Origin of the sequence: Flavobacterium araucananum, assembly GCF_002222055.1 — a bacterium.
GTDB lineage: Bacteria > Bacteroidota > Bacteroidia > Flavobacteriales > Flavobacteriaceae > Flavobacterium > Flavobacterium araucananum.
This window is the reverse complement of sequence record NZ_MUGS01000035.1, coordinates 1-57,671: the sequence shown is the minus strand read 5'-3', so window position 1 is coordinate 57,671 and position 57,671 is coordinate 1. Positions and strand designations below refer to the sequence as shown.

The window sequence follows — 57,671 nt, the reverse complement described above, 5'->3', positions numbered from 1 at the left end:
TTTTTTGTCCTGATTCCTTCCTGAGTCGGAATCATTTGTTTGATAGTTCCGTCCTGATTAAATTCGAGTTTATCAATACAAACTTCGCGATGAAAACCTGCTGCATCGCCCATTTTTATTCCTGTAGGATAGGAGAATCTGTGATATACAATATACAATTCGTCTTTATTTGGAATCTGTAATATCGAGTTATGTCCCGTTGCATAAATTCCCTGATCCGGATTTCCTTGTATTACAATATTATTTTCTAAAATTTCAATTGGACCTAATGGCGATTTGGATGTTCCATATCTTACTTTATAATTAGGGCTTCTGGTATCATCTTCGCTCCACATAAAATAGTAAGTCCCTTTACGATAGCATACATAAGTCCCTTCGCGAAATGTATTATCGACTTTAATTATTTTAGTACTTTCCGGTTTTATCGAAACCATATCTGCATTCAACTCGGCTACAGCCAAATATCCATTTCCCCAATACAAATAACTTTTTCCTGTCTTGGGATCGGTAAAAACATCCGGATCAATTTCCTGACCTTCCTTTATGCCTGCTGGTTTTGTACGTATCAAAGCTTTACCGCTATCCTTAAAAGGTCCGTTTGGATTGTCAGAAGAGGCAACACCAATTTTTTGAGCCGCTGTAAAATAGTAAAAATACTTGTACTTTCCTTTTACCTTTTTCTCTGTAATACAAGGTGCCCAAGCGTTTCTGTTTGCCCAACTTACATCTTTTCTAAGATCTAAAATAATTCCTTCGTCTTTCCAATCCGTTAAATTATCAGATGAAAAAGTTTTAAAATAATTTCCTGACCAACCATCAAAACCATCGCTTGTTGGATAGATATAATATTTTCTGGTTTTATTTGAATATAAAATTTCAGGATCAGCATAATAGCCTTCCAGAACCGGATTGTTATTTATTTCTGGCAATTTCTCAGGCATTCCCCACTTCCCAATAAGTCTTCTTAATTCAGAGCGTGTTATGGGCAAAATAGTTCCGTGACGCGGATTAAAATCCATTGAAATATCAGTATCGATAATTGTAAAATTCTCCAGATCTTTTGTTTTTGTAAACTGATATTTTCCTTTTGTATAAACATCGTACATCAGGATATATTCATCCGAATTGTTGAGTTTAAAAACACTTGATCCTTCAACACCATCTTTTGTTTGTTGCAGATAATTATCGTTTTCAACCCATTTTCGGGAAGTCAGATCAGTTGTGGTGGCTACTTTTATTCCGGCATTTTCAGTTTCGGTTTTATAAAAAAGATGATAAACACCGTCTTTCTCAATAATATCACCGTCAATACAAGCTCTTTGAGATTTTGGTACAAATAACAATTTTGGAGCACTTTCTAAACCTGTAAAATCTTTATTGGCATAGGCATAATAGATCTTATCAGGACCTCCTGCATGTTGCATACTAAAATAGATCAGATATTTTCCTGCTTTGGCATCATAAATAGTTTGTGGCGCCCAAACACGTTTCAGGTTTTCATTTCCCGGAAAAGTGGTCTGAATGTTCACCATACTATTCTCCCATTTTATAAGATCTGTACTTTTAAGTAAAATCATCGCACGATTACTGTCCCACCCTTTTGAGGAAGTCATATCTGTCAAAACCATATAAAAGGTCTTACCATCGTCGCCGCGCAAAATATGTGGATCACGAACGCCGCCCGTAGCACTAATATCTTTACTATCTAGTACAGGATTATTATTGTTGAGATGATAATAATGATAACCATCTGTACTTACAGCATATCTCAAGGCTTCTTCTTCGACCTTATTTCCTGTAAAATAAACGAACAAATATGCTGTCAGATCTTTATCTGCAAGTACTGGCGGAGTTCCTTTGGGGCTATTCTGAGCTTCTGAAAAATTAAAAAATGCCAAGAATAATACCACTCTAAAATATGTCTTTTTCATTGTTTTTTGCCATTCCCGATAACTATCGGGATAAAAGATTATTGTGATTTCTTATTTTACATTAATCGTTACTTCTACAGGTTTTAGCCATTGGCTTGTAAACGTCACTTTTATGGGCTGTGCTTCACCAGTTGCCTGAATGTATGCTGCAATATGACCGTGATAAACTCTTTGAACATTATCTGTATAATCTGTCATGTCGCTGTTGTTTCCTGCTTCAAGACCTAATAAAACTCCGGGGCCGCTTATTGTACAAGTAACTTCATTGTCTGAAAGCATTACTGGTATACCATTTTGATCCTTAATCTGAACCATTATTTTGGCAACACCTTTGTCTTTATTGATTGTGATATTTGCATCTGCAATTGTTAATTCTACAGGTTGTTGTGTCGTCGTTATGGCATATCTGCTCACTTCTTTGTCGTCTTTGCTTAAACCAATTGCTTCCAGTTTTCCTGAAGCAAACGGAATATCCCAATAGATAATTCCGGTTTTTTCGTCGTATTGTTTTATTTCTCCAACTACTTTTCCGTTTAATTCTAAGCGTGCTTTTGCAGCATTGGTGTAACAAACCACACGAATTTTTTGGCCTTGAGCATAATTCCAGATTGCCCAGGCATCTTTAGAAACATCTTTATCGTTTTGCAAAGGATAAGTCCCTACATAAGCCATTGGTTTATCTGACCATAATGATTGACGAAAATATCCTCTTGGTTTGATAACTCCTGCAAAATCAACCAATCCGGAGTAAAATCCTCTTGAAGGCCATCGTCCTGATTCTCCCAAATAATCGATCCCTGTCCATAAAAATTGTCCAAAAATATGTTTGTTATTTTTTACTGCGAGCCAAGGTTCCATATCGTGAACATTTTCGCTGCCAAAAATCACTCTGTTTGGATATTTTTGATGGTCAGATTGGTATTTACTTTCTGTATAATTATATCCTGTAATATCTAATGCTCCCGGATATTCTGTTTCATTAGACATTGCAACACCTGCCAGTCCCGCAGTGGTAGGACGAGATTTATCGTATTTTTTTACTGCTGCAACCAAACGTTTTGCAAGTACTCCAAGACGCATTGCATCCGGTGCTTCTTTTTTATAACCTCCATAAGCTGCTTGTCCAAAACCGTCTTTTCCTTTATCAAGAACGGGATGCGAATAAGGATCGTTTGGATAATCTACTTCATTACCAATACTCCATGCAAAAACCGAAAGATGGTTTCTGTCACGACGTACAAAATCTTCAAGATCTTTTTCTCCATAATCGGCAAAAATATCAAATGTACCTTCAAATCCCGGAGTACCATAATTCCAGCCTTCTAACCACTTGCGTTTTGGAAATTCCCATTCGTCATAAGCTTCGTTTAAAACCAGTAATCCTAACTCGTCGCAAAGCTCATAAAAAACCGGTGCTTGCGGATTATGACTGGTACGTATTGCATTTACACCAATTTCTTTAAGTGTTTTAAGTCTGGTTTCCCAAACTTCTCTGGGAACTGCAGAACCTAACACTCCTGCATCATGATGCAAACAAACGCCTTTCATTTTCATCCATTGTCCGTTTAATGCAAAACCATTGTTGGGATCGAATGTAAAATTTCTGAAACCTGTTTTTGTAATGGTTTCATCTATTTGTTTTCCGTCTTTAAAAACGGTTGTTTTTAACTGATATAAATTTGGATGCTCTAAATCCCATAGTTCAGGATTTTTTACATTTATTTTAGTTGAAATTTTTCCGTTTTTATTGGCAGCAACTTCCACTTTTGTCGCTGATTTTCCAACAGATTTTCCGTCTTTTGAGATCAGTTCATTGACCACGGTAAGGTTTGATTTTGTTGCAGCACCATTTTCTACCTCAACCTCAACATTCAATGTTCCGGTTGCTTTGCTCACTTCCGGATAGACATAAACGCCCCATTGTGCGATATGAACCGGATTGGCATATACCAACCAAACATCTCTGTAAATGCCTGATCCGGTATACCATCTGGAATCAGCACTTTGACTGTGGTCTACACGAACTGAAATCGTATTTTCTGCTCCATATTTTACAAAGGGAGTTGCATCATAAGCAAATGAAATATAGCCATTTGGTCGCTTCCCTAAAGAATGTCCGTTGATAAAAACTTCGCTTCTGTTGTAAACGCCTTCAAAATACAAATAGACTTTCTCGCCTGTTTTACTTTGCGGAATTGTAATCGATTTGCGGTACCATCCAATTCCGCCCGGCAGGAAACCGGTACAACTTGCCAATGTTGGGCTTAGTTGTCCTTTTACGCTCCAGTCATGTGGTACATTTACCAATTGCCATTTGCTATCGTCGTACGTTGCTTTTTGAGCCTCCGGAGTATCCTTAAGATTGAATTTCCAGTTGTCATTGATTTTTTTTGAATCTCCAAATGATATCTGACTAAATGCAGATAAACAGGAGAAGAGCAATACGGGTAGTAGGATCTTTTTTGTAAACATTTTTTTTAAAGGTTCTAAGTTGCTAAGATTATAAGGTTCTAAGCTTTATGTTATTCTTAATTTGTTTTTTTTCAGGTTTCAGGATTCTGACTGCGACTTAAACCTTTTATTTGTAACTCCCTACATAGGTAACAATTGACCTTGCCGGAATTTCAAAATTAGTGGCGTCGACTGTTGCCCCTTTTTTCAAACTCAATGTTTCAGAAGTTGTATAAGGCGTAAATTTATTATCTGTCAGTGTGCCTCCTGAAAGATTTAATTTATAGCTTTTTGCTGATTTACTCACGTTGACCGCTACTACTACTAATTTTTTTGTGGCTGCATCTTTGTAGGCCGTTACCATTACACCATTTACAGAAGTGGCATTATCAATACCCGGGGTTTGAACTCTAACCATTCCCGGTTTTACAAAAAACGAGAAGTTGCCCAGCGCCCAAAGTGTTTTGGAATCTCTTATATAACCATCGTTTTTGCAATAATCTGCATTTCCTGCTCCGTTGCCGGAACCATCATCAACATGAACTAATCCGTCTTTATAATCGCCACGACTAATTGCGGTCCACCATTGCCAGGACGAAACACCTCCAACGGCAATATCAGTACTTATAATACGAGCGGTCCATAGTGCGGTCTGAATTCCTAAATCTCTTCCCGGACCTGCTCCACCAGGTAACTCAGCTGTTCCCGGACTTTCTAAAATACTATATTCTGATGACCAAAGACTTAATCCCGCAACAGATTGTGTTCTTACAGCAGCAGATTGTCTGGAATTAACCAACTCTGTCAAAGGCCATACCTGCCAATAACTGTGTGCCGAAATGGTCTTTTTTACGTTGCTTAATCCTGCAATATTTTTAGCCGAATTTACTCCAAAGAAATAATCTATTTGGTTCGACCTGCTTTCTTTTCCTGAAATCGTTTTATACAATGATTCGTATGAACCGCCTTCTCCTACTACAATTTTAGCTTCTAGTCCTTTTGATTGTAATTTTGGAGACAGGATATTTACAAAACTGTAGATATTGGCATTTGTCGCCGGAGAACCTTCCTGCCCTGAACCATCCCACTCGTATTGTGGCTCATTAAACGGAGATACATAGTCGATTGTTATACCGTGTTCTGTTTTTAGTTTCTCTAAAGATGTCGCCCAAAAATCTGCCAATTCCGGCATTTTACCCTCCTTAAGATTATAAAATTCTTTGATGCTTGCATGAGCTTTTCCGTTTTGTGTTAAATAAACCGGAGCACTGTTTGTAAACGCCAGTAATTTTTCTAAACCACGTTCTTTCGCCGCTTTCATGAACCAAACCTGACCGGCTTGTTTGTTCATATTATACGTAACACCATCTGTAGTAAAACATTCTGTACGTCTCCACTCATCGGTAATATCGCTTGCATCTCCTTGTTCTGTACTTCCTGCACCAAGGTTAAAACGCCATAAAGACAATCCAATTCCTTTAGGATTTCCGTCTGCATCTACTTCTTTGCTAAATAGTAAATCGGCAATTTTATTTTTTTTATCCAAAGGCCAATTTTTTCCTATAAAATTAGATTGCCAGGCATCCGAGGCACCAAAGTTTTCCATCGTCTGAAGGTTTGTATCCAGACTAATACTCAATTCGGCAATACTATTTTCAGCGCCTGAATTTGCATTATTTTCAGAGTCGCAACTCACCATAAAAGAGTTTGCGAAAAGCAAGCCTGCACACAGCAGACTTACTTTGTTGTTTATGATAATTTTCATTTTAGTAATTCGGATTTTGAGTAATTAATCCCCCACTTAAATCAATTTCCAACTGTGGTATTGGCCACAATAAGTGTTTTGCAGGATTAAAATTGATTCCTTTATCCTGAGGTTCTCTCAGGTTGGTTGTTTCGTATGGATCTGTCGAATTTAGATTGTATTGAACAAATGTTCCGTTTGGTCCCATTAGCGATTCGATAACCGGTCTTCCTGTATTTGGGTCTTTTTCGCGACGAATATCAAACAAACGTAATCCTTCGAAAGCTAACTCTAAACGACGCTCTTTGTAAATTTGTTTTAAAAGTGTTGGTCCTGATAAACCTGTTTTAGGATCTAATTTTACCCGTGCTCTAATGATATTGATATCTCCTAAAGCATCTCCGCCGGTATGATAATTTGCTTCTGCTCTTGTCAGGTACATCTCTGCTAAACGAATCAACGGAATATTTAAGGGTAAGTGTCCGTCTTTTTTATCTAGTGCACGACGCGTGGCAACCGGAATATAATATTTACGGCAAATGCGTCCTGATTTATTGTCGTTTAAACTAAATTTATGGGTTGGGTTCAAAACCTCATCTCCGTAGGCCGCTTCTCCCCATTTGGTAATGGTGCTTCTGCGGCGAATTACATCATTTTCAGAAAGATAGGCGTTTTCAAGATCGCTGGTTGGCATACACCATCCCCATCCGTCTAAAACATCCTGAGCATTATTACTTGGAAAATTTTTCTTGTCTTCGCCTCTGGCGCCCGATAAAGTTGGTAAAGCAGCCCCTAACTCTTTGTCTTGTACAGACGAAGTTTGCGCTTCTAGAATCGATTCTATACCGTTATGGTTATTTACATTCCAGATGTTCAGGAAATCTGTTTCTAAGGCAAATGGTCCCTCTGTAATAACTTTGTTGGAATATAGTTTTGCTTCTGCCCATTTTTCCTGAAATAATGATACACGTGCCAATAAAGCATAAGCAGCCCATTTATTGATTCTGCCGTTTCTCGCTACGGGAGTATTATCCAATTTTGCAGCAGATTCTTTTAGATCTGCTTCGATTTGAGCATAAACCTCGGTAGCAGGACTGCGTTTTAATTTTAGATCTGCCGTTCCAAGTGATTTTGTGTACAACGGAATTGCTCCAAAAAGATTTACCAACTCATAATAACAGTAGGCACGCACAAATAGTGATTCTCCCATGTATTGATTTTTTTGAGCCTCTGAAATTGGTGAAATTGCCATTTTCTCCAAACCTATATTTGCAGATTGAATGGTATAATAATGCGCAGTATAAATACTGTTCATATCGCCCATATTATCCGGTGTAATCAAGTATTGCGAACTTGGTCTGTGTGCACTGTTATCCTGCCCTGTGTTCCCCATCCAGGCATCATCTGTCGACATTTCGTTGGTAACTCGTGGTGCAACCAAAGCATACCAATCCTTTGCCAGTAATAATCTTTGCGTTAATTCATTGGCATAATTCTCGCATTCTTGTGCAGTTTGAAAGTAGTTTTCTAAAGTTTGAGTTCCCCTTTGGTCTTTTTCAATAAAATCACTGCATGAAACTGCAATTAGAGAAAAAGCTAGTATTGATAATATCGTTTTTTTCATGTCTTTTTTTATTAAAATGCTACATTAAGTCCCATCAAAATGGTTGGCTGAACCGGATAATTCCATCCTCCAAAACCGGAACCTTTGACTCCATCGTCTTGTTTAGGATCACCACCTGCAACTTCCGGATCGACTCCGGTGTACTTTGTCCAGGTCCATAAGTTCTGACCTGATAATGAAATTCTCAGTTTATCTAAACCAAATTTATTATAGAATGAAAATCCTACCTGAAGGTTTTTCATGCGTACAAAAGATCCATCCTGAACATAAAAAGAAGAGAATTTTGTAAAGTTTTCGTTGTTATCATCTTTAGATAAACGAGGGACATAGTTTGACGTTCCTTCGCCATGCCACGCCATTTGATCTAATCCGTTTACTTTATTCGTTAAACTGGCCCCGTTGTATAGGTCTGAAATGTTTTGGTTTACGATATCATTTCCTATACTGGAGTAAAAATTTGCTACCAGATCAAACTGTTTGTATGCCAATGTCAAATTCAATCCCACATTATAATCCGCCCAGGGTGATCCTATCTTTGTTCGGTCTTTATCGTCCAGTTTTCCGTCACCATTTACATCCTTAAAACGAATATCGCCAACCTGAGCATACGGTTGCAATTTGGTCCCGTGCTCGTCTGTATGTGCATTAAGTTGTGTTTGATTTTGAAATAAACCATCTGCAACATATCCGTAAAAATATCCCGGTTCTTCGCCTTTTACCGTTAGCGTTCTGTTTCCGGCTCCGTAAAGCCTTTCTCCTTCAGATGATAAAGACAACATTTCTACATTTACAGTAGTAAAAGTAACGTCGACTCCATAAGTAAAATTTCCTTTTTTATCTTTGTAAGAAACCAATAAATCGATACCGCTGGATTGCATAGAACCTACGTTTGTCCAGATGGTCGAATAGCCAGGAAAGCCACTGTATGTTGGAAATTGTTTTTTGAACAACATATCATTCGTTTTCTTTTGGTAATATTCTAAAGATCCTGAAAGTTTATTTTTCCATAATCCAAAATCAAGTCCAAAACTGATATCTTCGACCGTTTCCCATTTAATATCTTTATTTGCCATTGATGACGGGAATGAGGTATCTACAATATTACCTGCTATAGGATAAAAACCCTGCCCAATATTTGATTGGTAAACTGCGGCTGGTAAATTTTGATTCCCTACTTTTCCCCAACCTGCCCTAAATCTCAAATCGCTTAAAACATCTTTTGCAGACTCCATAAACCTTTCGTTCAAAACTCTCCAGGAAACAGAAGCCGAAGGGAAATTTGCCCATTTATTATTGGTCATAAATTTTGAAGAACCATCACGTCTAAAAGTTCCTGTAAAATAATATTTATTGTCATAGTTATACGAGAAACGCGAAATGTATGACATCAAAGAGCTGGACCAGCTGTTGCCCTTACTATTGCGGTTTTTGGTAGCGGCATTTACTTCTCTCATAGCATCTGTATTGTTAGGCACACCTTCGCCATACCCCCAAACATCGTTGCCATTGTACTCTTCCATAGTATTACCAATCATTAACGAAGCATTGTGCTTTCCTGCAAATGTTCTGGTATAAGTCGCTGTATTTTGCCAGGTCCAATCGACATTTGTAGTATTTGTTCTTTCTACACTATTAATCTCTGCTTTTTCGTGTGCTGCATCAATTATAAAATCAGGTCTAAAAATACTTTGTGTTTTATCTCCCACTTCGATAGAGGCCTGTGTACGAAACACTAATCCTTTTATAGGCTGATATTGCAAATATCCATTGGTATTTAAGTTGTACTGATCTGTAAAATCATCATAACGTTTTACAGCTGCAACCGGATTCCAGACATACGATGGAGAACGTGCATAAATACTATATTCATTTTCTAGTCCTGTCAATTGATCTGCCGGTTTGTAAATTGGCGTGATAGGATCAATTCTATCAAAATCAGCCCAGTTATTAGGAGAACCATACGTTTCGTAACGAGGGTTTAAAGTAACTCCGGCAGAGAATTTATCAGAGAATTTGAAGTCGTTATTGATACGCATTGTAATTCTTTTCCATCCGCCCACTTCATAAATCGATTCTGAGTTATAGTAATTTAAACTAATCGAATAGGTATGTTTATCTGAACCACCGCTAACGCCCAGCGAAGCATTGGTTACAGGAGCACCGGATTTGATTCCGGCTTTCCACCAGTCTGTCGTTTTACCATTGTATTGTGATGGGTTTGGCAAATAATCTGCATAACCAGAATTGTTATACGCTTTGTTCATAATTGTAGCGTAGTTCTCGGCATTTGCCATATTATAAGGGTTATTCATCATCTGAATCCCTGAACTCATATCAAAATTGAACCTCGTTTTACCTGCTTTTCCTTTTTTGGTTGTAATCAGGATAACACCATTCGAAGCACGGGAGCCATAGATTGCACTGGCAGAAGCATCTTTTAAAACTTCCATAGATTCAATCTCATTATTGCTCAAAAAGTTAATGCTTGTACCCATCGGGATTCCGTCAATAACATAAAGCGGGTCTGTACTTAAATTTATTGTCGATATACCACGAATTAAAACTCTTGGCTGTGCACCGGGACCACCCTGACCTGTAACCTGAACACCGGCAACTTTACCCTGCAAAGATTCTGCAACGTTACCAACGGTCATGGTTTGAAGTTCTTTTCCTTTTATTGAAGAAATCGAACTGGTTACATCACTTTTTTTAACAGCAGCATAACCTACTACCACAATTTCATCCAGTGCCTGACTGGATTCTTCCATCGTAACATCAAAAACTGTTTTATCGCCTACGGGAACTGTTTTGTTGGCAAAGCCAATGAAAGAAAACTCAATCTGAGCATTTTTATTTGGAACAGAAATCGTAAAATTTCCATCAAAATCTGTAGCTCCGTTTGTTGTAGTTCCTTTTACCATCAAGTTTACTCCCGGAATTGGCACATTGCCTTTGTCCTTAACGGTTCCTTTTACTGTTATCTGTCCAAATGTTGCAACACTGCACAACAGGACCATACATAACCCTATAAATCTATGTTTCATAGTAAGATATTTTTTTATTAAATGTTACAAGCAACGGCTCTAACAACTATTTTTTTGTGATAAAGACTCTTTCCAACTCTGTATCAAGAACTACTTTGTATACTCCCGGAGTTGCCGGATATTTGGCATTTCCGTTTTCTCCCGGTGACATTGTAGCGATTCCGTTTTTGATTAATCTCCATGACGGACTCCACCATTGACCTGTAAAAGTAGCCTCTACCTGTCCTGTCAAAGTATATTCGCCTATCAATTGATAAGGGTTATTGGGGTTATTTGCCAGATGTAATCCTGTCTGAACCCAAGCGGTCCAGGTATCCCAGTCTGCACCCTGAATTCCGGCTCCGCAAACACTTACAAAAGGTTTTCGTTTTGCCTCTTCGTCATGCCATAAGCCGTTGGCAACATCAGCCCAGACTTTGCTTGAAGGTGTATATTTTGTAACGGTATAAACCAATGTACTAGGATTTACTTTTATGTTGTAATATCCTTTTGTTGGCAAAATAATTGGAGTTGACACAACATCATCAACTAAGGTTCCTGCTTCGTTCAAACCAAAACAGTGTGGAGCAAAATCTGATTCCTGACCTAAGAAATAAACTTCTTTATTGTCTTTATCAGCATAATATTTAAATTCGAAATCTTGTCCGTTTTTTTCATGAAAGTACATTGGCACTCCCACTGCATCAGTTGTAAGATTGGTACCTTTGGGCTGATCGCATAAATAAATCGCAGGGTATTCGTTTGTAGCAACAATATTTACATTTAAAGTTCCTGTGTTTGGTATCGCAAATTTATCTCTAGCCGTAATGCTCAATACATAATTTGCTGCGGTTACTGGCAATGTGTACGTTTTATTGAAAGTATATGATTGTGGTGCTCCTGACAATTGAACTTTTTCATCGATCCCCAATTCGGCACATTTAACCTCAATGTAATCGATACCAGAATCGTCGTTTACAACAAAATTCACGGGCATTTGATTGCTGGTTGATAACAATATAACTGCTCCGTCTTTTGGAGTAATCATTGAGATCGATGGTGCAGCAAATTCTCCGTCAAGGCGCAAATTGATATCCTGATCTATCGAATTGCCGGAAACATCGGTAATGGTTAGTTTTATCTTGAAGGCTTCAGAAGTTCCTCTAGTGGCTGGAACTTCAAAAAAATAGCTCAAATCATACGTTTTAAGCAAAGGGTCTGTTGCAAAAGCAATGACTTTATCCAGTGACAATTCAGGAATTTGAATTCTCACACTCTGTAAGCCTAAATCATCTGCCACTGCGGCTTTGATTTCAAATTTCCGGCTTGGTGCTCCATAAATCTCTTTTGTCGAGACAACAACAGTAGGATTATCAGAACTTGGAAAACCGGATTCGTTATTTTGACATCCTGAAAAAAGGGCGGCAAAAAGAGTAAGAAAAAATAAAAATAGATTTTTTTTCATTTCTTTAATTTTAAGGTTAGGTTAGTTAGTTTATTTAATTTGATAATTAGAAGATGAGAGCATTAGATAATTGGTCAGGTTTAATAATTTTCTCATGTACTATTTTTTATAATTCGATAACGAGATATTGAGCAACGGCGATAATGATCTAATGGACCAATTATCTCCTTTTCTAATGACTCTTCTCATGAAAACATTCTTTTGGGATTTATTTTAACCCGCAGATTTTTTTTCTGCGGGTTTGATAAGTAAAGTGTAAAACCAACTCTTACAATCTTGTTTTAAAGAAGGCTCAATTCTTTAAATTCAGATAAAAACTTATCCTAAAACAAACACTTAAATTATACACAATAATGCTACTAACACATTACTATTACTGCAAAGAAATGTTTAATTAAAACTTTTAAGGAGGGGTAAAATGGAAAAAAAAGGAGGTCAAAATCGCAATTAACTATTATTTTGGATTAAAAATTAATGAGTATTAAAAAATAACAGTATTTTTTTACATTATCTATAATTATCAAATAAATTGTTATTTCTGTAACTAAAACGTTTGCGATTCTTTCTACAATAAAAAACAGCATACCAATTATCATTTAGACCCGGGAGACTTATTTGATAATATTCAAATCAGAGTTAAAAGAACTCTTATATTTTTTGATATATTCTGAAGGCGTCATTCCAAAAAGTTTTACAAATTGCTGTCTAAAATACTTAGGATCTTCAAAACCAACCTCAGCACTTGCCTGGGTAATATTGATATCTTCCGTGAGCATTAGCATGGCAGCTCTTCTAATTCTAACCGAACGTATAAAGGCATTTAGGGTTTGACCTGAGATAATTTTAATTTTAGTATATAACGTTCTGTGGCTCATGCCCATCTCGAGGGCAAAGTTTTTGATTGTAAAATCTCTTTTATGGATATTAGATTCTACGATATCAATACACTTTTTTAAGATTTCCTGATATTCAACCGGAACTTTCTGGTTATTTTCTTTAAGTGTAATACTGTCTAGAAAGTATTTACGTAAATTACTTCTGTTCTTTAATAACGACTCTACGCGAGCCACGAGTATATCATCGTCAAATGGTTTTGTGATATAATCATCGGCGCCATCACTTATTCCCTGAAGATGGGTTTCGGGATTTTTGGATGCCGTTAATAATATTACCGGAATATGAGACAATGCACTATTTTCTTTGATTTTTCGGCACAATTCAAGACCATCCATTTCATCCATCGTAATATCGCTTATTACTAAATCCGGCAGGTATTTTTTGGTCAATTTTAACCCTTCTTCACCATTTTTTGCACTATAAACGATATAGGTTTCAGAAAATAATTTGATCAGATACCCTCTTATTTCTGCATTATCATCAATAATCAAAACAGTACGTTTGTCTGTAAGCATTATTTTCTGAAAATCATTTTCTGAAACAGTATTAGAAAACGAATTGTTTTCGTCTATTTCATCTACAATAAGTTCGTTAAACAACTGGCTTCTTTGTGGTACAATATTCGTAATTTCAATATTGGCAAAATGGCGGTTTCCTTTTAAAAACGTTAATTTAAACACGCTGCCTTTCCCAATTTCACTAATACAACTTACGGTTCCTTTGTGTTTATCTACAAAATATTTTACAATATAAAGTCCAATTCCAAAACCGGTTCCAACAGATACTTTTGAATTTATTTGTTTAAATTTTTCAAAAATAACATCAATATCTTTTTTTGCTATTCCGTCACCGTTATCAGAGATTTCGAGCTCAACCTCTTGTTCATTTTCTGCAAGCCTAAGATTAATTTCTCCTCCTGTTTGCGTATACTTAAAAGCATTAGACATTAGATTGAATAACGAAATTTCAATTTTTTCGTAATCTCCTATAATTTCAATACCATAATCCGGAATATTAAAATTATAATTAATGTTTTTCTCTTTTGCCTGATTTACAAAACACTGATACACTTCGTTGCAAAGGCTATTAACATTGATAGTCGACAATCTAAGTGAATCGGCATCATTTTCGGCCTTACGAAAAAGCAACAACTGATCGACCAGACTTAATAGTCGTCTGGCATTTCGATGTGCAATTGCCAAATCGCTTCCCGAAGAGCCATTTTGAACGCTTTCTTTTTGAACTGCTTTTTTAAGCGGGTTTATAATCAACGAAAGCGGTGTGCGAAATTCATGAGAAATATAGGTAAACATAGACGATTGTTTCTCTGCGATTTCCTTTTCTTTCTTACTTTCTAATTCGGCAATTTTTACTTTATACTTTAGTTTTTCCTTATTTTTATTGTATTTTATATAAGCAAAAACAACTCCAATGCCTGCTAATAAATACAAGGTATAAGCCCACCAGATTCTGTACCAGGGCGGGAGAACAATAATTGTAATTAGATTTTTGTCTTTGTTCCAACCGCCTTTAAAATTGGTTGTTTTTACTTTAAAAATATATTTTCCTTCCGGTAGCCTTGAATAATTTGCTTTTCGTGCCTGACCCACATAATTCCATTGCTCGTCCCAGCCTTCTAAGTAGTAAGCATAATTTATTTTGTCGGCATTATTATAATCTAATGCAACAAACTCGAGCGATAAAGTTGTTTGATCATAAGGCAGGCTTGCTTCTTTGATTTTACCCAAATTCCATTCTGAAACTAAATCGGCTTTGCTTTCTTCAATCGGTTGATTGTTTACATAAAAATCTGTTAGCAATAAATTATTCTTCTGATTAAATCCCTTTATTGCTTCGGGAAAAAAGAGATTAAATCCGTTTATTCCTCCAAACAAAAATTCTCCGGTTGATAATTTTAAGCCTGCATTAAAACTAAACTGATTGCTTTGAAGTCCATCATTTACAGAAAAATTACGGAAGGTTTTTAATTTTTTATCAAATCTGCACACTCCGTTATAAGTACTCATCCATAAGTTGCCATCTTTATCCTCGAGCATCCTTAAAATGGTGTTTGAAGGCAATCCATCATCTGTTGTCAATCTTTTGAAGGTATTTGTTTTTCTGTCAAACAATAATAATCCACCTTCCTGAGTGCCTAGCCAAAGATTTTTATCGGTGTCTTCATGAATGCATCTAATAGGATTTCCTATTGTTACTCTATTGATTTTTCCGGTTGTTTTTTCGATAGCAAATAATGTCGCATAATTTCCTCCCCAAAGCTTTCCGTCACTGGTTTCGGTTAGACATTGCAAATTAGTGATGGATTTATCAAACAATTCAAAATTGTTTTTAGAGCGATCAAAAAGATATAAGGAACCTTCGTTTGTGGCACTTGCCCAAATATTGGCTTTTGAATCTTTGTAGACAAACCAAATATTTTTCTCTGCTTGTTTGGTATAAGGATTATAGCATTGATAATGCGCAACCAAATTATTCTTTGTGTTAATTCTATTGATGCCACCCGCCCAGGTAGACAGCCAGATATCATTATTGTTATCCCGAATTATTCCGGTAATAAAAGTGCTCGAAAGCTTATTATTATAATTTGTATAGGTATTGTTTTTTCTATTCCAGTATTTTAAGCCTGCACCATCTGTACCTACCCATATATTTTTTTTTTCATCTTCGCAAAAAGACAGAATAAAGTTTTCTGAAGGATCATTTGCATTATATCGTATGCTTTTAAAATATTTAGGCGTACTGCTCAGCATACTGATCCCGCCGCGCAAAGAACCAAACCATTTATTTCCTGACTTATCTTCGTACAGACTCCAAACCGAATTACTTTTTGCTAATTGATTTTCTTTTAAGGCATTGTGCGAAATAGCTGTTTTACTGCTTTCGATCACTTTATAAATCCCGCAACCATCTGTTGTAATCCAGATTTCTTTTTTCTTGTCCAGAAGAATATCTGTAACGCTGCATTTGTCATGAAGATAATTTTCAGAAATTGAACCTGATTTGGTATTCAAAAGAAAAAGCCCCTCATCAGTTCCTAACCAAAGATTTCCATCAAAAGACATTTTCATAGATTTTACTTCCTTAGAAACAGGAAAAACTACTTTTAAATCTTTCAGGAAATAACTATAACTGCAAACACCAACGTTCCGGACGTAAACCCAACAATGTTGATTTTTTTTATCGTCCTGAAGGGCAATTGCATCATAATTGTTGATACTAATTTTATTTTCAAGATGTTTTAATGGAAGATGTTTTCCAACAAAAGAACCATCTTCAAAAGTTATAAGCCCTAAACTTTGAGAAGCAATTAATACCAAGTTATCCGAAACAGATCGTATTTGATGAATAATGTCTTTTAGAGCTTTTGGTTTTTTATTTTCGAAAGTAAATTCGACCAGATTAAATGTTGCATTGCTTTTATTGTAAACACAAACTCCATTGGCACCACCAACCCAAATGTTTTTTTTAGAATCGCCTTCGATATTATAAATTGTATTGAATGGCAATGATTTTCTATCGTTGATTCTATTTCTAAAAACCTTAAAATTGTAGCCATCGTATCTATTCAATCCATCATACGTTCCAAACCACATATAACCATCACTATCCTGAAATATTGTAGTCACTGAATTATTAGACAAACCATCTGATATATCAAGAAATTTAACCGGATTTTCCTGTGCGAAAACAAGTAGGTGAAATCCCATTAATAAAGTCAGATTTATAAAAAAATTCTTCAAGGTTTATTAGATTAAATGATGGTATTTTTTAGTTTGCCAAAAAAGCATAATTACCAACTAAAAATAGCAATAATTTAAAAATATCATTGTGAATAAACCAAAAAATATGGTTTTTAAATTTTTTGTACTTCTAAAATAAAAGCATAAAAAAATCCAAATCCCAATTTTTACATTGGGATTTGGATTTTATATACCGAGGGTTTCGGGATAGGAACTTATATCTCTTTAGTCTAAAATAAAGCTTACACTTACATTTGCAGTTACTTCGATTTCTCCAATTGCCAAGGTATCATTTTCAGCTCCACCGTTGCTGTCCATTGCCATTGATTTCATAGCAGCATACATTGGTTGTGGGTGGTATACTTGCGAGTTATCAGAAATAGTGATTGCTTTACCAATTTTTTGTCCTAACACAGAAACGTAATCTTCTGCTTTTGCTTTAGCATCTTTTATAGCTAATTTTCTAGCTTCTGATTGAAGTTGCGCTAATTTTGAAGTTTCAAAAGAAACTCTGTCTAAACGGTTGATGCCTTGCTGAACCAAACCTTCCATTAACTCATCGTATTTAGATAAATCTTTTAATACAATTTCTATTGTTTGAGTAGCATTATAAGAAGTTTTCTTTTTCTCATAATCGTATTGCGGATTAAGAGCTACTTGTTTGGTTTTGAAATCTACTGCAGAAATATTCATTTTTTTGATGAATTTTAAAACTGCATCGATTTTTTCGTCATTTTGTTTTTTGACATCTTTAGCATTATTCCCTTTTGTTTCAACAGTTGCTGAAATACAAACCTGATCAGGTGCTACTTTTACTTTGCCTTCCCCATTTACATTGATTTGAGGAATTTGTTTGATCTCTTGAGCGTAAGACATAGTCATAAACATGATTGTTAAAAATAATACTACTTTCTTCATTTTTGTTATATTTAAATTATTTGAGAATGATCTTTCAAAAGTTGTGCCAGCATTATAATTTTCCCAATTTTGCTAATACAAAAAGTATTAAAATAGGAATTGCCAATAGTATAACCATCAAACTATGATCTACAATTAGGGATGGTTCTTTTATCAAAGTAATCAAATAACCACCTATAGCTCCGCCAAAATGCGCTGTATGTCCAATATTATCATTTTTGGCGCGCATTCCGTAAATGGAATACAATAAATATAAAATTCCGAATAAATAAGCCGGTATTGGAATGACAAAAAAGATTCCCAACATCATATCGGGTTGCAATAATATAGCCGAATATAAAACTCCTGTCACTGCTCCCGATGCCCCAACTGCTCTGTAACTATAGTCGTTTTTATGAAATAACATGGTGAGTAAACTTCCAAAAATCAAACTTCCAAAATAAACCAGAACAAAAGAAAACGTACCCAACCACTGTATAACCACCGGCGCAAAAAACCAAAGTGTTAGCATATTAAAAGCCAGATGCATAATATCAACATGCAAAAAACCTGATGAAAGCATTCTGATTTGCTCACCGGAACGAATACTTCCTACATGAAATTCGTATTTTCTAAAAAAAGAAAGATCATTAAAGCCCTTGTAACTAATCAGAACATTAGCAATTATAATTGCTATTAAAATGGTATTCATAAAAAACATTTAATGTGAAATGTAAATATAGTCATTCTTAAACATATGTTAGCGTCCGGCCAAAATATCGGTGGTTATTCATTTTTACTTTATATTTGTAAAAAAATTTTACATGCAATTTCTCGTTTATATATTAGCCTATCCTTTACTTTGGCTTATCTCTATACTTCCTTTTCGTTTATTTTATTGGTTATCTGATTTTGTATATTTTATTATGTATAGAATTGTTGGCTACCGTAAAAAAGTGGTTCGGGAAAACCTGGCTCTTACTTTACCTCATTTAAGTGATGCTGAACGAAAAGAAGTCGAAAAGAAATTTTATCAGCACATGTGTGATATGTTTCTGGAAATGATCAAAACAATGAGCATTACTCCCCAAGAAATGGAAAAGAGATTTACCATTACCAATATTGAAGTTCTTCGTGAATATGAAAATAAAGGAAAAAGTGTTGTTCTTGTAGCCTCACATTATGCCAGCTGGGAATGGCTTTTGACTATTAACAAACGTATTAAATTTAGAGGAATTGGCGTTTACAAAAAAATTGCCAATCCTTATTTTGACAAATTAATTAGAAAAATACGCTCGAAATATGATGCTGAATTAGTCGAAACCAGAAAAACAATTCCGCTGATGGCACAAAACCAACGTGACGGAATTTTAAGCCTTTATGGATTAGCAAGTGATCAATCGCCTAAATTAGACCGAATTTTTCATTCGATGAAATTCATGGGAATTGAAGTTCCTGTTCATACCGGAGCCGAAATGCTGGCTAAAAAATACGATTTGAGTGTTATTTTTGTAAAGGTAAACAAAGTAGCAAGAGGCTATTATGAAGCTACTATTGTACCATTAGCCGATAATCCTAAAGAATACGAAAACTTCGAAATTACTGAAAAGTATTTAAGAGAGGTTGAAAAACAAATTTATCAAGCTCCTCAATATTATTTATGGACACACAAAAGATGGAAACATCGTGTTGAATAATATTTTCATCAAAAAAATTAAAATCCAAAAAAGACACTATTACTTTTTTGGATTTTTTGTTTTGTAAAAATATCTGAATCCAAAAAACTTCTTGTTTTATACCGGAAATAAAGCTTTTGATGGGTTTTTGTAATATTTTTTTCTGGCCAGCCTAAAATCATAAATTAGGGAAACGACTTATATTTGACATGATAAATCCTACTCAAATCTAAATTATTTACCTATGACAAAAAACAGCTGTTTTTCTTTTTTACTTGTATGTTTTTCCATGGTTACTTTCGCTCAAAGCCCCAAACGCGGAATAGCTTACGGAAAAAACTCGACCGCAGATTTACTTGCACTGAAACCCGGAATCTCGTGGTGGTACAACTGGGGATCTTTGCCGGAAAATGACACAAACACCAATTATGCGGCTATTGGCGTAGAATATGTCCCAATGGCATGGGGACAGGTAAGCGATACTGATGTACAATCTTTTATCAATAAAATAAAGCCCGGAGCAAAATATTTACTTGCTTTTAATGAGCCTAATTTTAATGATGGCGCACGACTAACTCCTCAGGAAGCTGTAAATGCCTGGAAGAATGTTGAAAAAATTGCTGCCGCTAAAAATCTGGAAATCGTAAGTGCTTCACCGGCTTTTAATGGACCCAGTAATTACGGAGGTTATACAAGTCCGGTTGCGTGGCACGATCAATTTTTTCTTTTATGCCCGGATTGTAAAGTCGATTATATTGCTTTTCATACTTATGATAGCTCATCGGGTTCTGTTATTGGCGTTACAGGACTTCTAAAAAAATACAATCGCCCTGTTTGGGTTACAGAATTTGCGAACAGAGTAATTCAGACTGCCGATCAAAAAACAACGTTTATGAAAGAGATCATAACCAGTTTTGAAAACGATCCTGATATTTACCGTTATTCATGGTTTACCGGAAGGGTTGATCCTACCTGGACAGATATGCTGGAAGGACAATTATTAGCTGCGCAAAGCGGAGTTTTAAAACCTATTGGAACTGACTATATAAATACTACTTATACGTCTAAAAAAACGAACATTCCGGGTCGAATAATCGCCAATAAACATTACCGAAGAAAAGGAACCAGTTTACAGAATACTACAGATTCAGGAACAGGACAAAACGTATCTTTGATTGATTTGGGCGACTGGAATGAATTTATGCTCCAAGTTGACAATCCCGGAACATACAATTTAAACTTTAGAGTGGCATCCCTAACAGCTCCCGGAAAATTTGATGTTTTGATAAATGATATAGTCGTTAAAACAGATGAAACATTTCCTGCAACAGGAGGAACACAAACTTTTACTAATAAAACGGTAAACGGAATTGTATTACCCGGAGGAGAAGTTTACTTAAAAATTAAATTCAAATCAAATGATATGAGCTTTAATTATATTGATGTAACAGCAGCGGTAACCTTGGGCATAAATGATCCTGTGACCGAAAAAGATTTTTTTACGATTTATCCTAATCCAATAAAAAGTCAGGCAACACTTCATATAAAATCTACTGATACAGAACCTTTGATTTTAAAGATAGTAGACATGAAAGGTAGTATTTGCTATTCTTCTGATGCCTATTTTACAAATGAAGATATTAAAATAGGCGACAAACTCTCCAGCGGAGTTTATATTGTAACCGCTACTTATGGCACTACAGTAAAGTCCCTGAAAATTATAAAAAACTAAAACCTCAGGTTTCTGCATAAAAAAACACCTCTTTCAAATGAACGAAAGAGGTGTTTTTATTTCCTGAATTGCTACAATTTAAATTCCGGCAATTGCTTTTATTTCATCTATAATTCGAAGTGCCAGAACATCTGCTTTTTCCTGAGATGGTGCTTCAGTATAAATTCTGATAATAGGTTCTGTATTTGATTTTCTTAAATGTACCCATTCAGAAGCAAAATCAATTTTTACACCATCGATTGTTGTGATATCTTCGTTTTTATATTTTTCTGTCATTGCTATTAAAATTGCATCCACATCAATTTGAGGTGTTAATTCAATTTTATTTTTACTCATATAATACTCCGGATATGAAGCACGCAATGCCGAAACAGAGATTTTTTTATTGGCCAAATGAGTAAGAAACAATGCCACTCCTACCAAACTATCTCTTCCGTAATGAGATTCCGGATAGATGATTCCGCCGTTGCCTTCCCCACCAATAATAGCATTATTTTTTTTCATTAATTCGACTACATTCACCTCGCCTACCGCACTGGCTTCATATTTTCCGCCGTGTCCAACTGTTACATCACGCAAAGCACGGGACGATGACATGTTCGAAACTGTATTTCCGGGAGTTTTACTCAAAACATAATCAGCACAAGCTACCAGCGTATATTCTTCTCCAAACATTTCTCCGTCTTCACAAATAAAAGCCAAGCGATCTACATCAGGATCGACAACGACTCCTAAATCAGCTTTTTCTTTTACTACCAGTTCAGAAATATCTGTCAAGTGTTCTTTTAAAGGTTCCGGATTGTGCGGAAAATGACCGTTTGGTTCGCAATATAATTTTACTACTTCAACGCCCATTAATTCTAATAATCTCGGAATAATAATTCCGCCTGAAGAGTTTACCCCATCAACAACTACTTTAAATTTTGCTGCTTTTACCGCTTCAACATCTACTAGTGGCAAGTTTAAAACCTCGTCGATATGAATATCCATATAGGCATCATTTATCGTGATTTCGCCTAAATTATCTACATCCGAGAAATCGAAAGCTTCTGCCTCAGCAATTTCAAGAATTTTAGCCCCTTCATCACCGCTCAAAAATTCTCCTTTTTCATTCAGTAATTTCAGAGCATTCCATTGTTTTGGATTATGAGAAGCTGTCAAAATAATTCCACCATCGGCTTTTTCCAATGGTACCGCTATTTCTACAGTTGGCGTTGTCGAAAGTCCAAGATCAATTACATTAATTCCCAAACCTACTAAAGTATTTACAACAAGGTTATGGATCATTGGTCCGGAGATTCTGGCATCACGACCAATTACAACCGTTAATTTTTCTTTTGATGTATTATTTTTTAGAAAAGTACCGTATGCCGATGCAAATTTTACAGCATCTACAGGAGTCAGGTTATCTCCTACTTTTCCACCAATTGTACCTCGTATTCCTGATATCGATTTTATTAAAGTCATTTTTGTGAGTTATGGTTACCAGTTACAAATATAGAAAAGTTACTAAGGTTCTTAGTTGCTAAGTCGCTAAGAATTTTAAAAAAAGTTATTGAGAGGCTAAGTTACTAAGGTTCTAAGATTTTAAATCAAAGTAGCATATAAAGTTTATAATGTAAAGCCTTAACATAAAACTGATCTAAAAAAGTTTTCATACTTTTACAAGAGAGAACTTAGAAACTTAGCACCTCAGAACCTTAGAAACTTCAAAAAAAATGAACTTCCTAGCTCACATTTATCTGTCCGGAGACAATGATCTAATTAAAATTGGCAATTTTATGGCTGATGGAATTCGCGGGAAACAGTTTGAACATTTTCCTGAAGAAGTACAAAAGGGCATTATTTTGCATCGCTCGATAGATACTTATACTGACTCGCATGATGTTTTTAGACAAAGTACCAAGCGTTTACATGAAAAATACCATCATTATGCCGGTGTAATTGTAGATATAATTTACGATCATTTTTTAGCCAAAAACTGGACCCAATACTCCGATGAAAAGCTGGAGGATTTTATTAATCGGTTTTACCAATCGTTGCATAATAATTATGATATCCTGACCGAAAGAACCCAGGGGTTAATGCCTTATATGATCGAAAGAAACTGGCTTTTGAGTTATCAGACTGTCGAAGGAATTCATCAAATTCTGACTCAAATGGATCGAAGGTCTAAAAATATCTCAAAAATGCAATTTGCAAGCGAAGAACTTGTTGAATTTTATGCTGAATTTGAACAGGAATTCACCCTTTTTTTTGAAGATATTAAACAACATGCCAAACAAAAATTACTCACCTTATAAAATCAATACGATTCTATAAAAACAAAATACGATTATTTTTATGAAAAGAATAGCACTATTATTCAGCTTTATTTCTATTTGTAGTTTTGCGCAACAAACTGCAAAACCTACCGGATTGGTAACCACAAAAGCCATGGTTGTTTCTGCACGTCAGGAAGCTTCAAAAGTTGGGGCAGAAATTATACAAAAAGGAGGAAATGCTTTTGATGCTATGGTTGCGACAGAGCTTGCTCTTGCGGTTGCGTATCCTTATGCCGGAAATATTGGTGGTGGTGGTTTTATGGTATATCGAAAAGCAAATGGCGAAGTTGGTTCTTTAGATTATCGCGAAAAAGCGCCATTGGCTGCCACAAAAGATATGTTTCTGGATAAAGAGGGAAATGTTATTAAAGGTAAAAGTACCGAAACAGCTTTGGCTATTGGTGTTCCGGGAACTATTGCAGGTGTTTTTGCTGTACATAAAAAATTAGGTTCTTTGCCCATGTCCGAAATTTTGAAACCTGTTATTGCTTTAGCAGAAAGAGGTGTAGTTGTAACCAAAAAGCAGGAAAAAAGACTTCAGGATTATCATGATGTTATTGTAAAAATAAACGGTCCAAATACACTTTTGGCAGGCAATTTTAAAGAAAATGATACTATAAAATATCCGGCTCTGGCAAATACATTGAAACGAATTGCAAAAAATGGAAGAGATGAATTTTATAAAGGCGAAACTGCTAAAATTTTAGTGAATTATCTTCAGAAGAAAGGTGGAATTATTACGCTCCAGGATTTAGCTAAATATGAAGCTAAATGGAGAAAGCCTTTGCAATTTAAATATAAAGATTTAAAAATCACTTCGATGTCACCTCCTAGTAGTGGCGGAATATGTCTGGCACAAATCATGAAAATGATTGCTCCTTATGATTTATCCAAGATGGGACATAATTCTGAAGAATCTATTCAGGTAATTGTAGAAGCCGAAAGACGTGCCTATGCTGACAGAAGCCAATTTTTAGGAGATCCTGATTTTGTAAAAATTCCAATTAACGGTTTATTGTCTGATACGTATTTAAAAAACAGAATGTCGAATTTTGATGTCAACAAAGCCAGTTTATCATCAGAAATCAAAGAAGGAAAAGTAAATTTTAACGAAAGCACCGAAACGACCCATTATTCGATTGTCGATGCACAAGGAAATGCAGTTGCTGCAACAACGACGCTAAATGATGGTTACGGTTCAAAATATTATTGTGATGATTTAGGTTTCTTTTTAAACAACGAAATGGATGATTTTAGTGCTAAACCAGGATCTCCAAATATGTTTGGTCTGGTAGGAAATGAAGCAAATAGCATTGCTCCTCAAAAAAGAATGTTAAGTTCTATGACTCCAACAATTGTCGAAAAAAACGGGAAATTATTTATGGTTGTTGGTTCTCCTGGCGGGTCGACCATTATAACTACTGTACTTCAAGCTATTTTAAATGTTTACGAATACAATTTTAGTATGCAGGAAGCTGTAAATGCTCCGCGTTTTCATCATCAATGGTTACCGGATCTAATTACTTTCGAACCCAATGCTTTTGACACAAAAACAATTGATAAGCTTAAAGCAAAAGGATATCTAATCAATGAAAAAAATACGCCGGTAATTGGTAAATTAGATTGTATTTTAGTGCTACCGGACAACAAACTCGAAGGCGGCGCAGATTTTCGTGGAGACGATACTGCGGTTGGTTTTTAATTTAGTTGCGTATTTTTATTTATATTAAAACATTATGAGTTAAATTTGTGGTTTTCCTAACTTTTTACAAACAGAATGCTAAAAAAATATTTTAGAAGACTAGAAAGCATCATCGCTTTGGCACAATCATTAATGACCCCAAAGCAATTTATTTTTTTATCAAGTGTTTTAATTGGTGTTTCGTGCTCATTGGCTGTAATCGTTTTAAAAACTTTTGCCCATAGCGTTTTCTCTTTTGCAACTTATATCAACGGAATTCTAAAATTGAGTTTCATTAACAGTATTCTTCCAATTATCGGAATTGTATTGACGGTTTTTGTGGTCAAAAGAATTCTAAACGGAAGTATCGAAAAAGGTACTTCACAGATTTTGTATGCCGTTGCCAAAAAAGCGAGCATTATACCCAAAAAGCAAATGTATGCCCAAATTATTACGAGCTCTTTGACCGTTGGTTTAGGAGGGTCTGCGGGATTAGAAAGTCCTATCGTAATTACGGGAGCAGCTTTTGGATCTAACTTTGCCCAGAATTATAAATTACCTTATAAAGACAGAACGTTACTTATTGGTTGCGGTGTTGCAGCCGGAATTTCTGCCGCTTTTAATGCTCCAATTGCCGGAGTTCTTTTTGCTATAGAAGTTTTACTGGTTGATGTGAGTATTTCGGCATTTACGCCAATTATGATCTCTGCTGCAACAGGTGCTTTGGTCTCGGCAATTTTATTGGATGAAACCATTTTACTTTCCTTCAAAAAACAAGAAGCTTTTAACTATCATAATATTCCTTTTTATGTCTTATTAGGATTGCTAACCGGATTTATAGCGGTTTATTATGCTCGAAATTTTCAAAGAGTTGAACACTATTTTTCGAAATCAAAAATGAGCCCGTATAGAAAAGCTTTGTTTGGTTCTTCCCTTTTAGCATTGCTTATTTTTATTTTTCCAACTCTTTTTGGAGAGGGATACGAAAGCATCAAGACACTTTCTGAATCTGATCCGGGAAAAATACTAGACAATACTTTATTTGGAGATTTTAGAAACAATCAGTGGGTTTTACTCCTTTTTGTAGGATGCACGATGATGGTAAAAGTATTTGCTTCAGGTTTAACGATTGGTAGTGGCGGAAACGGAGGAAATTTTGCTCCATCGCTATTTTTAGGATCCTATCTGGGCTATTTTTTCTCCAAATTTATCAACCTTATTGGTTTAGCAAAATTACCAATTAGTAATTTTACGATGGTTGGAATGGCCGGTATCCTGAGCGGATTGTTTCATGCGCCACTTACCGCTATTTTCTTAATCGCTGAAATCACCGGAGGTTATAGCCTGATGATTCCGCTTATGATTGTTTCTTCGATAAGTTTTGCTATTTCTAAACGTTTCGAAAAATATTCTCTTGATGTAAAAGGTCTTGCCAAAAAAGGGCACGCTTTTACGAGTAATAAAGATTCAAACATCCTTTCTACTCTGGATATTGATACCATTATTCAATGTGATTATCTGACGGTTCACCCTGATGAAAATCTAAGCAAATTAGTAGACCTTATTTCACATTCTAACCAAGTTGTATTTGCTGTAGTTAACAACGATAAAGATCTTGTTGGGATTGTTCACTTTAACGATATTCGAGAAATTATCTTTAATAATTATCGTGTAAAGTATACCCTGATCAAAGATGTTATGAAAGTACCCCCCACTACAATCTCATCGAATGACAGTATGGAAATCGTAATGAGTAAATTCGAACAATCAAAAACAGCCTTTCTGCCTGTTTTACGAAATGAAAAATACTTTGGATTTATTTCTAAATCTATAGCACTTGAAGCCTACAGAACCAAACTTCGTTCAATGACAATTGAATAGCGTTAATATCGGATAAGTTAAAAAATTGAATTACCCGATATTAAGAAGTATCTTTGTGGGATTATGTGGAATATAGACTTAACATACAGAGAAGAATTTCAATCAACATTTGATCGATTGTACCAAAAAAGGCTTGATTTGCAAAACAGCAGACCATTGCCCAACATTGCTTTACATAAAATTCGCGAAAGTTTATCTCTCGAATGGACCTACAATTCTAACAGTATTGAAGGAAACACTATGAGCTTGCGTGAAACCCAAATGGTGATTCAGGAAGGAATTACCATAAAAGGAAAATCGCTTCGGGAACATTTTGAAACACACAATCATGATAAAGCAATTGATTATTTGTATACCATTGTAGATGAAAATTACAACCTGCGAAGCATCGATATTTTATCGATTCATGGTTTGGTCTTACGCTCTATAGAAGATGATTTTGCAGGACGCTTGCGCAATGGAGGTGTTCGTATTTCAGGAGCTAATTTTATGCCGCCAAATGCGAATAAAGTTTCAGATTATCTTGACGAATTAATAGCTTTTATCAATATAAACCCTTTAGGATTAAATGATATTGAACTCGCAACCATATACCATCATAAATTAGTCTGGATTCATCCTTTCTTTGATGGAAATGGTCGAACCGTTCGTTTAAGTATGAATTTATTATTAATGCGTTGTGGTTTTCCGCCTGCTATTATTCTAAAAAATGACAGAAAGAAATACTACGAAGCATTAAATCAGGCTAATACTGGCAATTATCAAAAACTTACCCTTTTGATGTGTCAGGCTTTAGAGCGCACACTCAACATATACTTAAGTTCGATGCCGGGAAGCACTTATGATTATCAGCCCATACAAAATATTGTAAGCGAGCCAAATGCCCCTTATGGTCAGGAATACGTTAGTTTATTGGCCAGAACCGGAAAAATAGACGCTTATAAAGAAGGTCGAAATTGGTATACTACCAAAGAAGCTATCGAAGAATATATGGCAACCAGAAAAAGAAAACGCTAACTTAGGTTAGCGTTTTTTGTTACTAATTGTAACATAAAGTTTTGTAGTCTAGGGTCAAAAGAATAAATCAAAGTGGTAACTTTGCGTTTTGCTCAAATTTATGTTAGAAAAAGACAATACTATTGAAGTTCTTGGTGCAAGAGTTCATAATCTAAAAAATATAGATATTTCTATTCCGCGTGAGAAACTGGTGGTTATTACCGGTTTATCAGGTTCGGGAAAATCCTCATTGGCATTTGATACCATCTATGCCGAAGGACAACGTCGTTATGTAGAAACGTTTTCGGCCTATGCCAGACAATTTCTAGGTGGCTTAGAACGTCCGGATGTTGATAAAATCGACGGACTTTCGCCAGTTATTGCGATCGAACAAAAAACAACCAGTAAGAGTCCGCGTTCTACAGTTGGAACTATTACAGAAATATACGATTTCCTGAGACTTCTTTATGCTCGTGGTGCTGATGCTTACAGCTACAACACAGGCGAAAAAATGGTTTCCTACTCTGATGAACAAATTAAAGATTTGATCATTCAGGATTTTAAAGGAAAACGCATCAATATCCTTGCTCCTGTTATTAGAGCCAGAAAAGGTCATTATGCCGAATTATTCCAGCAAATTACCAAACAGGGATTTCTTAAGGTTCGTGTAAATGGAGAGGTACAGGATTTGGTTTCAGGAATGAAATTAGACCGTTATAAAACGCATGATATCGAAATTGTAGTAGACAGGATGTTGATTGAAGATACTGAGGACAATCAAAAAAGATTATCAGAAAGTATTAATACTGCAATGCATCATGGCGAAAATGTCCTGATGATTTTAGATCAGGATACGAATGAAGTGCGCTATTTTAGTAGAAACCTGATGTGTCCTACAACCGGAATTTCATATCAAAACCCGGAACCTAATTTATTCTCGTTCAACTCTCCAAAAGGAGCTTGCCCACATTGCAATGGGTTAGGAACGGTGCATGAAATTAATGTCAAGAAAATTATCCCGAATCCTAAATTATCGATAAAAGCCGGTGGTTTTGCTCCGCTTGGGGAATATAAATCGTCCTGGATTTTTAAACAACTGGAAGTTATTGGAGAGAAATTTAGTTTTAAAATAACGGATCCAATCGAAAAAATTCCGGAAGAAGCCATGAACATGATTTTACATGGCGGAAAGGATAAATTTACAGTAAATTCTAAAGACTTAGGTGTAACCCGCGATTATAAAATTGATTTTGAAGGAATCTCGCATTTCATCAAAAATCAATATGATGAAAGTGCTTCGACGACAATAAAACGTTGGGCAAAGGATTTTATGGATGAAGTAAATTGTCCGGTTTGCGATGGTTCCCGTCTAAAAAAAGAAGCATTATTCTTTAAAATCAACGGCAAAAATATCGTTGAATTGTGTGATATGGATATTTCTGACCTAACCATTTGGTTTCAGGATTTAAATAGCCACTTGTCTGAAAAACAACTTTTGATTGCCTCAGAAGTTGTAAAAGAAATCAAAGACCGTTTAAATTTTCTAATGAATGTTGGTTTGAATTATCTTGCTTTAAGCCGAAGTTCAAAATCACTTTCGGGTGGTGAAGCACAACGTATTCGTCTCGCCACACAAATTGGTTCACAATTGGTTGGTGTTTTATACATTCTGGATGAACCAAGTATTGGTTTGCACCAACGAGATAATGAAAAGCTAATTCACTCCTTAGAACAATTACGTGATATAGGAAACTCAGTTATTGTAGTAGAGCATGATAAGGACATGATCGAACGTGCTGATTATGTAATTGATATTGGACCAAAAGCAGGTAAATATGGTGGTGAAATTATAAGTATTGGAACTCCGGCAGAAACTTTAAAATCAAATACTATTACTGCTCAATATTTGAATGGTAAAATGAAATTGGAAATTCCCAAAGAGCGGCGTAAAGGAAATGGAAAGTTCCTGAAACTAACCGGAGCAACAGGAAACAATCTTAAAAATGTCTCGATCGAATTGCCTTTGGGGCAGTTGATTTGTGTAACAGGAGTTTCTGGAAGCGGAAAATCTACTTTGATAAACGAAACCCTCTACCCTATTTTGAATGCCTATTATTTTAACGGCGTAAAAAAACCGCAACCTTATAAAAAAATTGAAGGTCTTGAACATATAGACAAAGTAATTGATATTGACCAAAGTCCTATTGGGAGAACGCCACGTTCGAATCCGGCGACTTATACAGAGGTTTTTACCGAAATTAGAAACTTGTTTACGATGACGTCTGAAAGTATGATTAGGGGTTACAAAGCGGGACGTTTTAGTTTTAATGTAAAAGGCGGACGTTGCGAAACCTGTGAAGGTTCTGGGGTTCGAACTATCGAAATGAACTTTTTACCGGATGTTTATGTAGAATGTGAAACCTGTCAGGGGAAACGTTTTAACAGAGAAACTCTGGAGATTCGCTATAAAGGAAAATCTATCTCGGATGTATTGAATATGACAGTTGATGAAGCGGTTCCGTTTTTTGAAATGATTCCGAAAATTTATAGAAAAGTAAAAACAATACAAGATGTTGGTTTAGGATATATCACACTTGGACAACAAAGTACAACACTTTCCGGTGGTGAAGCACAACGTATAAAACTAGCCGGAGAATTGTCTAAAAAAGATACGGGAAATACTTTTTATATCCTGGATGAACCTACTACAGGTTTACATTTTGAAGATATTCGCGTTTTAATGGACGTGATCAATAAATTGGTTGATAAAGGAAATACAATTTTAGTGATCGAACATAATATGGACGTTATTAAACTTGCCGATTATATTATCGATATTGGTCCAGAAGGCGGAAAAGGCGGCGGACAATTGATCGCCAAAGGAACTCCTGAAGAAGTAGCGAAAAGTAAAAAAAGTTATACAGCAAAGTTCTTGAAAAAAGAGTTAGAGGCATAACAGCTTTGCTCTACATATTTAGTACAACACCTTTGTCAACGTTTTAAACCTTGACAAAGGTTAATATAGTGCATCATTTTTATTTTGTACTATCTTTAATCTTCAAAATATTTAATAATGAATTAAATGTTTGAACACGGTAATTTCAAGATAAAATCTGAGAGTTTTTACACTTATTCAATTGACTGATAATGAATAATCAACCTAGAGATTAAATAAAGAAATGTTACATTTAAATTAATAAATCCCTATTTCTATAACAATTCTCGAAAAAAGCTGTAATTTAGTACGCCCTTTTTATCAAAGCGTTTGATTTTGGCAAGACATAAGATAAAATCTATGAATCTGAAAGAGAAGTTAACTGCTGTGGACCAATATTTTTCGCCTAAAATAATTGATGAAGTAAACGATCAATATATTAAGGTAGCAAAAATAAAAGGTCAAGAAGTGCCGTGGCATAATCACGAGAATGAAGATGAGTTATTTTACATTATAGATGGTGAACTTTTAATGGAAATTGAAAACCAACCCTCTTTTACCATGAGAAAAGGCGATTTGTTTGTTGTAAAAAAAGGCATCAATCACAGGGTCTCATCAATTGAGGAATGTTCGATAATGCTGATAGAGTCTAAAACTACTGAACATACCGGAAAGGTAAAAAGCAAGATTACAAAATCAATTGAGGAACAAACGTATTAATTAAAAGACAATTTTTCTTTTATAAAACAATGTTTCAATTGAAAACTAATGCCCTAGCCCTGATGGGAGCGGCATCCTTTTGTGGTCCGCGGCGGCGGACAGGAAAAGATATAGCAGACAGCAGGAAATAGCTCCTTCTCTTGACTATAATAAAAACGACACAGCTAAAAATAAAAATATAAATAATTAAAATACCTAAAATGAGATTAGAAGATTTTGATAATGATGAGGACAAAGTAATTCAGGATCGTTTGAAACAAAAAACGTGGAATGAAATTAGAACAAATGATAGCTGGGCGATTTTTAAGATCATGGCCGAATTTGTAAATGGTTACGAAAGCATGGGACGTATTGGTCCTTGTGTATCTATTTTTGGATCGGCTAGAACAAAACCGGAGGATAAATACTATTTATTGGCCGAAAAAATTGCTTATAAAATCAGTAAAGCTGGTTACGGTGTGATCACAGGAGGTGGTCCCGGAATTATGGAAGCTGGAAATAAAGGAGCACATTTAGGAGGGGGAACATCTGTTGGTTTAAACATCGAACTCCCTTTTGAGCAGCATTTTAACCCGTATATTGATCACGATAAAAACCTGAATTTCGATTATTTCTTTGTGAGAAAAGTAATGTTCGTAAAATATTCGCAAGGTTTTGTGGTTATGCCGGGAGGTTTTGGAACTCTTGACGAAATGTTTGAAGCAATTACATTGATTCAGACTAAAAAAATTGGAAAATTTCCAATTATATTAGTTGGAGTTGAATTTTGGTCTGGATTGATCGAATGGGTAAAAACTGTTTTGGTAGAAAAAATGCATACCGTAAGCCCGGAAGATTTAAACTTATTCAAGATCGTAGATACTGAAGATGAAGTAGTTGATGTTTTGGATAAATTTTACAAGAAATACGACTTAAGTCCAAATTTCTAAAATATATGAAACATAATAGGCTAATTTAAGTTGAAGTTAACTATAACTTAAAATAAGATGAACTTATCTTACTTATGTGATTAAATACGTTAAGTATTACAAAAAATTAAAGCTGTTTGAAAAAACAGCTTTTTTTATACTATTTTTACAGAAAACCAAAACAATCACAGATTCGTAACTTAACTTATATCCTTAACCATTATAAGCAATCCTTGAAATCATTTTATAAAATTATATTCTTCATTTTTGTTTTAATGACTTCATTAAAACAATACGCGCAACATCAGTCTAAGATGGAGGTTGCGGTTAATCTTGAGCTTAAAACACTAAATGTAAAGCAGGATATTACGTATTACAACACTTCGAATGATTCCTTGATTTCGATTGTTCTAAATGATTGGAACAATGCTTTCTCTGATAAAAATACCCCATTGGCGAGAAGATTTTCGGATGAATTTTACAGAGGTTTTCATTTGGCAAAAGCTACAGAAAGAGGAAATACTACCATTATAAGTCTGACCGACTCTGATAATATGGCTCTTGAATGGGAAAGAACGACCAAAAATCCTGATTTTATTGTGGTAAAGCTAAATCGGAAATTACGTCCAGGCGAAAAAATCGATTTGCATTTGATTTATATTTCTAAAATTCCGAGTGATAAATTTACACATTATGGTTTTGATCAAAATGGCGGAATGAATCTGAAAAACTGGTTTTTAAGTCCTGCGCGTTTTGAAAATCATCGCTTTACGAAATATAATAATTTTAACCTGGATGATATCGCAAATGCCAGCACAGATTATGAAATTAACATAAAAGTGCCGAACCAATATTCGATTATTACTGATTTAAATTTGATTTCGAAACAAGATACGAATACTACTTTCAGTACGTATTTCTTTTCCGGCACTAACAGAACTGACTTTAATTTTTTTATCGAAAAACAAGATAGTTTCAAAAGTTATGAAAATGGCTCTGTAGAAGTACTTACAAATCTTAAAAATAAAAAAATAAGCGATATCCAGAAAGCGATCATCATCAATCGTGTTGTGACTTTTGCGAGTGCTTTTATTGGGAAATATCCGCATCAAAAAATAATAGTTTCTCAGGCTGATTATGATCGGAATCCTTTTTACGGACTTAATCAGTTACCGTCTTTTATTAGTCCGTTTTCTGATGATTTTATTTTCGAAATTACTTTCTTAAAAACATACCTAAGCAATTATCTAAAGAATAGCTTGCGCCTGGATCCCCGAAAAGATAATTGGGTTTATGACGGAATCCAGATTTACAGCATGATGAAATTCATGGAAGAAAATCATTTAGATCAAAAAATGCTGGGACGACTTTCTGACATGAAACTCTTTAAAAGTTATAACATTACTAATCTAACTTTTAACGAGCAATATAGTTATTATTATATGCTGATGGCGAGAAAAAATCTCGATCAGCCGCTTGGAGATCCAAAAAATACCCTAATAAAATTTAACGAACAAATTGCCAGTAAATATCGCGCAGGTTTAAGCCTGAGTTATCTTGATGATTATTTAAATCATAATATTGTTCCTGAAAGTGTACAGGAATTTTATACTTTGAATAAAACAGAACAAACCAGTCGCTACAACTTTGAAAAAATCCTGACTAAAAATAGTTCTAAAAACATCGATTGGTTTTTTAATACTATTATTGATTCACGCGACATTATCGATTATAAGTTTTCGAATGTTTCGAGGACAAAGGACAGTGTACAATTTCAGATCAAGAACAAAACGGATAATTTTGTTCCGATTCCGGTTTATGGAATCAAGAAAAATGAAATCGTTTTTAAAAAATGGATTGAGCCCAAAAACAATGATTCGATTTATGAATTTGACCGAAAAAATGCTGATAAAATAGTTCTGAATTACGATAATGAAGTTCCGGAATACAACCAGAGAAACAACTGGAAATCCTTGAAAAGTCTGGCGATAACCAATCGCCCTATAAAATTTAATTTTGCCAAAGATCTCGAAGATCCTTATTACAATCAGATTTTATACATTCCTACAATTACCTATAACTTATATGACGGGATAACGCCGGGAGTACGTTTTCATAATAAAACAATTCTGGATAAGCCGTTTACGTTTGATATTAATCCCGCCTACTCTATTAATGCCGGGACAATATCCGGTTCATCTGCTTTTGTATGGAGCGAATATTATCGAAACAGTACTTTGTATAATGTACGCTACTCGCTTAGTCAAAATTATTTTCACTATGCGCCGGATGCTACTTATTTAAGATTGAATCCGATGGTTCAGTTTAGGATTCGTGAGGAAAATTTCAGAGATAACAGAAAACAACTTATTTTACTGCGACAGGTAATTGTAAATCGTGAAGCTAGTAAATATATAACGGACAATTCAAGACCCAATTACTCTATATTCAATGCACGTTATTCTAACATAAAAACAGAACTAATCAATCATTTTAGCTTTATGACCGATTTGCAATTTTCAGGAGATTTCGGAAAAATTGCCGGAGAAGTTGAATATCGAAGATTATTTGAAAACAACCACAAATTAAATTTAAGATTATACGCGGGAAGTTTTTTATACAACACAACAAATTCAGATTATTTCAGTTTTGGTTTAGACCGACCAACAGATTATATGTTTGATTATAATTTTTACGGACGATCAGAAAGCACCGGTTTTTTTAGTCAGCAGTATGTGATGGCCGAAGGCGGTTTTAAATCGAAACTTGCCCCGGCATACGCCAATCAATGGATGACAACGCTAAATGCAAGTTATTCGATCTGGAATTGGATTGAAGCTTATGGCGATATTGGTTTTATGAAAAGCAAACATCAAAGTGAGAACTTTGTTTACGATAGTGGTATTCGATTAAATCTGGTTCCGGACTATTTTGAGCTTTACTTTCCGGTTTATTCGAATAATGGATGGGAAATTTCTCAAAATAAATATAACGAAAAGATCCGTTTTGTTATAACATTATCACCAAAAACATTAGTCAATCTTTTTACTAGAAAATGGTTTTAATCGAATAAATTTTAAAGAAAAACATACATTATTATCATGAAATTACATTTTTATGTGAAAATAACCCAAAAAACATAGGTCATTTTTTGATTTTAAATACATATAATTAAATTATATTTATTTTAAAGAATTATGATTATTGATTGTTTTTAAGTAATTTCGCAGTCTAACATGACCCTTCAAGATTATGATAAAAGAAAAAAGCAATACTACATTAACATTTGAAGATTTCAAAACAGAGGTATTGAATGACTACAAAATTGCAGTAACCAGCCGCGAATGTAGCCTTTTAGGTCGTAAGGAAGTATTAACCGGGAAAGCCAAATTTGGAATATTTGGTGATGGAAAAGAGGTGCCGCAGCTTGCTATGGCGAAATCTTTTAAAAACGGTGATTTCCGTTCCGGATACTATCGCGATCAGACTTTTATGATGGCTATAGGAGAACTAACTCCAAAACAATTTTTCGCAGGTTTATACGGTCACACTGACTTAGATTATGATCCAATGTCTGCCGGAAGACAAATGGGCGGACACTTTGTAACGCACAGTTTAAACGAGGACGGATCCTGGAAAGACTTAACAAAACAAAAAAATTCAAGCGCAGACATATCACCTACAGCGGGGCAAATGCCAAGGTTATTGGGATTAGCACAAGCTTCGAAAATTTATAGAAATGTTGACGGAATCAAAACCAAAGACAAATTCTCTGTAAACGGAAATGAAGTAGCGTGGGGAACCATAGGAAATGCAAGTACATCTGAAGGTTTGTTTTTTGAAACCATAAATGCTGCCGGAGTATTACAAGTACCAATGGTAATGAGCGTTTGGGATGATGAATACGGAATTTCGGTTCATGCCAAACATCAGACGACTAAAGAAAACATTTCTGAGATCCTAAAAGGATACCAACGCGATGAAGAGGCGAACGGATATGAAATTTTCAGAGTAAAGGGATGGGATTATGCTGAGTTAGTTTCGACTTACGAAAGAGCCGGTGCAATTGCACGCGAGCAACATATTCCGGTTTTAATTCACGTAAACGAATTAACACAGCCACAAGGTCACTCGACTTCAGGGTCTCATGAGCGTTACAAAAATGCAGAGAGACTGGCTTGGGAAAAAGATTTTGACTGTATTCGTCAGATGCGTTTATGGATGATTGCCATCAATATTGCATCTCCGGAAGAACTGGCAGAAATTGAAAACGAATTAAAAAAAGAAGTTCTCGAAGCTAAAAAAGAAGCCTGGAATTCTTTTATTAATCCAATTATAGAAGATCAAAAAAATCTTTTGGTTTTATTAGAGCAAATTTCCAACGCCAGCATCAATCATAAAGATAAAATTCAGAACTACATCTCTGAATTGAGTGCTATCAAATCACCTCTAAAAAAGGAAATGCTGGTTATTGCCAGAAAAATTCTTCGTTTTATTGAGGTACCAAACAGCAAAGTATTATTATCTAACTGGATTACCAATTACATCTCGATCACACAACCCAGATTTAGCAGCCATTTGCATTCTGACTCGGATAAAAATGTTTTTTCAGTTCAAAAAGTACTTCCTGTGTATGCAGATAATGCAAAAGCTGATTTAGACGGACGAATGATTGTTCGTGATAACTTTGATGCTTTGTTTACCAAATATCCTGAAACACTAATTTTTGGTGAAGATGTAGGAAACATTGGCGATGTAAACCAAGGTTTAGAGGGAATGCAGGAAAAATACGGAGAACTTCGTGTTGCAGATGTTGGTATTCGTGAAGCTACTATTATTGGACAGGGAATTGGGATGGCACTAAGAGGTTTACGCCCAATTGCTGAGATTCAATATTTAGATTATTTACTATACGCGATTCAAATCATGAGCGATGATTTGGCGACTTTACAATATAGAACTGTTGGCAAGCAAAAAGCACCATTAATTATCAGAACCCGCGGACACCGTCTTGAAGGTATCTGGCATTCTGGTTCGCCAATGGGTATGATCATCAATGCTATTCGTGGTATCCATGTTCTTGTGCCTAGAAATATGACACAAGCTGCCGGATTTTATAATACTCTTTTAGAGACTGATGAACCGGCTTTAGTAATCGAATGTTTGAATGGTTACCGCTTAAAAGAAAAAACACCTTTGAATTTTGGAGAGTTCAAAACGCCAATTGGTGTTGTCGAAACCCTAAAAGAAGGTTCTGATATTACGCTGGTTTCTTATGGATCTACTTTAAGATTGGTAGAACAAGCTGCAAACGAATTACTGGAGTTAGGAATTGATTGTGAAGTAATTGACATTCAATCGCTGCTTCCGTTTGATGTTAATAAGGACATTGTAAAAAGTATTGCCAAAACAAACCGTCTTTTAATAATCGATGAAGATGTTCCGGGTGGAGCTTCGGCTTTTATCCTGCAACAGATCCTTGAAGAACAAGATGCTTATAACTATCTGGATAGTAAACCGCAAACTCTTGCTGCAAAAGCTCACAGACCTGCTTACGGTACTGATGGGGATTATTTTTCTAAACCTTCTGCCGAAGATATTTTCGAGAAAGTTTATACGATGATGCATGAAGTCAATCCTTCTAAATTCCCTGGTTTATACTAAGAATTTAGTTCGGTTTTAAATATAAAAAAAGCTTGTAGACAATTGTTTACAAGCTTTTTTTATTTTTATACAAATTACGTCATTTCGAGGAACGAAGCAACCACACTATCAAAGCATTACGTGATAAAGCAAGTGAGATTACTTCGTTCCTCGCAATGACAAAAAATCCGAGCCTTTGCGATAGCGAATCCGTGTCATCCGCGTGCCATTCCCGCGAACTAGCCCTTCAATATAGCCCTAGCCTTTTCTAAATCTTCAGCCGTATCAATTCCAATCCCTACATGTGTTGTTTCGACCATTTTAATACGTTTTCCGAATTCTAAATAACGTAATTGTTCCAACTTCTCAGAAGCTTCTAAAGATTTCATAGGAAGGCTGTAAAAATCTAATAACGCTTGTTTTCTAAAAGCATAAATACCAATGTGCTGAAAATAACGAACTCCTGCAGCTGGATCTCTTGGATACGGAATTACCGAACGAGAAAAATACAATGCAAACTGCGACTGATCGACTACCACTTTTACATTATTGGGGTTATTAATTTCGTCTTCGTTTGTAATTTCCCTCATTAACGAAGCCAAATCGATCTTGCGATCTTCGTCGTTTTTAAAAACGGATAAAACCTGTTCCAGCGGTCCGGCTTCTGTAAAAGGCTCATCACCCTGCACATTTACCACAATATCAACATCAAGACTAAATATAGCCTCAGCAATACGATCGCTTCCTGACTCATGCTCTTTGACACTCATAATGGCTTTTCCGCCATGCGAAACAATTTCATCAAATATCAAATCAGAATCGGTTACTACAAATACATCATCAAAGAGTTTTGTTGCAACAGAGGCCTCATAAGTTCTTAAAATCACAGTTTTTCCTCCAAGATCCTGCATTAATTTTGCCGGAAAACGTGTTGATGCATATCGTGCCGGAATTACAGCTATTATTTTCATTTTTTATATCATTGCGAGAAAGGAACTATTCGTCAAGCCGAAAGTAATCCCATCCTCATTGTTAGTTTTATAGTATTTTTACTGATGTCATACTCAACGAACCAGCCAATAATTTATCATTAAACAAACTCAGTTCTTCTGATTTTCCTTTTAAGCCTAAAGTATACAACAAAGGCAAATAATGATCCGGAGTTGGAATCGCTAACTGAATCGCTTTGTTCATTTTTTCGAAATCAATCAAAGGCTGAAAATTTCCATCCAATAAATAATTATTTACGGTTTCTCTGGCTTCAATTGCCCAGTCGAATCCATAGTTATCTTTATCAAAATTTCTAAAATCGACCAAACGAAGATTGTGAACAATGTTCCCGCTGCCAATAATCAAAACACCTTTACGACGCAAGGATTGTAACTTTTGAGCCAACTCAAAATGATATTGACCGGACTTTGTATAATCGATACTCAACTGAATTACAGGAACATTAGCTTCCGGATACAAATGTTTGATCACACTCCAGGCACCGTGATCTAACCCCCAATGTTCGTCTAAATCTACGGGAACGGGATCTAAGATTTTCTTGGTTTCGTGTGCTAATTCCGGACTTCCTTTTGCTGGATACTGAACATCAAAAAGGGCTTGCGGAAAACCTCCAAAATCGTGAATCGTTCTTGGCATTTGCATCGAGGTCACTTTGGTTCCGTTTGTAAACCAATGTGCTGAGATACATAAAATTGCATTGGGTTGCGGCAATGTTTTTGCCAGATTACGAAAACCTTCTACAAACTGATTCTCTTCAATCGCATTCATCGGGCTGCCATGTCCTAAAAATAAAACCGGCATTTTATCTGTATTCGAAAACGTAGACGAAATCGAATGTAAATCGTTTAGTGTTGTCATTGTTGTTTTTTTTAGCCACGAATTTGCTTCGCCTGTTCGCAGTCGCTCGAGTCACGAATTAGCAAGAATTTTTAAATAAATGTGTTTAATCTTAAAATTTGCATGCAATAATTAGTTTTACTTGCCACAGATTAAAAGGATTAAAAAGATTTTCTTAAGTTTATATATACTTTTAAATCTGTGAGAATCATTTTAATCTGTGGCTAAACTTTTATTCCTCAAAACTTTCGTCTTTAAAACCTATCAAATATAATTTATTTTTGGCACGTGTCATAGCGGTATACAACCATCTGATATAATCGCGATCGATTCCGTTTGGCAAATAGGGTTGCTCTATAAAAACAGTATCCCACTGCCCTCCTTGCGATTTATGACAGGTAATTGCATACGAGAATTTTACCTGCAAACCGTTAAAATATTCATTCTCTTTTACCTTCTGGAACTTCTTGTATTTTGTTGATTCACTTTCATAATCTTTCATCACTTCTTCATACAAACGATTTGATTCTTCGTAGGTTAGTGATGGTGATTCACTTTTTATAGTATCCAGCAGCAACACTGTTTCAAAAGGTTTCTGATCCGGATAATCGACCATTCTTATTTTTACTTTTGCAAAATTAAAGCCATACAATTCTTTGATTCCAAACAATTCCAGTACCTCAATAATATCTCCGTTGGCAATAAATCCGGCTTCATCTGTTTCTTTTAGCCAGAAATAATTATTTTTTACAACCATAAGGAAATCCCCAACCGAAAGTTCGCTTTCTTTAAACAAAATCCTGGTTCTAATTTGCTCATTATATTGGTTTGCACGTTTATTCGAACGAACAATAAAAGCAGTATCCTCAATACTATAATTGCTATAAGCAGAGTTTATGGCATCCTGAATATCATAACCATCCGTTAATCGAACGATGTCTTTAAACTTTTTTACATTAAACTTAAATTCAGTAATAAAGCTGTCTTTCAACAATTCACGTAGTTCTGTGGCATTAAACAAAATCCCTGAACTTTCTTCCTGACGCATTACCTCATCCAGTTCGATATGCTCGATCTCTTTATTATAATGCACACCTAAAGTATGTACATCAAGCGCCGGGCTTATATCTAAGTTTACGGGCGGCAACTGAGCTGTATCTCCCAAAAGAATCATTTTGCAATTGGTTCCGGAATATACGTATGAGATTAAATCGTCTAAAAGGGATCCGTTATCATACAATTTAGAGTCAGAATTGCTGTCTGAAATCATCGAAGCCTCATCGACAATAAAAATGGTGTTTTTATGCTTATTTAATTGCTTGGTAAAAGCCACGCCTCCACCAGCTGATTTTTTAGGAAAATATATTTTTTTATGAATTGTAAAAGCAGGTGTATTAGAGTAATTCGCAATTACTTTTGCAGCACGACCAGTTGGTGCCAGCAAAACAAACTTTTTATTAATGTCTCCTAAATTATTTACGATTGTAGAGATAACAGTCGTTTTTCCGGTTCCTGCATATCCTTTAAGCACAAAAATGGTATCATTATGTGTATCTGTTAAGAAAATAGCGATTTTTTGAAAAAAAATATCCTGCTTATAAGTGGGTGCAAAGGGAAATCGTTTTTGCAAAACACCGTAAAAAAGTGATGAATTCATAGAGAAAAATTGAACTACAAAGTACGACCTTTTTAACGGTAATGACAATTTAATCTTTCCTGTCCTCTAAGGAATCTGAGGCGTTTAAGTTTTTTTGCCTTAAATTAACAGGAGCTTATATCACTTATATCGTAAAGAAAATTTAACCTTACTTTAAAATCCAATTAAGATTGTTTTTCGAAATTGCATTTGTAATTGTTCCTTTTTAATTTGTAAGTTTGTAATCGCCTTAAATTCTTTCTTGTAAAACAGGTAACGAATTGTAAATCAATATGTCATTGCAAAATACTAACATCACTTCAAAAAAATACAAAAAGCTTTCTATTCAGGTTTCGTTGAATGGATTTTCATTTTGTTGTTTTGATACTCTAAATAATACGATTACAGCATTTAATGAAGTAATTTTTGATGCCGCACAAAAAACATCAAAAATTGAAGATTTATATGCTGCTGCTTTCAAAAATCATCCGGAATTAAAAGATACTTACGACGAAATTTTAGTAATTCACAACAACAATCTTTCGACTTTTGTACCAACTGCTTTATTCGACGAAAATTTCTTAGGCAGTTATTTACAATACACAACGAAAGTTTTTGAAACTGATTTTTTTACGTACGATCAAATTTCAAACTACGAAATGAATGCTGTTTACATTCCGTATATCAATATCAACAATTTTTTGATTGACAACGTTGGTTCGTTCGACTACAAACATGTTAACAGCATATTGGTTGATAAAATTCTGGAAGCGTCTAAGAATAACGATCAGAAAAAAATGGTGGTAAATTTTAATCCCAATCATTTTGAAGTAATCGTGGTACAAAATCAAAAGCTTTTACTTTTTAATTCTTTTGAATACCAAACACCGGAAGATTTTATTTATTACCTGCTTTTTACTGCCGAACAATTGAGCTTAAACCCTGAAAGTTTTCCGCTTGAATTATTAGGTACCATAAGCCAAAACGATCCGTTTTATGCGATTGCTTATAAATATATTCGTCATATTTCATTTTTGGATGTAAGCACTTTACAACAAAAAAATAGCTACTCAACTGCACAAAATCAAAAACATTATATCTTATTTCAATCATGAGAATTATTTCAGGAAAATACAAAGGACGTCGAATTTTTCCGCCAAAAAATCTTCCTGTAAGACCTACGACTGACATGAGTAAAGAAGCATTGTTTAATGTTTTGAATAATCATTTTAGTTTTGAAGGCTTAAAGATTTTAGACTTATTTGCGGGAACAGGAAACATTAGTTTTGAATTCGCTTCGCGCGGCAGTGCACCAATTACATCTGTTGATGGTGATTTTGGATGCGTAAAATTCATTAAGCAGGTTTCATCAGAATATGATTTTGACATCGCTGCGACTAAAAGTGATGTTTATAAATTTTTGGAAAACTGCAAAACATCTTATGACATTATTTTTGCCGATCCGCCTTACGGATTGGATCAGAATGCTTTCGAAAAAATTGTTCTAACGGTCTTTGAAAGAGAATTGCTTAACGAGGACGGAATGATGATTATCGAACATTCTAAATATACTAAAATGGAGCATTTGAGCAATTTTTCTTTTCAGAAAAGTTATGGAGGTTCATTTTTTAGTTTCTTCGAATTAAACTCAACGGATGAGGAGGAGGAACTGACCATTAAACTAAGTAAAGCTACAGAAGACGACGAAGGTTAATTTTCGTCTAAATAAAATAATAAATCCCTTGAATTTCAAGGGATTTGTTTTATTTGCCAATAACCCAACCCAGGGTAAAATTACCAACAGGTACTATTTCTGTATCGTTGGCAAAACTTAATCCGGGACCAATATTAAATTCTAAATTGAACTTTCGCTTGTAAGTTCGCTGCAATCCCCAAAGTGCCGCTACTGTAAATGTTGGAATGTATCTAAAATACGGTGTATCTCCTGATAGCGGTTTGAAGTTGTAAGAGGCATTAAATGCCAAATAATTGGCAGAGTTATGAGCGGTTTTTTTTCCCTTCTGCATTCTTTTTTCCAAATTATAATAATGACGAAACTGCTCCGTAATCATGGGAAATATATAGGTATTTGATTCATTAAAATAGCTACTATAACTATATCCTATGCCCAGACTTATTTCTGAATAAAGTGTGTTTTTGGTATCAAAACCATGTTCATAAACAAAGCCGGGAAATAACATATTAATTTTAAACTGGTTTTTCTCTACAGAAACCGGAGCATCTTCCTGCGCCTGAACAGCATTCATAAAAAAAATAGAACAGAGCAGGAAAAGATATTTTTTGATCATTTTTGAGGTTTAAATTGATGCGCACAAAAATAGTATTTTAACCTTACAATTTTGTTAAAAATAAAATATTTCTTACAAATTTAGCGGCTTTTTTTGACTCAAAAAGTGATACTGTAAATGATATAAGTTTTAATATCAATTGTATAACATGTTGCGTATAGCAGGTAATACATTTGTAATAACAACTTTAAAACGAAACATCATGAACCTGAAAAGATTTTTTGGAGGATTACTTACAATCCTGGGCATCGTTGGTCTGATTTATACTGCTGTAATATTTGCAGGAACATCCGGCGCAACGCGAGATATTAAATCGCTTATTATTTATGGCATTCTTGGAATCGTATTTTTTATGTCGGGAATTAGTTTAGTTCGCGCCACAAAAGACGAAGCATAAACTTTTAAGCCAATAATACACTAGATATTTTTTCGTACAGAGGAGTTTTTACGCCATACTTTGAACCTTGGTCCACAACAAATTTTGTTAGCGAGGTTGCTTCTATTTTATTACCCGCCATATAATCTCTGTGCATAGATGAAGTCGCTTCTTTAGGCGATTTTTCTAGTTTTATAATCGTCTTATTTACAATATCTTCAGGCAATTGCAATCCTTTGGCTTTTGCTACCAATTCTATTTCATGAAGTAATGTTACATAAACTGCCTTAGAATCCGGATTCTCTAAAACCTGATCTATATTCTGGTTAAGATAGGTAGTTGCTGATGCTAAAGCGGAAATAAAAAGGAACTTTTCCCAAACGGTTTCTTCGATATTTTCGACTAAATAACTTTCGATTCCTGCCTTTTGAAAAAGGTTTTGCAAATCTTGTAATTTTGGTTTTGAACTGGTTTTAGAACCAAAAAACAACTTTTCGTTGAATCCTATTTTTCGAATAGTTCCCGGCGAGAAAATCATCGAAAAAATATAAACACAACCTTGCAAAACATCATTTTCAGGATATAGTGCGGCAATACGTTCCGGAGCATCAACGCCATTATACAAAGGAAGAATAGTCGTTTTTGTTGTAATACATTGTTGCAACGAAAGTAGACTTTCCTCAATATCATAGGTTTTGGTTGCACAAATTAAATAATCTAATGTACCAATTTCCTCCGGATTGTTAGAAACCAATTTTGGATGAACAACGATTTCCGTATCATCTTTAATGATTTTTAATCCGCTATCGGCAATTGCTTTCTGAGTTTGTCCACGAGCAATAAATACAACTTCGACATCATTAGACTTATAATATGCTTTGGCTAATAATCCGCCAAAATAACCACCTACTCCACCGAGTCCTAAAATTCCAATTCTTTTCATAATTTTTTTTTTTAGCCACGAATTATACTAATTAGCTCGAATTTTTAATTCTGTAATTGCACAATTTGTCATAACAACAAAATAGAAACCTGCGTAAATCTGTGCTTTCGGGATAACGAATCTGTGTCATCCGCATGCCATTCAATACAAAATTATTCCTTTATAACAGGATCTAAATTAAGTTCTGTAAAATCATGTTCACTTTTCGAAATTATAATGGTGGCAACCGTATTTCCTATCAAATTTGTGATTGCCCTTGCTTCGCTCATAAATTTATCAACTCCTAATAAAAAAGCCAAACCTTCGACAGGAATTTTATGCAAAGCTGTCAAAGTCGAAGCCAAAACAATAAAGCCGCTTCCGGTAACTCCCGCAGCCCCTTTTGAGGTAACCATTAAAATACCAATAACACTTAAAATTTCGAAGAAACTTAAATGTACATCATACAACTGCGCCAGAAAGATTACGGACATGGACAAATAAATCGAAGTTCCGTCAAGATTAAAGGAATAACCTGTAGGGATTACCAATCCTACTACAGACTTACTGCACCCCATTTGTTCGAGTTTGACCATAATACTAGGCAAAGCAGCCTCTGATGATGAAGTTCCCAGAACGAGTAAAAGTTCTTCTTTGATGTATTTAAGAATCGAAAGAATACTGATTTTATAATACCTCAGGATACTTCCTAAAATTAAAAACACAAAAAGTGCCATGGTCAGATATACGCACAGCATTAATTTACCGAGCGGAATCAAGGTTTGCAAACCAAACTTACCAATTGTAAATGCCATTCCGCCAAAAGCACCAATTGGGGCGAGATACATAACATATTTTAATCCCAGAAAAACCACTTTCGAAAAGCGTTCCAGAACCAGAATCGTTTGTTCTCTTTTTTTATAAAAATTCAAGGCAATACCGCAAACAATTGCTGCCAATAAAACCTGCAATGTAAAGTTTGAAAAGAAAAACTGCAACCACGAGAAATGTTCTGCAGCACCTTTTGTATATTGACTGGCATCGCCTAAAGTCAATCCTGATTTATCAATTTTTCCGGGTTTAAAAAAATAGGACACACCTACACCAATGGCAAGTGCTATTGTCGAAACTACCTCAAAATATCCAAGTGCCTTAATCCCTATTCGTCCTACTTTTTTAAGATTTCCCATTCCGGAAATTCCCAAAACTATGGTCAGAAAAATGATGGGTCCTATAAAAATTTTGATTAGTGCAATAAATTTAGCGCCCAGAATTTCCATTTTTACCCCATTTTGAGGCGAAAAATGACCCAGTAAAATCCCGGCAATTATAGCAATCAGCACCCAAAAAGTAAGATTGGTCACAATAGTATGGAGAATACCTTTTTTAGGTCTGGAAACAGGTTTTGAATGGGATGTATTCATGAAAATAGATTAGAGAGTTTCACAAATATATAAAAAAAGCAGACCTATAAGCCGGATTCTGTCTCTGATAAATCAGAGCCTTATCATTTATCTAGATCCCGCATTACTACGGGACTCAAGCTACCTACCCTTCAACAACGGACGAGAAGCCCTTAAATGCTGATATACTTGGTATTTCACCGCATAGAGTTTACCTGGTTTCACTACAGCATTACCTGTACATACTTTCTGTTGCACTTGTCCTGATCCCGATAGTTACCGGAACCGGCGGGTGTTACCCGCTATGCTTCTCTATGGTGTCCGGACTTTCCTCCCTCCCGATAAATCGGAACGACGATAAGGCGGTCTGCGGCGCAAAAGTAGCGATTAATCTACTAACAATAATGATTTTAAATTTTAGATTTTCGCCTCTTTATCGTAACTTTTTAATAATAAAATAGTTATCTTTAAAATCCATAATTTTAAAATTCAATTATCATGACAAGAATGTATCACTACGCAACTGTTTCAAAAGCTTTAGATCAATTGAATGAAAAAGGATTTACGTTTGATTTTAATTTAAACTCAGATGTAATTAAAAAAAATCCTGAAAAATTTGAAATTGTTCATGTGTATCGATACGAAGGGGATTCTGACCCGGGCGATGAGGCAGTTGTATACGGAATTAAATCAACATCAGGCAAAAAAGGCGTTTATGTAGCTGGCTTTTCTGCGGACTCTGATCAGGAAACTGCAAAGTTTTTGAACGATTTGAGTATCAAAGGCAGGTAATCTTCAGGAATTATTGCATAAAAAAAGTCCGTCATAAAACGGACTTTCTTTAACAGTTTATAAAATAATTATGCTGTTGGTATTTTTAATTTCCAACCGGCCTGAATCAGGTCAGGGTTTTTAATAATATCCTTATTGGCTTCATAAATTGCCTGCCATGAAACATTGTGGGCTTTTCCTATTTTTGATAATGAATCACCACTTACAACCGTGTAATCTGTAGTAGTTGTTGCTGCAACTTCAATATTCATCACTACATCTGCAGATCTGAATTCAGGATCTATTTTTCCGTAAGCACTCCAAAGTCTTTCTTTATCCTCAGCAGACTTTGCTGTACCATCTACATACAAAACATTGTCTTGTTCTCTTACCTGCAAATTTGCCAAACCTAAATTGGTTGCTAAATCTGTCAACTCTTTGTATTTATCTTTTAAGCTCATAATGCCTTATTTAATCGTTAATTTGTTTTCAACCTTTTTAGGTTTCAATTCCTGTACACTTTTTATCAAGTTTGGCAATTGCTCTTTTTTGATATTTCCTGTTAGTGTTATTACACCATCTTTTACAGTAGCGGTTACACCATTGTATGTTTTTACTACTGCATTTACCGAAGTATTTAAAACCGCATCAGCATTAATTTCTACCGGAGCTGGTGTAGCTACCGGTTCAGGAGCTGGAATTTCGCAATTATTTACCACAGATTTTACGCCTTTTACTCCTTTTACAATAGTTTCGGCATTTTGTTTGAAAGTGTCATCTTTGCAAGTACCGGAAATAGTAGCAACACCATCTTTTACCGTAACTTCTACACCTTGTAAATCAACTGTTTTTTCTGCAATTTCTTTTTGAATATCTGCATCTTTAGGACCACAAGCCACCAAGGAAACTGCAAGAGTCATTCCTAATAAAATAGATTTAATTTTCATAATGATATTTTTTTTAATTAATTGAACATATAAAGTTAAACGTATTAAAATACGAAATATTACATAATAATCTTACAATTTTGTATTGTTGTACATTTCTAAAAATTACAGCATAAAAAAAGTTCTGAATTTTTAGATTCAGAACTTTTTTTATTTTATTAATACAGGACTAAAATTATAATTTTAAATGATCTCTTTTAAAGTTTACTTTTAAATCCATTCTACCGTGAAGAATTCTAACTATTTCAATTTCATCATCCGAAAGAATTCTATAAAAAAGAATGTGTTGATAGGATTTATATCCAAATAATATAGTTGTTAAAATATCATATTTTTTACCTAAATGCGGGTTTTCTGCTATCTCCTGGCAGGAATCCAGCAGTAAAAAATAATATTTATCTGCTTGGTTCTCTGACCATTCTTCAAAAGTATAGTTCCAAATATCTTCAAAATCTTCAAGAGCTTTTTTAGTCAAATGATAATTAGCCATTTGATTTTTTCTTTGCTTTTAGACTTTCCAGATGCTTATTAGGATCAAAATTTTCAACACGTTCACTTTTAATACCTTCCTGAAGTGCATTTTTTAAAATAATCAATCTATTTTCTTCCTCTTCCAAAAGACGTAATCCAGCTCTAATTACCTCACTAGCATTCTTAAATCTGCCTTGTGAAAGACTATGATCGATAAAATTTTCAAAATGATTTCCTAATGAAATAGATGTATTCTTTCCCATGATATTTTTATTACTATTGTAAAGTTACCATTTTTTGGTAATGCTGCAAGCGAATTGAAATAATTCAAAAACCTCTCCTATTGTTTGAAATCATTTATTACATTATTAGATTATTTCTTAATTACTTCAAGAACACTTTTTTGTCGTAACAATTTGGCTTGTATAAAGGGGATACCAATCGGGAAAAAAAATAATGCTATAAAATAGACAAAATCCTCCATTGGGTTGTTCAATCTTAAATGTGTCAATTTTTTGGCAATAAAATAACTTATATAAATATAGCTTAACATTACTATCATCAAATATAAACCTACGATGCTCCCAATAATAGTCCAGGTTGTGTTTTCGAGTAAAAATTGCCTTTTTGTAATCTCCAGTCCAAGATTTTTTAGAAACATCAATATAGAATAGGAGAAAATTATCCCGTAAGAAATTTTAAAATAAAGTTTATCTGTTATTACTTTTTCTTCTATATAAAATACCACAGCCCAAACCCAATTAAGATAGATCGCAGACAAAATTGCAAGCGTGGCAGAAAAGAGCGGAAAAACAAATTCGTAATCCGTAAACATTTCAATAATGGTAGTCACTATAGCAATAATTATTGCAATAAAAGGCAAAAAAATTAATATTATGGTTAAAGTTGCCGGTTTTACTTTTAAAATTTTATTAAATATTTGTTCCATTATAACAGGTTAGTTTATGTATTATACCTTTTAAACTCACTATTTGCTTATCTAAAAAGGCAATTTTGGTTGTTGCTAAAATAATTCTTTTTTGTTACAAATAATAAAATCAAATCGTTACTTTCTTCTATTCAAAATAGTAAAAATTCCTTTGGATATTTATTAATTTGAGATTTGTGAATTGGCAATTTTCAGCCTATCTTTGCTATCGAATAAAAAGAATATGGAACAATTTGTAGTATCGGCTCGTAAGTATCGCCCACAAACCTTTAAGGATGTTGTAGGTCAGAAAGCCATTACCAACACTTTGCTCAATGCTATTGACAGCAATCACCTTGCTTCTGCCCTTTTATTTACAGGACCTCGTGGGGTTGGTAAAACAACTTGCGCCCGTATTTTGGCTCGTAAAATAAACCAGCCGGGATATGATGATCCTAATGAAGATTTTGCATTCAACGTTTTTGAGTTAGATGCTGCTTCAAACAACTCGGTTGATGATATTCGTAGTTTGATTGATCAGGTTCGAATCCCGCCTCAAACCGGACAGTACAAAGTTTATATTATTGACGAGGTTCACATGTTGTCTTCGGCTGCTTTTAATGCTTTTTTGAAAACATTGGAAGAACCGCCAAAACATGCTATTTTTATTTTAGCAACGACAGAGAAACACAAGATTATTCCAACGATTTTATCCCGTTGTCAGATATTTGATTTCAAAAGAATTACGGTAAAAGATGCTAAAGAACATTTGGCAGAGGTTGCAACAAGTCAGGGAATTAATTTTGAAGACGATGCTTTGCACATTATTGCCCAAAAAGCTGATGGTGCAATGCGTGACGCTTTGTCTATCTTTGACCGTGTGGTTTCGTACTGCGGCACAAACTTAACGCGCCAGGCAGTAACCGAAAACCTAAACGTTTTAGATTACGAAACTTACATTAGTATTACTGATTTACTTTTAGAAAATAAAATTCCGGATCTTTTATTGGCTTACAATGATATTTTGTCTAAAGGTTTTGACGGTCATCATTTTATTGCCGGTCTGGCTTCGCATTTTAGAGATTTACTGGTAAGCAAAACTCCTGCTACAATCTCTTTGCTTGAAGTAGGCGAACAAGCGCAGCAAATGTATGGTATACAGGCACAAAAATGTTCTCAGGAATTTTTATTAAAAGGTATTGATATTGCCAACGACTGTGATTTAAAATATAAATTAAGTCAGAACCAACGTCTTTTGGTCGAATTATGCCTGATGCAACTGGCCTCTATCAGCTTTGATGGAGAAAAAAAAAAGTTGAGCAATTCATAATTCCCCCTACTTACTATAAAAATGGTGGTTACTCGATTGTAGAAGTTGCAAAACCTCAAGTCGAAATTCCTGATACTAAATCCCAAATATCAACTGAGGCGGTTTCAAATATAGAAGTTAAAACTCAACCTGTTGCTGAAACTCCAAAAGTAGAAACTCCTGCAACTCCAAAACCTGAAAGCAGCACTGAACCTAAAATTTCGGCTTTTTCATTATCAAGTATCCGCAAGAAAAAAGAGCTTGAAGCAAGCAATAAATCCTATGTAAAACCATCTTCTGTAATGCCTACGGAAGAATTTACAGAGACCGAAATGTTGGTGCAATGGAATAAGTATGCGCAACGTTTGGGAGATAAAGGTTTGAAAATTATGGAATCGTTATTATTAATTAACGATCCAACTCTGGAAGGAACTGTTATTACGCTCGAATTGCCAAACGAAGGTTCTAAACTAGATTTTGAAAGCCAGATTAACGGACTTTTAGGACACTTAAAAGGACATTTGCACAATCACGATATTACGATCGAAGTTTTTGTAAATGAAGCTGTAGAAAGTAAAAGAAGCCTGAACGATCAGGACCGCTACAATCGTTTAATGGAAATCAACCCAAATATCGAACTTTTGCGTACTACATTTGGATTGGATTTACATACTTAAGCTTTTTTATTACTCTTTATAGCTATCGGGCTTCGTAAATTTACACTCCCTTTTTTACTTATTCTGAACTCCTAAATCATGCACTTTCTGCAACCATTTTGCTCTCTGGACATCATTGGATGTTTTTACGATTCCGATATAACTCACCTTTACAGGTTTTACCCCACAGAATTCTAAAGTAGTTTTTTTTAACTGATTGACACTTGGCCTTGCATTAAAAAATCGATAATACCAGCCTGGCTGGTCTAAGGTGGTAATAATATGAGCCGTTTTTCCTTTTAATAATTTATCCCACCAAACGGAGTTTTCGCGGTATTGAAATGCCATTCCGGGCAAAAATAACCTGTCGATAAATCCTTTGGTAATTGCAGGCAAACCTCCCCACCAAACGGGGTGAATCCAGACTAAATGATCTGCTCTTTTAATTTTCTCCCAGGACTCCAGCAAATCCGGTTCTAAGTCTGTTCGCTTTTGATACCCAAACTGCAAATTTGGATTAAACTGCAAGTTGGCAATTGTTATGGTTTCTACCGGAGCTCCGGAAGCAATTGCGCCTTTTAGGTAAGAGTTGGCAATTGCAAAATTAAAACTCGACGGGTTTGGATGTCCGTTTATAATCAGTATTTTTTTCATCTTTTTACTTTTTTAGCAAAAATAACAATCCAACATCCTTCGATAACCAGACAAATGTCCTATAAAATCGCTTTACGAATGCGGCTTAAATGTCTGGGAGTAATACCTAAATAGGATGCTAAATATTGAAGCGGAATTAGCTGTAAATATTTTTGATGGTTTTTATAAAGCTCTTCATAACGTTGTGTACCTGACAATTTCTGAAAAGAAATCATTCGTTTTTGAACCGTTACATATTCCATTTCTGTTAACTTACGTCCTATTTCCTGCCAATGAATCCCTAATTTATACAGTTTTTCCAGACTCTCCCGACTTACAACCTGTAAAGCTGTATCTGTTAATGCCTGAATATTTTCTTCGGCAACATTTTGTGTGATAAAACTCGAAAATGAAGCCATAAATTCATTTTCGAAAGCAAAACAATTCGTGATTTCATCTCCCTGATGGTTGAAAAAGAACGAACGCAGAATACCTTTTTTGATGAAAAAAATTTCATTACAAATCTGATTTTCTGTCAGTAATAGTTCGCCTTTTTTAAGTGTTCGAAATGTAATTAAATCATCCAGCAGATCTAATTCATTTTGAGGTACTACCTGAAGAGATTGAAAAACAGTTTTCATTTTAAAACTAAAAAAATATTGATAATAATGGCAATATCACTCCGTTGGAGTATTATAAGAATCGTACATCAATTATTTATAAATATAATGCTCATTATAAGCTTTTAAGCAATAAATATTAAGATACTTGTTATGGTTTAAAAATAAAACGTAAAGTCCTTGTGAGACATTTTATTTATAGAAACTTTTTTATTTGCCCAATCAAACCCTATTGGGATGATATAGTTATTAAAAGAAAATTAATTTTTGGCAGCAAAAACTCTTTCGATTCTTTTATCGGGAATAAGCCATAACATTGCCACAATAAAATAAGCTGCTCCGGAAATCCATTCGTTGTAAAATGAAAAAGCTATCCCAATAAGATATAAAATCGAAGAAACATTTCCTTTTACATCTTTTCCTATCGCCTTTGCAATTATCGAATTTTTTCCTTCGCTGATAATTATAATTCTTTGTAATATAAAATAGGCTATTGATGACAAAAGCAATACAACACCATATAAGGTCATTGATGCTTTTGCAAAATTATGCTCACCCATCCAGCCTGTTGCAACCGGAATTAACGATAACCAAAACAATAAATGCAAATTTGCCCAAAGGATTTTCCCGTTTATTTTGGTTAAACTATGTATTAAATAATGATGATTGTTCCAGTAAATCCCAACGTATATAAAACTTAAGATATAACTTAAAAACTTAGGAATAAGGGATTTTAGATCTACAAAATCATGACCTTCTGGCACTTTAATTTCTAAAATCATAATGGTTATAATAATAGCTAATACACCATCACTAAAGGCTTCGAGTCTTGTTTTATTCATTTATTAAAATTTTAATGATCAATATTAAAAAAAGTTTGCCATGAATTTCACGAATTTGCGCTAATTTTTTCTATTAAAAGCTTAAAAAATTAATTCGTGAAAATTCGTGAAATTCGTGGCTAAAAATATTTATTTTTTAAATTTTACCGTAATACATTGCCTTTACGATTCCGTCAGAAAGTCCAATTTTTGGAACGTAAATTTGGCGTGCACCACTCCATTTCATGGCATTTAGATAAATTCTGGTTGCATGAATAATTACGTCGGCACGATCCGAGTTCAATCCTAATTCGGCAATTCGCTGTTCGTAAGTCAATGAATTTAAAAAAGCATATTGCGAATTGATATAAATATACGAAAGCGGTTTTTCTTGTTGTTTTCCGGACATTTTGAATAATTTATTGATGTTTCCTCCGGAACCTATCAACGTAACTTCGTCATAATCTGCCGTGTTTGTTTTGATCCATTTTTCGATTTCGTCCCAAACCACATCGTGAACCATATCATTTAGCAAGCGAACTGTTCCGGCTTTAAAAGATCTGGAATTGATTAGTTTTCCGTCAGAAAACAAGGTAAATTCTGTACTTCCGCCACCTACATCTACAAAAAGATAAGTCTCATCTGTTTTTAATAAATGGTGCAAATCTGTAGAAGCAATAATAGCGGCTTCTTTTTTACCATCAATAATTTCGATTTTAATGTCGGCTTTTTTCTTAATCAAAGCCACAACTTCTTTTGCATTATAGGCTTCACGCATTGCCGAAGTGGCAAATGCCATATAACGCTCTACTTTATGTACTTTCATCAAAAGATTAAATGCTTTCATGGCATCAACCATTCGATCTATATTTTCTTCTGAAATTTCGCCTACGGTAAAGGCATCTTGTCCCAAACGAATTGGCACACGAACAAGCGAACTTTTATTAAACTGGGGTTCTTTGCCATCTTGTTCTACAACATTCGATATTAGTAGCCTCATGGCATTTGAACCAATATCTATTGCTGCCAATTTCCTTATATTAATCATGCTCACTTATGATTTGAAGTTTATTTTTTGTGTTTTTATTATTCTATTTTCTGTGGTACCTGCTCTAACACTGAAACTTTATTTTGATAATATTTATAGGTTTCAAGCTGAGCTCTAAATGGGGCATGATGGTTTCGGGGCTTGTATTTATTATCTAGTTTATAGGAATGATATCTCACTTTAACATTCCCTTTCCATGCAATATTAAAATTATCTATTAATTCTTTCTTTATTTCAAGATCATAAATTGGACAGGTTACCTCAACTCTTCCGTCCAGATTTCTGGTCATAAAATCTGCCGATGAAATGTATACTTCGGTCAAACCGGCGTTCCCAAAAATATAAACTCTGGTATGTTCAAGATAATTATCGACAATACTGATGGCTTCGATGTTTTCACTCATTCCGGGAATACCAGGAATCAACGAGCAAATTCCTCTTACCTGAAGCTGGATTTTTACTCCGGCATTACTGGCTTCATACAATTTATCGATCATTTTAAAATCTGATAAACTATTCATTTTTAATTTAATATGCGTTTTTCTGCCTGCCAAAGCATGCAGAATTTCTCGATCTATTAATTTTATAAATTTTGTACGTGTATAATGTGGCGATACGATCAGATGTTTGTATCTGTGTACCCTGTAATTAATATCAAAAAATTCGAATATTTTAGAGATGTCTTTCAAAATCCCCTGATGACAGGTAAAAAGGGTTACATCTGTATAGATTTTTGCTGTTGATTCGTTGAAATTTCCTGTCGAAATAAATCCGTAGCGACGTGCTTTTCCGTCTTCTACCCGTTCTATGACACATATTTTACTGTGTACTTTAAGGCCTTTTATTCCAAAGATAAGATCAATTCCCTCGGTCTGCATTTGTTCTGCATACGAAATATTTGTTGCTTCATCAAAACGTGCCTGAAGCTCAATTTGCACAGTTACTTTTTTACCGTTTTTAGCAGCATTGATTAAGGAACTTATAATTTGAGAATTCTTTGCCAAACGATACAGTGTAATTTTTATACTGGTCACTTTTGGATCTAAAGCTGCTTCTCGCAAAAATTTAGTCAGGTATGAAAAAGATTGATAAGGTGCGTGTAGCAAATAATCTTTTTTATTGATTTTCTCCAGTATACTCCCTCCCAGACTTAATCCCGGAATTGGCAATGGCTCATTTGGCTTATACAACAAATCGTATCTGCCCAGATTTGGAAAATTCATATAATCACGACGATTATGATATCTTCCGCCTGGAATAATACTGTCTGTTTCTACAATTTTCATTTTATCCAGAAAGAAGTGCAATGTATCTTCTTCGATCAAATTATCGTAAATAAAACGAACAGGCTCTCCTATCCTTCTGTCTTTTACTGATGTTGCGATCTTTTCGAGCATACTTTTACTCAAATCACTATCAATATCCAACTGTGCATCGCGGGTAATTTTGATCATGTGTGCAGAGACGCTTTTATAATCAAAAATGTTAAAGATATTTTTTAGATTATATCGAATTACATCATCAATTAAAATAACATAATGTTTATCGTCGTGAGATGGCAAAACTACAAACCTGTTTATTGTTTTTGGAATTTCGATAACGGCGTAACGAACTTCATCGTTTGTATTCATTTCTAAACGAACTGCGAGATATCCCAAAGTATCTTTAAGAATAGGAAATTCGGCCAAATCATTCAAGATGATGGTAACCAATTCCGGACTTAATCTTTGGGTAAAAAAGTCTTTTAGAAATATTTGCTGATCGGGTGTAATTTCATCCTCGTTGATCATAAAAATATTCTCTGCTTCGAGTTCTGCCTCAATATTTCCTAAAATACGTAAACTTTCAGACTGTTGCTGAATTACAATTTCGGTAATATCTTTGATTAACTGATGTGCAGAAACTCCTCCGAGGTATTTTTCTCCAGAAATTCCGGAGAGGCTTAATCTTCGAATGGCTGCATAACGAACTCTAAAAAATTCATCTAAATTGTTCGAAAAAATTCCAACAAAACGTAGTCTGTCTAAAAGCGGAACGGTGTTATCTGCTGCTTCCTGAAGCACTCTTGCATTAAACGCTAACCAACTTTTTTCTCTATCGATATATTTCTGTTCGTACACTATGTATTTATTTTAAATCTTTGGGGAAAATTGTTTTATGGGTTTTACCTTTATTGATCGTGATCCAACTTTCTGCATCAAATTGTAATGATACAAAACCTGAAGTGGGAACATTTTCGATAAAAACATCCCCAAATTTATTAACAAAATTTGTAATAGCCTCGTTATGTCCAAAAAGAATAACGCTTTCGAAACTATTATCACATGATTTGATAACTTTTTCGAGTTGTTTATCATCAAAAGTATAAAGATCGTCTTTATAAATAATGCTTTCTATGGGATACGAAATGTTTTGTGCAAAGATTAATGCTGTTTCTGAGGCTCGGGCAGCAGTACTACTCCACATTATATAGGTCTTAGGAAGAAAATCTGAAATAATTGCCGATACTTCATGGGCATCTAAAATTCCTTTTTTCATTAAAGGTCTGTCAAAATCTTTTAATGGAGCTTCCCAACTTGATTTAGCATGGCGTATTAAAATTAAATTTTTCATAAGCAAAAGGTTTAGAAATCTCTTAAGAGGTTAAATATTTTTTATTGAACTTCTAATTTACAAAAGAAATT

Annotated in this window: 44 protein-coding genes and 1 other RNA gene (1 of these 45 running past the window's edge); 17 read left to right on the top strand and 28 right to left on the bottom strand. The window is 34.8% G+C overall.

Going from position 1 to position 57,671, the window contains the following annotated elements; all coding sequences use genetic code 11:
* The 9 genes from B0A64_RS16430 to B0A64_RS16390 form a co-directional block, all read right to left on the bottom strand.
* Nucleotides 1-1,931, bottom strand: the 5' portion of a protein-coding gene (locus B0A64_RS16430) for a family 43 glycosylhydrolase (protein ID WP_089480590.1). It extends 4 nt beyond the left edge of the window; the window shows 1,931 of its 1,935 coding nt (coding positions 1-1,931); the start codon lies at nt 1,929-1,931; its stop codon lies off the left edge, out of view.
* Between the two features lie 51 nt (nt 1,932-1,982).
* Entirely contained in the window at nt 1,983-4,403 is a 2,421-nt protein-coding gene (locus tag B0A64_RS16425; protein ID WP_089480589.1) for a sugar-binding domain-containing protein, read from the bottom strand.
* A 106-nt stretch (nt 4,404-4,509) separates the two neighbouring features.
* On the bottom strand, nt 4,510-6,147 hold the full coding sequence (locus B0A64_RS16420) for a glycoside hydrolase (RefSeq protein WP_089480588.1): 1,638 nt from the start codon (nt 6,145-6,147) through the stop codon (nt 4,510-4,512).
* A 1-nt stretch (nt 6,148) separates the two neighbouring features.
* A complete protein-coding gene (locus B0A64_RS16415) occupies nt 6,149-7,750 on the bottom strand; it encodes a RagB/SusD family nutrient uptake outer membrane protein (RefSeq protein ID WP_089480587.1) in 1,602 nt (533 codons plus the stop codon).
* Between the two features lie 11 nt (nt 7,751-7,761).
* On the bottom strand, nt 7,762-10,794 hold the full coding sequence (locus B0A64_RS16410; protein WP_089480586.1) for a SusC/RagA family TonB-linked outer membrane protein: 3,033 nt from the start codon (nt 10,792-10,794) through the stop codon (nt 7,762-7,764).
* A gap of 46 nt (nt 10,795-10,840) precedes the next feature.
* On the bottom strand, nt 10,841-12,238 hold the full coding sequence (locus tag B0A64_RS16405) for a hypothetical protein (protein ID WP_089480585.1): 1,398 nt from the start codon (nt 12,236-12,238) through the stop codon (nt 10,841-10,843).
* 611 nt (nt 12,239-12,849) lie between these two features.
* The gene (locus B0A64_RS16400) at nt 12,850-16,863 is read right to left on the bottom strand and encodes a two-component regulator propeller domain-containing protein (protein WP_165769835.1); all 4,014 of its coding nucleotides are present in this window, start codon (nt 16,861-16,863) and stop codon (nt 12,850-12,852) included.
* Between the two features lie 258 nt (nt 16,864-17,121).
* Nucleotides 17,122-17,814, bottom strand: a complete 693-nt coding sequence (locus B0A64_RS16395; protein WP_089480583.1) for an SIMPL domain-containing protein — start codon at nt 17,812-17,814, stop codon at nt 17,122-17,124.
* A 52-nt stretch (nt 17,815-17,866) separates the two neighbouring features.
* Nucleotides 17,867-18,505, bottom strand: coding sequence for a rhomboid family intramembrane serine protease (locus B0A64_RS16390; RefSeq protein WP_089480582.1), 639 nt, complete (start codon nt 18,503-18,505; stop codon nt 17,867-17,869).
* 112 nt (nt 18,506-18,617) lie between these two features.
* Here B0A64_RS16390 and B0A64_RS16385 point away from each other — a divergent pair, with 112 nt between their 5' ends.
* Together B0A64_RS16385 and B0A64_RS16380 are read left to right on the top strand one after the other, a co-directional pair.
* The gene (locus B0A64_RS16385) at nt 18,618-19,490 is read left to right on the top strand and encodes a lysophospholipid acyltransferase family protein (RefSeq protein WP_089480581.1); all 873 of its coding nucleotides are present in this window, start codon (nt 18,618-18,620) and stop codon (nt 19,488-19,490) included.
* Nucleotides 19,491-19,713: 223 nt separating this feature from the next.
* On the top strand, nt 19,714-21,201 hold the full coding sequence (locus B0A64_RS16380; RefSeq protein ID WP_089480580.1) for a glycosyl hydrolase: 1,488 nt from the start codon (nt 19,714-19,716) through the stop codon (nt 21,199-21,201).
* A gap of 78 nt (nt 21,202-21,279) precedes the next feature.
* Here B0A64_RS16380 and glmM read toward each other — a convergent pair whose 3' ends face one another.
* The gene (gene glmM, locus B0A64_RS16375; protein ID WP_089480579.1) at nt 21,280-22,668 is read right to left on the bottom strand and encodes a phosphoglucosamine mutase; all 1,389 of its coding nucleotides are present in this window, start codon (nt 22,666-22,668) and stop codon (nt 21,280-21,282) included.
* Between the two features lie 251 nt (nt 22,669-22,919).
* Between glmM and B0A64_RS16370 the strand changes: the two genes are divergently transcribed.
* From B0A64_RS16370 to B0A64_RS16330, 9 genes are all read left to right on the top strand, one after another.
* Nucleotides 22,920-23,504 carry an acyl carrier protein phosphodiesterase gene (locus B0A64_RS16370; protein ID WP_089480578.1) on the top strand — a complete coding sequence of 195 codons (585 nt, stop codon included), beginning with the start codon at nt 22,920-22,922 and terminating at the stop codon, nt 23,502-23,504.
* A gap of 40 nt (nt 23,505-23,544) precedes the next feature.
* Complete coding sequence (gene ggt, locus B0A64_RS16365; RefSeq protein ID WP_089480577.1) at nt 23,545-25,227, top strand: gamma-glutamyltransferase; 1,683 nt, start codon at nt 23,545-23,547, stop codon at nt 25,225-25,227.
* A 75-nt stretch (nt 25,228-25,302) separates the two neighbouring features.
* Entirely contained in the window at nt 25,303-27,087 is a 1,785-nt protein-coding gene (locus B0A64_RS16360) for a chloride channel protein (protein ID WP_089480576.1), read from the top strand.
* Between the two features lie 63 nt (nt 27,088-27,150).
* Nucleotides 27,151-28,104, top strand: coding sequence for a Fic family protein (locus B0A64_RS16355; RefSeq protein WP_089480575.1), 954 nt, complete (start codon nt 27,151-27,153; stop codon nt 28,102-28,104).
* Nucleotides 28,105-28,204: 100 nt separating this feature from the next.
* Nucleotides 28,205-31,039: an excinuclease ABC subunit UvrA gene (gene uvrA / locus B0A64_RS16350; RefSeq protein WP_089480574.1), complete on the top strand. Its 2,835-nt coding sequence runs from the start codon at nt 28,205-28,207 to the stop codon at nt 31,037-31,039.
* Nucleotides 31,040-31,378: 339 nt separating this feature from the next.
* A complete protein-coding gene (locus B0A64_RS16345) occupies nt 31,379-31,738 on the top strand; it encodes a cupin domain-containing protein (RefSeq protein ID WP_089480573.1) in 360 nt (119 codons plus the stop codon).
* Nucleotides 31,739-31,938: 200 nt separating this feature from the next.
* The gene (locus tag B0A64_RS16340; RefSeq protein ID WP_017496653.1) at nt 31,939-32,667 is read left to right on the top strand and encodes an LOG family protein; all 729 of its coding nucleotides are present in this window, start codon (nt 31,939-31,941) and stop codon (nt 32,665-32,667) included.
* A 293-nt stretch (nt 32,668-32,960) separates the two neighbouring features.
* Entirely contained in the window at nt 32,961-35,711 is a 2,751-nt protein-coding gene (locus tag B0A64_RS16335) for a gluzincin family metallopeptidase (protein WP_089480637.1), read from the top strand.
* Nucleotides 35,712-35,898: 187 nt separating this feature from the next.
* On the top strand, nt 35,899-38,310 hold the full coding sequence (locus B0A64_RS16330) for an alpha-ketoacid dehydrogenase subunit alpha/beta (RefSeq protein WP_089480572.1): 2,412 nt from the start codon (nt 35,899-35,901) through the stop codon (nt 38,308-38,310).
* 218 nt (nt 38,311-38,528) lie between these two features.
* On the opposite strand, the gene kdsB is transcribed toward B0A64_RS16330, so the two are convergent.
* From kdsB to B0A64_RS16315, 3 genes are all read right to left on the bottom strand, one after another.
* Nucleotides 38,529-39,260, bottom strand: coding sequence for a 3-deoxy-manno-octulosonate cytidylyltransferase (kdsB, locus tag B0A64_RS16325; protein WP_089480571.1), 732 nt, complete (start codon nt 39,258-39,260; stop codon nt 38,529-38,531).
* Between the two features lie 67 nt (nt 39,261-39,327).
* Nucleotides 39,328-40,158 carry a 4,5-DOPA-extradiol-dioxygenase gene (gene ygiD, locus B0A64_RS16320; protein WP_089480570.1) on the bottom strand — a complete coding sequence of 277 codons (831 nt, stop codon included), beginning with the start codon at nt 40,156-40,158 and terminating at the stop codon, nt 39,328-39,330.
* Nucleotides 40,159-40,369: 211 nt separating this feature from the next.
* The gene (locus tag B0A64_RS16315) at nt 40,370-41,794 is read right to left on the bottom strand and encodes an ATP-dependent DNA helicase (RefSeq protein ID WP_089480569.1); all 1,425 of its coding nucleotides are present in this window, start codon (nt 41,792-41,794) and stop codon (nt 40,370-40,372) included.
* A 272-nt stretch (nt 41,795-42,066) separates the two neighbouring features.
* Between B0A64_RS16315 and B0A64_RS16310 the strand changes: the two genes are divergently transcribed.
* Both B0A64_RS16310 and B0A64_RS16305 read left to right on the top strand, forming a co-directional pair.
* Nucleotides 42,067-42,888 carry a DUF3822 family protein gene (locus B0A64_RS16310; protein ID WP_089480568.1) on the top strand — a complete coding sequence of 274 codons (822 nt, stop codon included), beginning with the start codon at nt 42,067-42,069 and terminating at the stop codon, nt 42,886-42,888.
* Complete coding sequence (locus B0A64_RS16305; protein ID WP_089480567.1) at nt 42,885-43,487, top strand: RsmD family RNA methyltransferase; 603 nt, start codon at nt 42,885-42,887, stop codon at nt 43,485-43,487. The genes B0A64_RS16310 and B0A64_RS16305 overlap by 4 nt, the downstream gene beginning before the upstream one ends.
* Nucleotides 43,488-43,536: 49 nt before the next feature.
* Here B0A64_RS16305 and B0A64_RS16300 read toward each other — a convergent pair whose 3' ends face one another.
* The gene (locus B0A64_RS16300; protein WP_089480566.1) at nt 43,537-44,082 is read right to left on the bottom strand and encodes a hypothetical protein; all 546 of its coding nucleotides are present in this window, start codon (nt 44,080-44,082) and stop codon (nt 43,537-43,539) included.
* Between the two features lie 202 nt (nt 44,083-44,284).
* On the opposite strand from B0A64_RS16300, the gene B0A64_RS16295 reads away from it, so the two are divergent.
* Complete coding sequence (locus B0A64_RS16295) at nt 44,285-44,479, top strand: hypothetical protein (protein WP_089480636.1); 195 nt, start codon at nt 44,285-44,287, stop codon at nt 44,477-44,479.
* Between the two features lie 4 nt (nt 44,480-44,483).
* Here the strand turns inward: B0A64_RS16295 and B0A64_RS16290 are convergent, their stop codons facing one another.
* The 3 genes from B0A64_RS16290 to rnpB all read right to left on the bottom strand — a co-directional run bounded on the left by B0A64_RS16290 (nt 44,484) and on the right by rnpB (nt 47,157).
* Nucleotides 44,484-45,401 carry a ketopantoate reductase family protein gene (locus tag B0A64_RS16290; RefSeq protein WP_089480565.1) on the bottom strand — a complete coding sequence of 306 codons (918 nt, stop codon included), beginning with the start codon at nt 45,399-45,401 and terminating at the stop codon, nt 44,484-44,486.
* A 152-nt stretch (nt 45,402-45,553) separates the two neighbouring features.
* Nucleotides 45,554-46,804: a cation:dicarboxylate symporter family transporter gene (locus tag B0A64_RS16285; RefSeq protein WP_089480564.1), complete on the bottom strand. Its 1,251-nt coding sequence runs from the start codon at nt 46,802-46,804 to the stop codon at nt 45,554-45,556.
* 31 nt (nt 46,805-46,835) lie between these two features.
* An RNA gene (rnpB, locus tag B0A64_RS16280) (RNase P RNA component class A) lies at nt 46,836-47,157 on the bottom strand.
* 124 nt (nt 47,158-47,281) lie between these two features.
* On the opposite strand from rnpB, the gene B0A64_RS16275 reads away from it, so the two are divergent.
* Nucleotides 47,282-47,575 (top strand): SH3 domain-containing protein, encoded by a 294-nt coding sequence (locus B0A64_RS16275; protein ID WP_089480563.1) that lies wholly within the window; start codon nt 47,282-47,284, stop codon nt 47,573-47,575.
* 68 nt (nt 47,576-47,643) lie between these two features.
* Here B0A64_RS16275 and B0A64_RS16270 read toward each other — a convergent pair whose 3' ends face one another.
* The 5 genes from B0A64_RS16270 to B0A64_RS16250 form a co-directional block, all read right to left on the bottom strand.
* Nucleotides 47,644-48,015 carry a LysM peptidoglycan-binding domain-containing protein gene (locus tag B0A64_RS16270; RefSeq protein WP_089480562.1) on the bottom strand — a complete coding sequence of 124 codons (372 nt, stop codon included), beginning with the start codon at nt 48,013-48,015 and terminating at the stop codon, nt 47,644-47,646.
* A 6-nt stretch (nt 48,016-48,021) separates the two neighbouring features.
* A complete protein-coding gene (locus B0A64_RS16265; protein WP_089480561.1) occupies nt 48,022-48,501 on the bottom strand; it encodes a BON domain-containing protein in 480 nt (159 codons plus the stop codon).
* A 175-nt stretch (nt 48,502-48,676) separates the two neighbouring features.
* On the bottom strand, nt 48,677-48,991 hold the full coding sequence (locus tag B0A64_RS16260) for a type II toxin-antitoxin system RelE/ParE family toxin (RefSeq protein ID WP_089480560.1): 315 nt from the start codon (nt 48,989-48,991) through the stop codon (nt 48,677-48,679).
* Nucleotides 48,984-49,235 (bottom strand): type II toxin-antitoxin system ParD family antitoxin, encoded by a 252-nt coding sequence (locus tag B0A64_RS16255; RefSeq protein WP_089480559.1) that lies wholly within the window; start codon nt 49,233-49,235, stop codon nt 48,984-48,986. The genes B0A64_RS16260 and B0A64_RS16255 overlap by 8 nt, the downstream gene beginning before the upstream one ends.
* A 110-nt stretch (nt 49,236-49,345) precedes the next feature.
* Entirely contained in the window at nt 49,346-49,921 is a 576-nt protein-coding gene (locus B0A64_RS16250) for a hypothetical protein (RefSeq protein ID WP_089480558.1), read from the bottom strand.
* Between the two features lie 223 nt (nt 49,922-50,144).
* On the opposite strand from B0A64_RS16250, the gene dnaX reads away from it, so the two are divergent.
* Nucleotides 50,145-51,230 carry a DNA polymerase III subunit gamma/tau gene (gene dnaX / locus B0A64_RS16245; protein ID WP_089480557.1) on the top strand — a complete coding sequence of 362 codons (1,086 nt, stop codon included), beginning with the start codon at nt 50,145-50,147 and terminating at the stop codon, nt 51,228-51,230.
* 281 nt (nt 51,231-51,511) lie between these two features.
* On the top strand, nt 51,512-51,886 hold the full coding sequence (locus B0A64_RS16240; protein WP_244285433.1) for a DNA polymerase III: 375 nt from the start codon (nt 51,512-51,514) through the stop codon (nt 51,884-51,886).
* A gap of 54 nt (nt 51,887-51,940) precedes the next feature.
* Here B0A64_RS16240 and B0A64_RS16235 read toward each other — a convergent pair whose 3' ends face one another.
* The 6 genes from B0A64_RS16235 to B0A64_RS16210 form a co-directional block, all read right to left on the bottom strand.
* Nucleotides 51,941-52,519: an NAD(P)H-dependent oxidoreductase gene (locus tag B0A64_RS16235; RefSeq protein WP_089480556.1), complete on the bottom strand. Its 579-nt coding sequence runs from the start codon at nt 52,517-52,519 to the stop codon at nt 51,941-51,943.
* Between the two features lie 59 nt (nt 52,520-52,578).
* A complete protein-coding gene (locus B0A64_RS16230; protein WP_089480555.1) occupies nt 52,579-53,139 on the bottom strand; it encodes a Crp/Fnr family transcriptional regulator in 561 nt (186 codons plus the stop codon).
* Nucleotides 53,140-53,378: 239 nt separating this feature from the next.
* Nucleotides 53,379-53,960: a TMEM175 family protein gene (locus tag B0A64_RS16225; RefSeq protein ID WP_089480554.1), complete on the bottom strand. Its 582-nt coding sequence runs from the start codon at nt 53,958-53,960 to the stop codon at nt 53,379-53,381.
* Between the two features lie 136 nt (nt 53,961-54,096).
* Nucleotides 54,097-54,987 carry a Ppx/GppA phosphatase family protein gene (locus B0A64_RS16220; protein ID WP_089480553.1) on the bottom strand — a complete coding sequence of 297 codons (891 nt, stop codon included), beginning with the start codon at nt 54,985-54,987 and terminating at the stop codon, nt 54,097-54,099.
* Between the two features lie 38 nt (nt 54,988-55,025).
* Nucleotides 55,026-57,107: a polyphosphate kinase 1 gene (ppk1, locus tag B0A64_RS16215; RefSeq protein ID WP_089480552.1), complete on the bottom strand. Its 2,082-nt coding sequence runs from the start codon at nt 57,105-57,107 to the stop codon at nt 55,026-55,028.
* Between the two features lie 7 nt (nt 57,108-57,114).
* Nucleotides 57,115-57,600, bottom strand: coding sequence for a SixA phosphatase family protein (locus B0A64_RS16210; protein WP_089480551.1), 486 nt, complete (start codon nt 57,598-57,600; stop codon nt 57,115-57,117).
* Nucleotides 57,601-57,671: the final 71 nt, after the last annotated feature.

Bases quoted from the DNA above. Each gene is read 5' to 3' on its own strand.
- B0A64_RS16425 (WP_089480589.1), bottom strand. From the start codon at position 4,403: ATGTTTACAAAAAAGATCCTACTACCCGTATTGCTCTTCTCCTGTTTA.
- B0A64_RS16420 (WP_089480588.1), bottom strand. From the start codon at position 6,147: ATGAAAATTATCATAAACAACAAAGTAAGTCTGCTGTGTGCAGGCTTG.
- B0A64_RS16415 (WP_089480587.1), bottom strand. From the start codon at position 7,750: ATGAAAAAAACGATATTATCAATACTAGCTTTTTCTCTAATTGCAGTT.
- B0A64_RS16410 (WP_089480586.1), bottom strand. From the start codon at position 10,794: ATGAAACATAGATTTATAGGGTTATGTATGGTCCTGTTGTGCAGTGTT.
- B0A64_RS16405 (WP_089480585.1), bottom strand. From the start codon at position 12,238: ATGAAAAAAAATCTATTTTTATTTTTTCTTACTCTTTTTGCCGCCCTT.
- B0A64_RS16400 (WP_165769835.1), bottom strand. From the start codon at position 16,863: ATGGGATTTCACCTACTTGTTTTCGCACAGGAAAATCCGGTTAAATTT.
- B0A64_RS16395 (WP_089480583.1), bottom strand. From the start codon at position 17,814: ATGAAGAAAGTAGTATTATTTTTAACAATCATGTTTATGACTATGTCT.
- B0A64_RS16390 (WP_089480582.1), bottom strand. From the start codon at position 18,505: ATGAATACCATTTTAATAGCAATTATAATTGCTAATGTTCTGATTAGT.
- B0A64_RS16385 (WP_089480581.1), top strand. From the start codon at position 18,618: ATGCAATTTCTCGTTTATATATTAGCCTATCCTTTACTTTGGCTTATC.
- B0A64_RS16380 (WP_089480580.1), top strand. From the start codon at position 19,714: ATGACAAAAAACAGCTGTTTTTCTTTTTTACTTGTATGTTTTTCCATG.
- glmM (WP_089480579.1), bottom strand. From the start codon at position 22,668: ATGACTTTAATAAAATCGATATCAGGAATACGAGGTACAATTGGTGGA.
- B0A64_RS16370 (WP_089480578.1), top strand. From the start codon at position 22,920: ATGAACTTCCTAGCTCACATTTATCTGTCCGGAGACAATGATCTAATT.
- ggt (WP_089480577.1), top strand. From the start codon at position 23,545: ATGAAAAGAATAGCACTATTATTCAGCTTTATTTCTATTTGTAGTTTT.
- B0A64_RS16360 (WP_089480576.1), top strand. From the start codon at position 25,303: ATGCTAAAAAAATATTTTAGAAGACTAGAAAGCATCATCGCTTTGGCA.
- B0A64_RS16355 (WP_089480575.1), top strand. From the start codon at position 27,151: ATGTGGAATATAGACTTAACATACAGAGAAGAATTTCAATCAACATTT.
- uvrA (WP_089480574.1), top strand. From the start codon at position 28,205: ATGTTAGAAAAAGACAATACTATTGAAGTTCTTGGTGCAAGAGTTCAT.
- B0A64_RS16345 (WP_089480573.1), top strand. From the start codon at position 31,379: ATGAATCTGAAAGAGAAGTTAACTGCTGTGGACCAATATTTTTCGCCT.
- B0A64_RS16340 (WP_017496653.1), top strand. From the start codon at position 31,939: ATGAGATTAGAAGATTTTGATAATGATGAGGACAAAGTAATTCAGGAT.
- B0A64_RS16335 (WP_089480637.1), top strand. From the start codon at position 32,961: ATGGAGGTTGCGGTTAATCTTGAGCTTAAAACACTAAATGTAAAGCAG.
- B0A64_RS16330 (WP_089480572.1), top strand. From the start codon at position 35,899: ATGATAAAAGAAAAAAGCAATACTACATTAACATTTGAAGATTTCAAA.
- kdsB (WP_089480571.1), bottom strand. From the start codon at position 39,260: ATGAAAATAATAGCTGTAATTCCGGCACGATATGCATCAACACGTTTT.
- ygiD (WP_089480570.1), bottom strand. From the start codon at position 40,158: ATGACAACACTAAACGATTTACATTCGATTTCGTCTACGTTTTCGAAT.
- B0A64_RS16315 (WP_089480569.1), bottom strand. From the start codon at position 41,794: ATGAATTCATCACTTTTTTACGGTGTTTTGCAAAAACGATTTCCCTTT.
- B0A64_RS16310 (WP_089480568.1), top strand. From the start codon at position 42,067: ATGTCATTGCAAAATACTAACATCACTTCAAAAAAATACAAAAAGCTT.
- B0A64_RS16305 (WP_089480567.1), top strand. From the start codon at position 42,885: ATGAGAATTATTTCAGGAAAATACAAAGGACGTCGAATTTTTCCGCCA.
- B0A64_RS16300 (WP_089480566.1), bottom strand. From the start codon at position 44,082: ATGATCAAAAAATATCTTTTCCTGCTCTGTTCTATTTTTTTTATGAAT.
- B0A64_RS16295 (WP_089480636.1), top strand. From the start codon at position 44,285: ATGAACCTGAAAAGATTTTTTGGAGGATTACTTACAATCCTGGGCATC.
- B0A64_RS16290 (WP_089480565.1), bottom strand. From the start codon at position 45,401: ATGAAAAGAATTGGAATTTTAGGACTCGGTGGAGTAGGTGGTTATTTT.
- B0A64_RS16285 (WP_089480564.1), bottom strand. From the start codon at position 46,804: ATGAATACATCCCATTCAAAACCTGTTTCCAGACCTAAAAAAGGTATT.
- B0A64_RS16275 (WP_089480563.1), top strand. From the start codon at position 47,282: ATGACAAGAATGTATCACTACGCAACTGTTTCAAAAGCTTTAGATCAA.
- B0A64_RS16270 (WP_089480562.1), bottom strand. From the start codon at position 48,015: ATGAGCTTAAAAGATAAATACAAAGAGTTGACAGATTTAGCAACCAAT.
- B0A64_RS16265 (WP_089480561.1), bottom strand. From the start codon at position 48,501: ATGAAAATTAAATCTATTTTATTAGGAATGACTCTTGCAGTTTCCTTG.
- B0A64_RS16260 (WP_089480560.1), bottom strand. From the start codon at position 48,991: ATGGCTAATTATCATTTGACTAAAAAAGCTCTTGAAGATTTTGAAGAT.
- B0A64_RS16255 (WP_089480559.1), bottom strand. From the start codon at position 49,235: ATGGGAAAGAATACATCTATTTCATTAGGAAATCATTTTGAAAATTTT.
- B0A64_RS16250 (WP_089480558.1), bottom strand. From the start codon at position 49,921: ATGGAACAAATATTTAATAAAATTTTAAAAGTAAAACCGGCAACTTTA.
- dnaX (WP_089480557.1), top strand. From the start codon at position 50,145: ATGGAACAATTTGTAGTATCGGCTCGTAAGTATCGCCCACAAACCTTT.
- B0A64_RS16240 (WP_244285433.1), top strand. From the start codon at position 51,512: ATGCCTACGGAAGAATTTACAGAGACCGAAATGTTGGTGCAATGGAAT.
- B0A64_RS16235 (WP_089480556.1), bottom strand. From the start codon at position 52,519: ATGAAAAAAATACTGATTATAAACGGACATCCAAACCCGTCGAGTTTT.
- B0A64_RS16230 (WP_089480555.1), bottom strand. From the start codon at position 53,139: ATGAAAACTGTTTTTCAATCTCTTCAGGTAGTACCTCAAAATGAATTA.
- B0A64_RS16225 (WP_089480554.1), bottom strand. From the start codon at position 53,960: ATGAATAAAACAAGACTCGAAGCCTTTAGTGATGGTGTATTAGCTATT.
- B0A64_RS16220 (WP_089480553.1), bottom strand. From the start codon at position 54,987: ATGATTAATATAAGGAAATTGGCAGCAATAGATATTGGTTCAAATGCC.
- B0A64_RS16210 (WP_089480551.1), bottom strand. From the start codon at position 57,600: ATGAAAAATTTAATTTTAATACGCCATGCTAAATCAAGTTGGGAAGCT.